The 57,671-nt window shown below is 64.0% G+C and carries 48 protein-coding genes and 2 tRNA genes (1 of these 50 running past the window's edge); 22 read left to right on the top strand and 28 right to left on the bottom strand.

All coding sequences use genetic code 11. The annotated features are described in order from the left end of the window. Positions 1-150: 150 nt before the first annotated feature. The 5 genes from DVU_RS00005 (at position 151) to DVU_RS00025 (ending at position 8,620) form a co-directional block, all read left to right on the top strand. The gene (locus DVU_RS00005) at positions 151-1,464 is read left to right on the top strand and encodes a DnaA/Hda family protein (protein WP_010937312.1); all 1,314 of its coding nucleotides are present in this window, start codon (positions 151-153) and stop codon (positions 1,462-1,464) included. Positions 1,465-1,609: 145 nt separating this feature from the next. Further along, positions 1,610-2,764 carry a DNA polymerase III subunit beta gene (gene dnaN / locus DVU_RS00010; RefSeq protein ID WP_010937313.1) on the top strand — a complete coding sequence of 385 codons (1,155 nt, stop codon included), beginning with the start codon at positions 1,610-1,612 and terminating at the stop codon, positions 2,762-2,764. Between the two features lies 1 nt (position 2,765). Beyond that, positions 2,766-5,162, top strand: coding sequence for a DNA topoisomerase (ATP-hydrolyzing) subunit B (gene gyrB, locus DVU_RS00015; protein WP_010937314.1), 2,397 nt, complete (start codon positions 2,766-2,768; stop codon positions 5,160-5,162). 156 nt (positions 5,163-5,318) lie between these two features. Beyond that, positions 5,319-7,832: a DNA gyrase subunit A gene (gene gyrA, locus DVU_RS00020; RefSeq protein ID WP_014524181.1), complete on the top strand. Its 2,514-nt coding sequence runs from the start codon at positions 5,319-5,321 to the stop codon at positions 7,830-7,832. A gap of 2 nt (positions 7,833-7,834) precedes the next feature. Further along, positions 7,835-8,620, top strand: a complete 786-nt coding sequence (locus DVU_RS00025) for a tetratricopeptide repeat protein (protein ID WP_010937316.1) — start codon at positions 7,835-7,837, stop codon at positions 8,618-8,620. Positions 8,621-8,912: 292 nt separating this feature from the next. Here DVU_RS00025 and DVU_RS00030 read toward each other — a convergent pair whose 3' ends face one another. The 5 genes from DVU_RS00030 to DVU_RS00050 all read right to left on the bottom strand — a co-directional run bounded on the left by DVU_RS00030 (position 8,913) and on the right by DVU_RS00050 (position 14,611). Beyond that, the gene (locus tag DVU_RS00030; RefSeq protein WP_010937317.1) at positions 8,913-9,377 is read right to left on the bottom strand and encodes a universal stress protein; all 465 of its coding nucleotides are present in this window, start codon (positions 9,375-9,377) and stop codon (positions 8,913-8,915) included. A 174-nt stretch (positions 9,378-9,551) separates the two neighbouring features. After that, a complete protein-coding gene (gene asnS / locus DVU_RS00035) occupies positions 9,552-10,937 on the bottom strand; it encodes an asparagine--tRNA ligase (protein ID WP_010937318.1) in 1,386 nt (461 codons plus the stop codon). Positions 10,938-11,680: 743 nt separating this feature from the next. Continuing rightward, positions 11,681-12,961: a TRAP transporter large permease gene (locus DVU_RS00040; RefSeq protein ID WP_010937320.1), complete on the bottom strand. Its 1,281-nt coding sequence runs from the start codon at positions 12,959-12,961 to the stop codon at positions 11,681-11,683. Next, a complete protein-coding gene (locus tag DVU_RS00045) occupies positions 12,958-13,524 on the bottom strand; it encodes a TRAP transporter small permease (RefSeq protein ID WP_010937321.1) in 567 nt (188 codons plus the stop codon). The genes DVU_RS00040 and DVU_RS00045 overlap by 4 nt, the downstream gene beginning before the upstream one ends. A gap of 61 nt (positions 13,525-13,585) precedes the next feature. Then, positions 13,586-14,611, bottom strand: a complete 1,026-nt coding sequence (locus DVU_RS00050) for a TRAP transporter substrate-binding protein (protein WP_010937322.1) — start codon at positions 14,609-14,611, stop codon at positions 13,586-13,588. A gap of 487 nt (positions 14,612-15,098) precedes the next feature. Between DVU_RS00050 and DVU_RS00055 the strand changes: the two genes are divergently transcribed. Then, on the top strand, positions 15,099-16,301 hold the full coding sequence (locus DVU_RS00055; RefSeq protein ID WP_010937323.1) for a helix-turn-helix domain-containing protein: 1,203 nt from the start codon (positions 15,099-15,101) through the stop codon (positions 16,299-16,301). 160 nt (positions 16,302-16,461) lie between these two features. Continuing rightward, positions 16,462-18,270, top strand: coding sequence for an ATP-binding protein (locus DVU_RS00060; protein ID WP_010937324.1), 1,809 nt, complete (start codon positions 16,462-16,464; stop codon positions 18,268-18,270). A 199-nt stretch (positions 18,271-18,469) separates the two neighbouring features. On the opposite strand, the gene infA is transcribed toward DVU_RS00060, so the two are convergent. Together infA and lgt are read right to left on the bottom strand one after the other, a co-directional pair. Further along, on the bottom strand, positions 18,470-18,688 hold the full coding sequence (gene infA, locus DVU_RS00065) for a translation initiation factor IF-1 (protein WP_010937325.1): 219 nt from the start codon (positions 18,686-18,688) through the stop codon (positions 18,470-18,472). A gap of 115 nt (positions 18,689-18,803) precedes the next feature. Further along, the gene (gene lgt / locus DVU_RS00070; protein ID WP_010937326.1) at positions 18,804-19,595 is read right to left on the bottom strand and encodes a prolipoprotein diacylglyceryl transferase; all 792 of its coding nucleotides are present in this window, start codon (positions 19,593-19,595) and stop codon (positions 18,804-18,806) included. Between the two features lie 299 nt (positions 19,596-19,894). On the opposite strand from lgt, the gene DVU_RS00075 reads away from it, so the two are divergent. Then, a tRNA-Ala gene (locus DVU_RS00075) sits at positions 19,895-19,970 on the top strand. Between the two features lie 165 nt (positions 19,971-20,135). Then, on the top strand, positions 20,136-22,385 hold the full coding sequence (locus tag DVU_RS00080) for a methyl-accepting chemotaxis protein (protein ID WP_010937329.1): 2,250 nt from the start codon (positions 20,136-20,138) through the stop codon (positions 22,383-22,385). A 116-nt stretch (positions 22,386-22,501) separates the two neighbouring features. Here DVU_RS00080 and ngr read toward each other — a convergent pair whose 3' ends face one another. The 3 genes from ngr to DVU_RS00095 form a co-directional block, all read right to left on the bottom strand. Continuing rightward, the gene (gene ngr, locus DVU_RS00085) at positions 22,502-23,110 is read right to left on the bottom strand and encodes a nigerythrin (RefSeq protein ID WP_010937330.1); all 609 of its coding nucleotides are present in this window, start codon (positions 23,108-23,110) and stop codon (positions 22,502-22,504) included. A 501-nt stretch (positions 23,111-23,611) separates the two neighbouring features. Further along, positions 23,612-24,589, bottom strand: a complete 978-nt coding sequence (locus DVU_RS00090; RefSeq protein ID WP_011793191.1) for a class I SAM-dependent methyltransferase — start codon at positions 24,587-24,589, stop codon at positions 23,612-23,614. A gap of 267 nt (positions 24,590-24,856) precedes the next feature. Continuing rightward, entirely contained in the window at positions 24,857-27,307 is a 2,451-nt protein-coding gene (locus DVU_RS00095; RefSeq protein WP_014524182.1) for a putative bifunctional diguanylate cyclase/phosphodiesterase, read from the bottom strand. Between the two features lie 160 nt (positions 27,308-27,467). Between DVU_RS00095 and DVU_RS00100 the strand changes: the two genes are divergently transcribed. Beyond that, on the top strand, positions 27,468-27,638 hold the full coding sequence (locus tag DVU_RS00100) for a helix-turn-helix domain-containing protein (RefSeq protein WP_010937335.1): 171 nt from the start codon (positions 27,468-27,470) through the stop codon (positions 27,636-27,638). Between the two features lie 75 nt (positions 27,639-27,713). On the opposite strand, the gene DVU_RS00105 is transcribed toward DVU_RS00100, so the two are convergent. Next, a complete protein-coding gene (locus DVU_RS00105) occupies positions 27,714-29,873 on the bottom strand; it encodes a PAS domain-containing sensor histidine kinase (protein ID WP_010937336.1) in 2,160 nt (719 codons plus the stop codon). 173 nt (positions 29,874-30,046) lie between these two features. Here DVU_RS00105 and DVU_RS00110 point away from each other — a divergent pair. Both DVU_RS00110 and DVU_RS00115 read left to right on the top strand, forming a co-directional pair. Beyond that, positions 30,047-30,122, top strand: a tRNA-Ala gene (locus DVU_RS00110). 364 nt (positions 30,123-30,486) lie between these two features. Next, entirely contained in the window at positions 30,487-31,059 is a 573-nt protein-coding gene (locus DVU_RS00115) for a dienelactone hydrolase family protein (protein WP_010937337.1), read from the top strand. A gap of 218 nt (positions 31,060-31,277) precedes the next feature. Here the strand turns inward: DVU_RS00115 and DVU_RS00120 are convergent, their stop codons facing one another. After that, on the bottom strand, positions 31,278-32,702 hold the full coding sequence (locus tag DVU_RS00120; protein WP_010937338.1) for a sodium:proton antiporter: 1,425 nt from the start codon (positions 32,700-32,702) through the stop codon (positions 31,278-31,280). A gap of 529 nt (positions 32,703-33,231) precedes the next feature. On the opposite strand from DVU_RS00120, the gene DVU_RS00125 reads away from it, so the two are divergent. The 3 genes from DVU_RS00125 to DVU_RS00135 all read left to right on the top strand — a co-directional run bounded on the left by DVU_RS00125 (position 33,232) and on the right by DVU_RS00135 (position 36,176). Further along, complete coding sequence (locus tag DVU_RS00125) at positions 33,232-33,609, top strand: tRNA-binding protein (RefSeq protein ID WP_010937339.1); 378 nt, start codon at positions 33,232-33,234, stop codon at positions 33,607-33,609. A gap of 376 nt (positions 33,610-33,985) precedes the next feature. Further along, entirely contained in the window at positions 33,986-35,698 is a 1,713-nt protein-coding gene (locus DVU_RS00130) for a hydantoinase/oxoprolinase family protein (RefSeq protein ID WP_010937340.1), read from the top strand. 73 nt (positions 35,699-35,771) lie between these two features. Further along, entirely contained in the window at positions 35,772-36,176 is a 405-nt protein-coding gene (locus DVU_RS00135; protein ID WP_011793178.1) for a hypothetical protein, read from the top strand. Between the two features lie 305 nt (positions 36,177-36,481). Here DVU_RS00135 and DVU_RS00140 read toward each other — a convergent pair whose 3' ends face one another. Next, on the bottom strand, positions 36,482-37,984 hold the full coding sequence (locus tag DVU_RS00140) for an aminotransferase-like domain-containing protein (protein ID WP_010937341.1): 1,503 nt from the start codon (positions 37,982-37,984) through the stop codon (positions 36,482-36,484). Between the two features lie 450 nt (positions 37,985-38,434). On the opposite strand from DVU_RS00140, the gene DVU_RS00145 reads away from it, so the two are divergent. From DVU_RS00145 to DVU_RS00160, 4 genes are all read left to right on the top strand, one after another. Then, entirely contained in the window at positions 38,435-39,172 is a 738-nt protein-coding gene (locus DVU_RS00145) for an AzlC family ABC transporter permease (RefSeq protein ID WP_011793177.1), read from the top strand. After that, positions 39,162-39,497, top strand: a complete 336-nt coding sequence (locus DVU_RS00150; protein ID WP_010937343.1) for an AzlD domain-containing protein — start codon at positions 39,162-39,164, stop codon at positions 39,495-39,497. The genes DVU_RS00145 and DVU_RS00150 overlap by 11 nt, the downstream gene beginning before the upstream one ends. 266 nt (positions 39,498-39,763) lie before the next feature. Continuing rightward, positions 39,764-40,378, top strand: coding sequence for a cysteine hydrolase family protein (locus tag DVU_RS00155; protein ID WP_010937344.1), 615 nt, complete (start codon positions 39,764-39,766; stop codon positions 40,376-40,378). 147 nt (positions 40,379-40,525) lie between these two features. Next, on the top strand, positions 40,526-41,311 hold the full coding sequence (locus DVU_RS00160; protein WP_010937345.1) for a DsbA family protein: 786 nt from the start codon (positions 40,526-40,528) through the stop codon (positions 41,309-41,311). A 388-nt stretch (positions 41,312-41,699) separates the two neighbouring features. Here DVU_RS00160 and DVU_RS16670 read toward each other — a convergent pair whose 3' ends face one another. From DVU_RS16670 to DVU_RS00175, 4 genes are all read right to left on the bottom strand, one after another. After that, a complete protein-coding gene (locus DVU_RS16670; protein ID WP_010937346.1) occupies positions 41,700-41,873 on the bottom strand; it encodes a hypothetical protein in 174 nt (57 codons plus the stop codon). Between the two features lie 413 nt (positions 41,874-42,286). Next, positions 42,287-42,742 carry a hypothetical protein gene (locus DVU_RS00165; protein ID WP_010937347.1) on the bottom strand — a complete coding sequence of 152 codons (456 nt, stop codon included), beginning with the start codon at positions 42,740-42,742 and terminating at the stop codon, positions 42,287-42,289. A 181-nt stretch (positions 42,743-42,923) separates the two neighbouring features. After that, positions 42,924-43,340: a DUF523 domain-containing protein gene (locus tag DVU_RS00170; RefSeq protein ID WP_010937348.1), complete on the bottom strand. Its 417-nt coding sequence runs from the start codon at positions 43,338-43,340 to the stop codon at positions 42,924-42,926. 337 nt (positions 43,341-43,677) lie between these two features. Continuing rightward, positions 43,678-45,528 carry a lysophospholipid acyltransferase family protein gene (locus DVU_RS00175; RefSeq protein WP_010937349.1) on the bottom strand — a complete coding sequence of 617 codons (1,851 nt, stop codon included), beginning with the start codon at positions 45,526-45,528 and terminating at the stop codon, positions 43,678-43,680. A gap of 373 nt (positions 45,529-45,901) precedes the next feature. Here DVU_RS00175 and DVU_RS00180 point away from each other — a divergent pair, with 373 nt between their 5' ends. Continuing rightward, the gene (locus tag DVU_RS00180) at positions 45,902-46,270 is read left to right on the top strand and encodes a TraR/DksA family transcriptional regulator (protein WP_014524184.1); all 369 of its coding nucleotides are present in this window, start codon (positions 45,902-45,904) and stop codon (positions 46,268-46,270) included. A 179-nt stretch (positions 46,271-46,449) separates the two neighbouring features. Further along, positions 46,450-47,064, top strand: a complete 615-nt coding sequence (locus tag DVU_RS00185) for a hypothetical protein (RefSeq protein ID WP_010937351.1) — start codon at positions 46,450-46,452, stop codon at positions 47,062-47,064. A 192-nt stretch (positions 47,065-47,256) separates the two neighbouring features. Here DVU_RS00185 and DVU_RS00190 read toward each other — a convergent pair whose 3' ends face one another. Next, the gene (locus DVU_RS00190; RefSeq protein WP_010937352.1) at positions 47,257-49,020 is read right to left on the bottom strand and encodes a LysM peptidoglycan-binding domain-containing protein; all 1,764 of its coding nucleotides are present in this window, start codon (positions 49,018-49,020) and stop codon (positions 47,257-47,259) included. Positions 49,021-49,162: 142 nt separating this feature from the next. On the opposite strand from DVU_RS00190, the gene DVU_RS00195 reads away from it, so the two are divergent. Further along, positions 49,163-50,314 carry a TrmH family RNA methyltransferase gene (locus tag DVU_RS00195; protein ID WP_010937353.1) on the top strand — a complete coding sequence of 384 codons (1,152 nt, stop codon included), beginning with the start codon at positions 49,163-49,165 and terminating at the stop codon, positions 50,312-50,314. Positions 50,315-50,553: 239 nt separating this feature from the next. Here DVU_RS00195 and fliQ read toward each other — a convergent pair whose 3' ends face one another. The 10 genes from fliQ to era form a co-directional block, all read right to left on the bottom strand. Then, a complete protein-coding gene (gene fliQ / locus DVU_RS00200) occupies positions 50,554-50,823 on the bottom strand; it encodes a flagellar biosynthesis protein FliQ (RefSeq protein ID WP_010937354.1) in 270 nt (89 codons plus the stop codon). 16 nt (positions 50,824-50,839) lie between these two features. Then, positions 50,840-51,538, bottom strand: a complete 699-nt coding sequence (gene fliP / locus DVU_RS00205) for a flagellar type III secretion system pore protein FliP (RefSeq protein WP_014524186.1) — start codon at positions 51,536-51,538, stop codon at positions 50,840-50,842. A gap of 37 nt (positions 51,539-51,575) precedes the next feature. Beyond that, positions 51,576-52,097, bottom strand: a complete 522-nt coding sequence (gene fliO, locus DVU_RS00210) for a flagellar biosynthetic protein FliO (protein WP_010937356.1) — start codon at positions 52,095-52,097, stop codon at positions 51,576-51,578. Then, positions 52,090-52,602, bottom strand: coding sequence for a flagellar motor switch protein FliN (gene fliN / locus DVU_RS00215; RefSeq protein WP_010937357.1), 513 nt, complete (start codon positions 52,600-52,602; stop codon positions 52,090-52,092). The genes fliO and fliN overlap by 8 nt, the downstream gene beginning before the upstream one ends. Positions 52,603-52,627: 25 nt before the next feature. After that, complete coding sequence (locus DVU_RS00220) at positions 52,628-53,137, bottom strand: flagellar basal body-associated FliL family protein (RefSeq protein WP_011793169.1); 510 nt, start codon at positions 53,135-53,137, stop codon at positions 52,628-52,630. Between the two features lie 26 nt (positions 53,138-53,163). After that, positions 53,164-53,904 carry an OmpA/MotB family protein gene (locus tag DVU_RS00225; protein WP_010937359.1) on the bottom strand — a complete coding sequence of 247 codons (741 nt, stop codon included), beginning with the start codon at positions 53,902-53,904 and terminating at the stop codon, positions 53,164-53,166. Continuing rightward, a complete protein-coding gene (locus DVU_RS00230; protein WP_010937360.1) occupies positions 53,901-54,995 on the bottom strand; it encodes an OmpA/MotB family protein in 1,095 nt (364 codons plus the stop codon). Before DVU_RS00230 ends, DVU_RS00225 begins: the two co-directional genes overlap by 4 nt. Before the next feature lie 11 nt (positions 54,996-55,006). Beyond that, positions 55,007-55,765, bottom strand: a complete 759-nt coding sequence (locus DVU_RS00235; protein WP_010937361.1) for a motility protein A — start codon at positions 55,763-55,765, stop codon at positions 55,007-55,009. A 275-nt stretch (positions 55,766-56,040) separates the two neighbouring features. Beyond that, positions 56,041-56,769 carry a YggS family pyridoxal phosphate-dependent enzyme gene (locus DVU_RS00240; RefSeq protein ID WP_010937362.1) on the bottom strand — a complete coding sequence of 243 codons (729 nt, stop codon included), beginning with the start codon at positions 56,767-56,769 and terminating at the stop codon, positions 56,041-56,043. A 77-nt stretch (positions 56,770-56,846) separates the two neighbouring features. Next, a protein-coding gene (era, locus tag DVU_RS00245; protein WP_010937363.1) for a GTPase Era crosses the window boundary here: on the bottom strand, positions 56,847-57,671 show its 3' portion. Its footprint extends 102 nt past the window's final position; the window shows 825 of its 927 coding nt (coding positions 103-927); its start codon lies beyond the right edge, outside the window; its stop codon occupies positions 56,847-56,849.

Genomic DNA, 57,671 nt, shown 5'->3' on the forward strand with positions numbered 1-57,671 from the left:
CGAAGAATGGCGCGGGTTCCGTCAACCTTGTAGCGGGTCGTGTTTCATGGTATGAACCGCAGGTTGAGTCATCAGGTTCCGCACCGGCCGGAGACGTCCGCCGTTGTGGCCCTTCCGGCACTCCACCGCGACAGCCAACCCCCATAGAACGTGCTGCAACAAGCCCTGCGCCAACATCTCAGGCAGACCTGCTCCGAACAGGAACTGCATCAGTGGTTCGACCCTCTCGACCTGCGTCTCGACGATGCGCAGCAGAGGCTCGAGGTGCGTTTTCCGCATCCCCACTTCGCCCGGTGGTTCGAGGCGCAGGCTCTTGAACGCTTCACCGCCGGGGTGCGCGACGTCGTGGGCACGAGTGTGGCACTCGTCTTCCCGGAGGGAATCAAGACCACGGACAGGTCCACAGTCCAGCCCCCCTCGCAGCCCCCCCTTGCCAGCGAGTCCGTCGCCTGCCCCTTCGGTGCCGCGTTCACGTTCGACGCCTTCATCACCAACCGCAAGAACCAGTTTCCCCTTGCCGCCGCGCGCGAGGCTGCGCGCAACGGTCACCAGCGCACCTACAACCCCTTCGTACTGTGCGGTGCCAGCGGCAACGGCAAGACACACCTGCTGCGGGCACTGGCCAACGAACTGGCGGCCTTGTACGGAACGGACGCCGTCTTCTGCGGTTCGGCCGAAGAGTTGCACGACCGTTACAACACGGAGGAACGCCTTGCCATGCGGCGCACTCTCTGCGCGCACAGGGCACTGCTTCTGGACGACCTGCATCGCCTGCGAGCCCTTCCCGACCTCAGGGAGGAACTCACGGCCCTGTTCGACCACTTCTACGACCATGGCAAACAGATGGCCTTCGCCTATGCGGGCAGACTCTCCGATCTCGACTTTCTTGAGGCCCCTCTGCGCTCACGCCTTGAACTTGGCCTTATCGTCGACCTCAAGGAACCCGACCTTGACGTGCGGGTACGCTACATCCACGCCCGGTGCGCCGCCCTGTCCCTGCAGCTGGCACGTGAACACGTGCTCACACTGGCCCAGCGCTGCCACGAATTCCGCCATCTCTCGGGGTTGCTTCTCAAGGTCGCAGCCTACCGTGACATGGTGGGGCGCGACATCCTCGACCGCGAACTCGAGCAGATTCTGCGCAACACCGACAGCGGACCCGAACGGGCCGTGGCACCCGACACCATCATCTCGGCCGCGGCAGAGCATTTCGGCGTCACCCCCCGCGACATCCTGAGCGACAAACGCCAACAGCACATCGTCCAGGCACGTCAGGTGGCCATGTTCCTGTGCCGCGAACTCATCGGCAGCTCCTTTCCCGCACTGGGCCGCATGTTCGGGGGCAAGGACCATAGCACAGCCATGTACGCCGTCAAAAAAATCAAAAAACTTCAGTATGATAACAAAGATATGCACGCTTTGGTCGCTGAATTGAAACGTCGGTGTCTAAACCATGATGGCTGAACGGCAACCGGTAGCGGGTGTGCGTGACGGCTCCTTCATGTCACCATCTCATGACGCAGCACATTCAATCTTTTCGGACAGATGAACAACTTACGAACCTATCTACCGCCTCTACTTCTACAACGAAAAGAAAAAGGAGATCCGTATGTATCTTAAAGTATACAAAGAGGACGTCATCGAAGGTCTCCAGAAGGCGGCCAACATCATTCCCGCAAAGACGGGAGCGGCCTACCTTCGTTCCATATGGCTCAATGCGGCCGACGGCACCCTCTCCGTCATGGCCACCGACTCGAACATCGAATTCAGGGGTACCTATACCGCCGAGGTGACCGAACCAGGTCTTGCCGGGGTACAGGGGCGCGCCTTCGTCGACCTGCTGCGCAAGCTGCCAGCGGGCGAGATCGTCCTGCAGCTCGATGCCGAAGCCAATGTCCTGCGCATCGAGCAGGGCCGCCGCAAATACAAGCTTCCCGTGAACGACCCGGTGTGGTTCCAGAACTTCAGCGACTTCCCGGCCGATGGTGCCGTGGTATGGTCGGGCGACTTCCTTCAGGAGCTCATCGATCGCATCGCCTTCTGCATCAGCGATGAGGATGCCGTCGAAGCCATCGCCTGCCTCTTCATGAAGCCGGTGGCCGAGGGACGTATCGAAGCCTGCGGCCTGAACGGTCACCAGTTCGCCATGCTCCGCTTCCTGCATGACGACCTCCATGCCAAGCTGCCGGCTGAAGGCGTGCTCGTTCAGAAGAAGTATCTCGGTGAACTCAAGAAGTGGCTCGGTGCCGACGAAATCGAACTGAACATCAGCGAGAAGCGCATGCACCTGCGTACCGGCGACGGACGCGAGACCTTCTCGTTGCCTCTCTCGTCGTACCAGTATCCCGACTACATGAACTTCATCGCCAAGTTGCAGGGCGAAGGCGTCTCCAATCTCGAAGTCGACCGCAAGGAAGGCATGGACGCACTCGACCGCCTGCAGATATTCAACAGCGACAACAACCGTTGCACCTATTTCGACCTTTCGGGCGGAGAGGTGGTGCTGACAGCACAGGGGCAGGACGTGGGGTCGGCCTCCGAATCGCTGGAGGCCAGCTACGACGGCGACATCCGCCGCATCGCCTTCCCCACGCGCAATCTCATCGACATCATGAACCACTACCAGTCCGGTCGTCTGCGCCTCACTCTCACCGGTGCTGAAGGACCGTGCGGCATCTCCGGCGAAGAAGACCCCGAATACCAGGTCATCGTCATGCCCATGAAGATAGTGGAAGAGACCTACTACAGCGAGGAAGAAGTCTAAGATGACCACCGGGACGGGCAACAACTATACCGCAGACAGCATCACCATCCTCGAGGGCCTTTCTGCGGTGCGCAAACGCCCCGCGATGTACATCGGTTCCACCGATGCACGCGGGCTGCACCACCTTGTCTACGAAGTCGTGGACAACTCCATCGACGAAGCCATGGCCGGCTTCTGCTCCAAGGTGGTGGTCAAGCTGCACCTCGACAACAGCGTGACCGTCAGCGACAACGGACGCGGCATCCCCGTGGACATGCACCCCAAGGAGGGCAGACCCGCGGTGGAGGTCGTCATGACCAAGCTGCACGCGGGGGGCAAGTTCGACAACAACGCCTACAAGGTCTCCGGCGGTCTGCATGGCGTTGGCGTGAGCTGCGTCAACGCGCTTTCGGAATGGCTCGAAGTCCGGGTGAAGCGCGACGGGCAACGGTACGGGCAGCGCTATGCCCGTGGCGTACCGCAGGAGGACCTGCGTGTCCTCGGCGCATCCGAAGGCCACGGCACCACGGTGCGCTTCAAGCCTGACGAGGAGATTTTCGAGACCAACCAGTTCTCCTACGAGACCCTGCGCAAGCGCTTCGAAGAACTGTCCTACCTCAACCGCGGGCTTGAGATAGAGTTCATCGACGAACGCAGCGGCGAATCGCACACCTTCTTCGCCGAAGGCGGCATCCGCCAGTTCGTCAAGGACCTCAATTCGGGCGAGACCGGCATCCATCCCATCGTGGCGGGTGAAGGCAAGACCGATGGCGTGGTGGTCGACTTCGCCCTGCAGTACAATGCGGGGTACAAGGAGAACGTGCTCACCTTCGCCAACAACATCCGCACCAAGGAAGGCGGCACGCACCTCGCGGGCTTCAAGACGGCGCTCACCCGCGCCATCAACGGCTATGTGAAGGGGCAGGCCGACCTCACCAAGAAGATGAAGGGCACTGCGCTTTCCGGCGACGACGTGCGCGAGGGCCTCACGGCCGTGGTCAGCGTGAAGCTGCCGCAACCGCAGTTCGAAGGCCAGACCAAGACCAAGCTGGGCAACAGCGAGATAGCGGGCATCGTGGCGGGTATCGTCTACGATCGCCTGAACGTGCATTTCGAGGAGAACCCCAAGGACGTGCGGCTCATCATCGACAAGGCCGTCGATGCCGCCCGCGCCCGTGACGCAGCCCGCCGCGCCAAGGAACTCGTGCGCCGCAAGGGCGCGCTCTCCGACAACGCCCTGCCGGGCAAGCTTGCCGACTGCCAGTCCAAGGACCCCGCGCTGAGCGAACTCTTCATCGTCGAGGGCGACTCCGCAGGCGGTTCGGCCAAGCAGGGCCGCGACCCGTCGACGCAGGCCATCCTTCCCCTGCGCGGCAAGATTCTCAACACCGAACGCACGCGCTTCGACAAGATGCTGGCCAACAAGGAAGTGAAGGCCCTCATCACCGCCATGGGCGCGGGCATCGGCGAGGACGACACGGACTACGACAAGCTGCGCTATCACAAGATCGTCATCATGACCGACGCCGACGTGGACGGTGCGCACATCCGTACGCTGCTGCTCACGTTCTTCTTCCGCCAGTACCAGAAGCTTATCGAAAGCGGCTATCTGTACATCGCCCAGCCGCCTCTCTACCGTGCGCATAACAGCCGCATGGAACGGTTCATCAAGGACGACGCGGAACTCAACAACTTCCTGCTGACCCGCGTGAGCGAGGACGTTGAGGTGAGAACCCCCGGCGGCTGCTCTTTCAAGGGCACCGACATCGTACGGCTCATGCGTTCCATCGAGACGGTGGCTGCGCGCATCCGCGACGTGGAGACGGCGGGCATCTCGCGTGAACTGTTCCTCGGCTTCCTCGAGTATGGCGAGCGCATCACACCGGAATGGTTCGAGCAGCATGACGGCAACGGACTGCGGCCCTGGCTGGCAGGACGTGGCTATTCCATGACGGCTGAACTTGAATCGGGCGACGAGGGCGACCGCACGTTCGTGGTGTTCGAGAACACCAACGGTCACAGGACACGCATCGGTGCGGAGTTCTTCGGTTCGCGCATGTACCGCAGTTCGTGGGATGCCCTCGAGGCCATACGCAGCGAATGCGGCGGGCTCTCCTTCACGCTCGACCGCAAGGGAGAGACCGTGGGTGAGGGTGACATGTTCGACCTGCAACGCATGGTCTTCGAAGAGGCACGCCGCGGTCTGAACATCCAGCGCTACAAGGGTCTTGGCGAGATGAACCCCGAGCAGCTGTGGGTGACCACCATGAACCCCGAAAACCGTACCCTGCTTCAGGTGTCCATCGAGGACGCCGAAGAGGCGAGCGACGCTTTCGAACAGCTCATGGGCGACCGGGTCGAACCCCGGCGCGAGTTCATCGTGCGTAACGCCCTCGCCGTGCAGGAACTCGACATATAGCGTGACGCGCCCGAGACGCGGGGTGGTTTTCGCCCCTGCGCCGGGCCGTGGTTGTCCGCAGCGGGGTTACCCGCCCGTGCCCATGAGGCGCGATAAGACGTGGAGCGGGCCCCGCACGGGGCGCGTCGCCCCGGATCAAACACAACGAGGCAGGCAGTGTCGGAACAGCAACAGATAAGCATCGAGAAGGAGCTCAGGAAATCGTACCTCGAGTACTCCCTGAGCGTCATCATAGGTCGCGCCATCCCCGATGTGCGCGATGGCCTGAAGCCCGTGCACAGGCGCATCATGTTCGCGCAGCACGAACTGGGCAACGCCTACAACAGGCCGCACAAGAAGTCGGCGCGCATCGTCGGTGACGTCATCGGTAAATACCACCCGCATGGCGACTCGGCGGTGTATGACGCCATCGTGCGCATGGCGCAGGAATTCTCCATGCGCGACCCGCTGGTGGACGGGCAGGGCAACTTCGGTTCCATCGACGGGGACGCCGCGGCGGCCATGCGATACACCGAAGTGCGCATGTCGCGTCTTGCGGGCGAGTTCATCGCGGATATCGAGAAGGAGACGGTGGACTTCCGTCCCAACTACGACAACACCCTCCTCGAACCCGTGGTGCTGCCCACGCGCGTGCCCAACCTGCTGCTCAACGGTTCGACGGGCATCGCGGTGGGCATGGCCACCAACATCCCGCCGCACAACCTCGGTGAACTGTGCAACGCCCTGCTGCACCTTCTCGACGACGACGCCTGCACCATCGACGACCTGATGGACCATGTGAAGGGGCCCGACTTCCCCACCGGCGGTTTCGTCTACGCGGGGCAGGGCCTCGTTGACGCCTACACCACCGGGCGCGGCACCGTGAAGGTGCGCGGCAAGGTCGAGATAGAAGAGCGCAAGAAGGGTTTTCAGGCCATCGTCATCCGCGAGATTCCCTATGGCCTGAACAAGTCCAGCCTCGTCGAGAAGATAGCCGCCCTCGTGAACGAGAGGCGCATCGACGGCGTGGCCGACCTGCGCGACGAATCGGACCGCAAGGGCATCCGCGTGGTCATCGACCTCAAGCGCGGCACCATCCCCGATATCGTGGTCAATGCGCTGTACAAGTACACCCCGCTGGAAAGTTCCTACGGCATCAACATGCTGGCGGTGGTGGACAACAGGCCGCAACTGCTCGACCTGAAGTCGGCGCTGTCGCACTTCCTCGAACACCGTCGCGAAATCATCATCCGCCGTACCCGCTACGACCTGCGCAAGGCCGAGGCGCGTGCCCATATCCTCGAAGGTCTGCGCATCGCGCTGGACAACATCGACGAGGTGGTGGCCCTCATCCGTGCTTCGGCGACCCCGCAGGAGGCCAAGGACAGGCTCATGCAGCGTTTCGGACTTTCCGAGGCGCAGTCGCAGGCCATCCTCGACATGCGGTTGCAGCGCCTGACGAACCTCGAACACGAGAAACTGCTCGACGAGTATCGCGAACTTCTGAAGAAGATCGAGTACTTCCGTTCCATTCTCGAGAACATCGAGGTTCTGCGTCAGGTCATGCGCGAGGAATTCACCGAGATACGCGATACCTACGCCACCAAGAGGCGCACCGAAGTGCTCATGGACGAGCTTGAAGGCATCGCCATCGAAGACCTCATCCCCGACGACGACGTGGTCATCACCCTGTCGCGTCGCGGGTACATCAAGCGCACCACGCTGGACAACTACCAGCAGCAGCGCAGGGGCGGGAAGGGCATCGCCGGTCTGCACACCTCGGATGACGACTTCGTGCAGGAATTCCTGACCACCACGAACCACCAGTATCTGCTGCTGTTCACCAACCACGGCAAGATGCATCAGCTGAAGGTGCATCAGGTGGCCGAGGGCAGCCGCACGGCCAAGGGTGTGCACATCGCAAACCTGTTGCCGCTGGAGAAGGACGAATGGGTCACCACGGTGCTTTCGGTGCGCGAATTCGCCGAAGACCGCTTCTTCCTGTTCGTGACCAAGCGCGGCATGGTCAAGCGGTCGTCGGCCTCTCTGTACGCGCGGGCACGCAAGGGCGGACTCATCGCCGTGGGCCTGCGTGATGACGACGAACTCATCATGGTGCGCGAGATACACAACGACGACCATGTGGTGCTCACCACGGGCGGCGGCATGGCGATACGCTTCGCCTGCCCTGATGTGCGCCCCATGGGTCGCAGTGCCACGGGCGTGAAGGGTGTGGCCCTTTCCGGTGACGACAGGGTGGTCGCCTGCGCGGTCTTGCCGGGGGACGACACCTCCACCGAAATCATGTCCATCTCGTCCAACGGCTACGGCAAGCGCACTCGCATCGAACTGTACCGGCTGCAGTCCCGCGGCGGCAAGGGCGTGAAGAACTTCAGGGTCACGCCCAAGACCGGTGATGTCATCGGTGCCATGCCCGTGCGTGACGACGAGGCACTGGTACTGCTCACCTCCACCAACAAGATCATCCGCATGAGCGTCGACGAGGTCCGTAGCGTGGGCCGTGCCACCATGGGCGTCATGCTCGTGCGGCTCGACGAAGGGGCCATCGTCGTCGGCTTCGACCGTGTGGACGAGCGCGAAGTCGTTGAAGAGAGTGCCCCGGCGCAGTCTTCTGAACAGAAGACCGCACCCGAAGGCGGAGACGCCGGAACGGAAGGCACTGCCGGGTAGCCATGCGGCTTCTCGCCATCCTGATACTCTGCATCCTCGTGGCGGCCTGTGACAGGCAGGCCGCCACAGAGGAACTCACCGAGGCGCGTTCCGCCTTCGCCAACCGCGAATGGAACGACGCCGAGCGGCTTCTTGAGGGCTACCTTCGCCGCAACCCCGAAGGGGCACAGCGATGGGAGGCCTGGAACCTGCTCGTGGAAGTGGCCCATCGTGTCCGCAACGATGAAAGGGCCACGGTCGAACTGCTCGAGACGATGTACCTCGAGAATGGTTCCAACCCGGAACGTGCCTACGACATCCTCACGCGACTTGGTGAATTGCTCGAGGCGGGACGCGACTTCAGACGCGCCGCCGAGGTGTGGCCACGCGTGCTGGAGTTGCCGGGGCTCACTCCCGACACGCGGGCCCTGGTCTCCCGGCGGCTTGCGCGCATCCTCGTGATGCAGCGCCGTTTTCCCGAGGCGGAAGAGCGCCTCAAGGCCTGTCTGGACACAGAGGGGCTGTCCACCGAAGGGCGGGCGGGGTGTCTCTACGACCTTGCCGACCTCAACGTGGCCAGCGAACATCTGGACGTTGCCGTAGACCTTGCCACTACGCTGGTCGGTCTAGAAGGGCTCACTCCGGAATTGCGCAGTCAGGCGGGCTTTCTGCTGGCGGATGCACTGGAACAGCGCGGGCGTTTCGCAGAGGCGCTGGAACGCTTCGAGGCGCTACGCGGGGTGTACCCCAATGACATGGTCATCGACACCCGCGTACGTCACCTCAAAGGGCGTCTGGGCCGCAAATAGCCAGCAGCCCGCATTCGCCCCCGGTCGAAGCCCTTTCGGCCGCATATGCCCTCCAGATCACGTCAGCTGGTGTGCGACGATACGCCTCACGGATGCACGGTAAAGGGCCTCATCAGGCTTGGCCCGTTAAGATGAGGTGCGTCACGCTGCCGTGCCTGTTCCCTCCTGTTCCCTCATAGCCTCTTCAGTGAGCCTGCCCACGGGTTGCGCCGTCTCTTTCCTAGGGCACGACCCTCTCGCGTCTTCCTTTCATTCCCTCTCTGTTGTGTCGCGCGTCATCACCGTGCCCCCTTCATGGTGCCACGATGACAGGACAATGCGCGGCCCCCACGACGCGCCCGGTGACACTCCCCACCGGCAGCCTGCCCGAAGGGGTCTTGCCGCTACGTCCCATGACGATGAGTCCGCAGCGCGTATTCTGGGCCACGCGCGGGATGCACGTTGCCGGTTCTCCTTCGACGATGCGTTCCATGTAGCGGATGCCGTGGTCTTCGAGAATATCTCGCACCGGTCCGATGAGGTCGTTGGCTGTCGCCATGCCGAGGGCGTCAGCCTGTTTGGGGTGGCGGTTCGTGGTCGTGTCTTCCGCAAGGGTGGTATCGACGAGAGGTGCCTCGCCGTTCTGTTCCGTCTGGTCTACGCAGTGAAGCAACAACACTTCCGCCCCGCACAGTTGCGCAGCCTGTGCCGCGCAATAGGCGGCGCGATACGAACTTTCAGAGCCATCAACCGGAAGAAGTATGCGTTCGGTCTTCATGCCTGTCCCCTCCTTGAGGGACTTGGCATCACCATAGCGCACCGGAAGCGTCGGGGCAACGGAGAGACGGGGAAAAGACGACATCTTCAGGCAATGGCCCTTCAGCGTCAGGCACAGGGCCAATGAAAAGGCCGCGCCCATCGGGACGCGGCCTGAGGTCTGCGGAAGCGGAACCTAGAATTCGAGGTTGCCCGGTGTGCGCGGGAAGGGAATGACGTCGCGTATGTTGGTGATGCCCGTGAGGAGCATCAGCAGCCGTTCGAAGCCCATGCCGAAACCGGCGTGAGGGACGCTGCCGAAGCGGCGCAGGTCGAGATACCACCAGTAGTCTTCGAGATTCTGGCCCATCTCGTTGATGCGGGCTTCGAGCACGTCGAGGCGTTCTTCGCGCTGGCTGCCCCCGATGAGTTCGCCGATGCGGGGTACAAGCACGTCCATGGCTGCCACGGTGCGCCCATCGTCGTTGAGACGCATGTAGAACGCCTTGATCTCCTTGGGATAGTTGTAGACGATGACGGGTTTGCCGAAGTGTTCCTCGGCAAGATACCGCTCATGTTCCGTCTGCAGGTCGAGCCCGAAGGAGACCGGATATTCGAATTTCTTGCCCGACTTCAGAAGCAGTTCAATGGCCTCTGTGTACGAACAGCGGGCGAAGGGTTCATCGGCAATCTGCCTCAGGCGTTCGACGAGCGTGGTGTCCACAAAGCGGTTGAACAGGTCGAGGTCTGCGGCGCAACGGTCGAGGATGCGGCGCACCACAGTGCGTGTCATGTCCTCGGCGAGGTTCATGTCCTCTTCGAGGTCGGCGAAGGCGACTTCGGGCTCGATCATCCAGAATTCGGCGGCATGGCGCGGCGTATTGGAATTCTCGGCCCGGAAGGTGGGGCCGAAGGTGTAGACCTTGCCGAGTCCCAGCGCCAGCGTCTCGGCCTCAAGCTGCCCGGATACGGTGAGGTTGCATTCCTTGCCGAAGAAGTCGTTCTCGTAGCGGTTGCCCGAAGCGGGGGTGGCACTGCCCTCCACGGGCAGGGTGGTCACGCGGAACATCTCCCCGGCACCCTCGCAGTCCGACCCTGTGAGAATGGGCGTGTGCACGTAGAAGAAACCGCGTTCGCGGTAGAACTCATGGATGGCGAAGGCGGCTTCGGAACGGATGCGGAAGGCTGCGCCGTACTTGTTCGTGCGGGCGCGCAGGTGGGCGATGCTGCGCAGGAATTCGTCGGAATGGCGCTTCTTCTGCAGGGGGTACGTCTCTGCGTCGGCTGCGCCGAGAAGGGTCAGCGTCTGTACACGTACCTCCCACTTCTGGCCCTTTCCGGGCGACTCGACCAGCTCACCGGTGATGTCCACGGCGGCACCCGTGCTGACGGCACCGATGTTCGCATAGGCGGGAATGCCTTCATCCACGATGGCCTGTATGTTCGCAAGGCATGAGCCGTCGTTGATTTCGAGGAAGGAGAAGCCCTTGGCGTCGCGACGTGTGCGCACCCAGCCGCATAGGCGAATCACGGGCTGGGGCGCGGTGGCAGCGAGGGCGTCGACGATCTGCGTCCGTTGCATGGTGTGTGCTCCTTTCCGGGGTGTTGTGCGCTCCCGGGCCGGGGGCGCGGCTTCCGATGGGATTAGGCGTATCCGTGTCCGTGGTCAACCCGTGGCGGAGCTCTCCGGGGGATCCTCCGGGCAGTGCTACGAACAGGGGTGTGCACAGTATCTGTGTCTATAATATGTTTATAATCATAATGTTAGATGTGATATGCACATGTGTTCGCATCCTTGCCTCGACATAATGACACATCAGGCTGGCGTGACGGTTACTGGGTGATGCGGTTCGCATCAAAGCCAATGCACACGGTAACTCAAGTGTATTCTTAATAATACAGGAGTGTTATGTGTTTTATGCACAAAGGAACAGGGAACATGCCGACATGAGGCCCTCTGGAATATGTTCGTCTTGAGACCGTGCTGTGGAATGATGTCGTGCCAATAGAAAAGGCCTTGTGATGTTCCTAATAAATATATGTATATCATGCGATTGACTATGATATGCACATGTGTGCGCACCACTGGTGACAGGCGCAGACACTCTGCTGGCGCACCTTTCCGGTGTCGCCTCAAGCGTGTACTGGGCTGCAATAGGCACGGGAGGGGGGATGAGAGAACTGACGACGGGCAACCCGCGACGTGGCAGGAGAGGTTGTTCTGAAGATGTCGTGGGGGAGACAGAGGAGGCACACCTCTGCAGGGGTGTCGGGCAGACGTGTAGAAGCGCGAAACGATGCGTGATTGTGCTTCAGCCGGACTTTTCAGGGGGCGATGATGTCGGTGCTGAACGCCGCCACGAACCACGGGATGTAGGTGACGAGCATGAGGTCGACCACCAGCACCGCGAGCAAAGGCAGGACGGCACGGGCGAGGGTGGCGAGGGGCACACGTGCGATGCCGCACGAGACCATGAGGCAGACACCGAGGGGCGGGGTGAGCATGCCGATGGAGAGGTTCATCACCACGATCACGCCCAGATGGATGAGGTCGATGCCCATGCGTGGCAGAAGCTGCACAAGCACGGGAACGAGCAGGATGAGGGCGGCAGTGGTCTCCAGCATCGTTCCGGCCAGAAGAAGCAGGATGTTGACGGCAAGCAGCAGCATCCATCCCTCTCCGCCTACGGCAAGGATGGCGTCCGCCAGTGCGGCGGGGATGCGTTCGATGGCCATCACCCATCCGAAGAGGGAGGCTGCGGCGATGATGCTCATGACGACGCCGGAAGTGACAGCGGCATCCAGAAGCAGGGCGGGCAGGCGGCGAAGGTCGAGTTCGCGGTGAGCGAAGAGGCCCACCAGAAAGGCGTACACCACAGCCACGGCTGCGGCTTCCGTGGCGGTGCATACGCCTGAGATGATGCCGCCGAGGATGATGGCGGGGGCTCCGAGCGACCATCCGGCACGCAGCAGGGCGGGCCACACGGCCGCGGGTTCGAAGCGGCGTGTCTCTCGCCCGGAACGCAGCCCTTCATGGACGCACCATGCCGAGAGCGTGATGCCCATGAGCAGCCCGGGCATGACGCCGCCAGCGAAGAGTTTGCCGATGGACGCCCCGGTCAGCGCCCCGAAGACGATCATGGGTATGCTGGGGGGAATGACGACGCCGATGGACCCGGCAGCGGCCTGAACCGCTCCGGCGAAGGCAGGGGAATAGCCGCGGGCCACCATCGAGGGAATGAGGATGGAGCCCACGGCGGCGGTATCGGCTGCCGCAGACCCTGACACCCCTGCGAAGAACATGGATGACACCACCGAGACCACGGCGAGACCGCCCGGAAGGTGCCCCACAAGCGTGTCGGCAAGTCGGACGATGCGCTGCGAAATGCCCCCCGCGCTCATAAGCTGCCCGGCTGTCATGAAGAGCGGTACGGCCAGCAGGGGAAAGCTGTCGGCCCCGGCGTACAGCCGTTGAACCGCCACCATGGGGTCCATGCCTCCCTTGATGAGCAGCGCGGCGAAGGCCGAGGCACCCACCGCCAGCATGATGGGGGCGTTGCAGGCGAAGAGCAGGCCCAGCATCCCGAAGAGCACCAGCGCGGTCATGGGCGGTCCCCGGTGGGCGAGGGGGTGTCTGATGCGTGGTCTGCAAGACCGTCGTCTCCACCGCCCTGTCGGTCTCCTGTGGCGTGTCTGGCCAGTATTGCCAGCACATGCAGCATGGACAGCGCCCCGCCAACGGGCAAGGGCAATGCCGGAATGAGCCGTGACAGGCCGAGTGCGGGTGTGGACTGATGGCGAACGAACCACGCGAAGCGTGCGCCGTGCCATGCCAGCAAGGCAAAGAAGGCCAGTGCCGCCAGAAGCACCAGCATGTGCGTGACGTGACGTCCGCGCCTGGGAAGATGCCGGACAAGGGCATCCATGCCGGGATGCGCCCCTGCGCGCACCGCTACGGCGCAACCGATGAAGGTGAGTTGCACAAGCAGGATGCGGCCCAATTCCTCCGACCAGAAAAGGGACTCGTTGAGTGCGTAGCGGGAGAAGACCTGTACGGCCACCAGCACGGCCATGCCTGCCATGGCGGTGATGAGCCAAAGCCGTGCCGCACGGTCCGCCTTTTCGCTGGCCGTATCCAGAAGACGGGCAGTCAGCCGCAGGGCGCACATGATCAGCCCCTCTTGGTCGGTCGCGGTCGGGGAATGGCTGGATGATGACGCATGGGAGGGGTCACCTAGCCCTTGTGGCCGCCATGAGGTCTTCGAGCGCCTTGCGCACCCCCTTGTGCTCGAACAGCGCGCTTCCGGACAGAGGCTGCACGCGTTGCCTGAAGGTGGCGATGTCGGGCCGTTCAATCACCTGCATCCCGGCCGTGCGAAGCTGTTCGAGGTAGGCCGCGTCGCGCTGGCGACTCCATGTACGCTGCCAGAGGGCGGCGTCTTGCATGCAGGAGGCCAGGAGTCGGCGGTCATTCGCAGGCAAGGCCTCGAACCACGCGAGATTGGCGAGGTCGGTGTGCGTGGAGTAGACATGCCCAGTCAGCGAAAGATGCTTCTGCACCTCATTGAGGCGGTATTCGGCGATGACCCATAGCGGGTTCTCCTGCCCGTCGAGGGTGCCCTGTTGCAATTCGGCGTAGATGGGCCACCCCATGGGGGTGGGGTTTGCACCGAGCGTGCGCCACAGTTCACGGTGCACCTGCGATTCCATGACGCGAATCTTGAGGCCGCGAACGTCGTCCGGGGTCATCACCGGGCGGATGCTGTTGGTCAGGTGGCGGAAGCCGTTCTCGGAGAAGTGAAGTCCCTTGAAGCCGGCGGTGGAAAGCCTGTCGAGCAGTCCGCGTCCCACGGGGCCGTCGAGCACCCTGTCTGCTGTGGTTGTGTCGGTGAAGAGGAACGGGAAATCCAGTGCGGCCATCTCCGGTACGAAGGCGTCGAGTGTTCCCGTGGTGACGATGGCCATCTGCACGGCCCCCAGCTGTACCTGCTGGAGGATGTCGGTCTCCGTACCCAGAGAGGCGCTGTGATGCAGGACGACATTGAACCTCTTGTCCGACCTCTCGGCGAGAAGCTGTGCGAAACGTTCAGCGCAGACGTATTGTGCCGAACCGGGCTTGGTGACCACGGCGAGGGTGATGTCCTCTGCTGCACTGACATGCGGCGGCAGTGCCACGAGCATGAGCAGACATACGAGATGTACAAGCGGCGCAGTACAGCACCGGATTGCACGGCACAGGATGTGGGCGAAAGGCATCGTTGACTCCATGGGGGGCTGCTTCACGAAAGCATACCTTCTCTGTGTCGTAGCGCAAGACACGGTTGCGCTGGCAAGAGGTGAAAAACCTTTGGCAGGTGCGGCTTGCAAGAGCGTAAAGTGTCTGATAAGTTTGCGAAATAGGGGCTATGCCCGCGCCGTTCGCACATGGCACTGGTGAGGGGCATCATGGGCGCGGCCATGTTGCACGAATTACATAAGGGCGCGCACTGTATCCGCCGCAGCGGCGTGGGGCAAGTCTCGCCATTTGCCCTCATGCAGTCCGGTGTCCAAGGCTTGTGGTGTCGGAGTGCGTTGTCCGCAGTTGTCTGCATATGCCACGTCCGAGAACCCGCCGCACCCGTGAGCCCTGAAACTGCCCTGTGGCCCTGCCTGGGTGCCAAGCCCGCGGGCCCGGCTTGACCTTGCGTTCGTGTGGTGCAAGGTTCGCCTTTTACGTGTTGAAACTTCCTATGGAGACGAAAGCGTGACGAAGACCGACGGAGGCATGACCCACAAGGACCTCTCCCGGCTTCTCGGCGTGTCCGAGACGACGGTGAAGAGCTACCGCCGCAAGTTCCCCGACTGCATTCCCGTGGCCAATCAGGGCAAGCCCATCCGTTTTACGGCAGATGCCGCGAAGGTGTGCATCCGCATCCGCGACCTGTTCGAACTGGGCATGGCTGTACCCGAGGTTCGGGCAAGACTGGCGTCGGAATTCAGGTGGATAGAGGCGGAAGTCCCGGCTGACGAGACCTCGCAGCCTGCTGACGAAGCTCCGGCGCAACCGGTGGCGGCGCAACCGGCGCGTGTCGAATTGCCTCAGGACTTCACCACCGCCGTGAGTGGTCTCGCACGCAGCATGGTGCATCTCACCCAGCAGCAGACAGCCATGATGAAGCGGCTTCAGGGGCTTGAACAGCGTGTCGACGCTGCAGTTTCGGCTGCCGCAGCCCCTGCACCGGTATCTGCGGCGGACGACGCCGCAGCGCGTGAGGTGCGTGAACTGGCTGCGCGTCTTTGTGGTGCCGTGGAGCGCTTCGAGGCTCTCATCGAGCGCCTTGCGTCAGAGCAGGGCAGGGAACAGAAGTCGGAATTCCGTGTGGTGCCGCTGCTCAAGGCGCTGGGACGCAGACGTAGCGAACCGGAACCCGCCCCTGCCCACGAGGCCCCTGTCGCTGCGGGAGAGAGCACGTCCGTGTCCGGTGCTTCTGCAGAAGGTACGCCTATTGCCAAGCCTACGGCACAGGACGCGCCCCCTTCGCAGTACGAAGGCGATGCGGCAGCGCATGCCGCCTCTTCTGTCTCCGCCATGCCCCCTTTCCAGAATCAGGAACCGCCGCGTGCGGTGATGACGTTGCCCCTTGTGGTGCAGAGTCCGCAAGGCGACTTCGTGGGAGTGGCAGGCAGGGCGCGTGGCCGTTTTTCGTGCGCCGATTTCAAGGCCATGCTCGCCTATGCGTTCCTGCCGCCGGAACAGTATGAACTGCGCTGGGAGGAACAGGAAGACGGATGGCGTCTTGAACTGGCGCAGCCCACATCCGCAGACCCCATGCATATGGTACTCTCCCTTCGGCGCATGGTGACGCCGCGGGGCAACGACGTGCTGTGCGTCACAGCCTACGAGGGCAACGGTACGCCGGGCGAACCATGGGACCTGCACGGTTTCATCAGGGCGGCGCTGGGCTAGCCGGCGCACGTACCTTGCGGGTTGCCATCCCACAGGGCGATGTGGCGTTTGTGACGATGCCGACAGTGCGGCCCGGTCCCTCTCCCGCAACGTTCCGGCGTCGATGGTACTGCAAGTTGTAACCTTGCCGTGACAAGGGTGAAACACGGAGAGCGCGATTATGAACGGTATGCGATCCTCACTCCGTAAACGACTCGTGCTCGGAACGTGGCTGCTGCTGCTCATGGCACTGGCCCCGCCTTTCGTCTATTTCGACCGCACCATCCGTGAAGACATGCTCGAAGAGGCGCGCAAACGCGCCACCGAGACCCTGTCCAGCACGCAATGGGTGCTGTCGCGTCATGCGCCCTTCGGTTCGGAAGACGCGCTGGAGGCATGGGCCGTGGAGTATGCGCGGCATACCGGAGTGCGCTTCACCTACATCGTCGATGGCAAGGTGATGGCCGATTCGGATGTGCCCGCCGAGCGCGTCCACCTCATGGACGACCATGGCGGCAGGCCTGAAGTCGTCGCAGCCAGCAGGGGTGGCAGCGGCATGGAGGTGCGCTACAGTACCACCCTGCGCAAGGACCTCGTCTATGCCGCGTTGCGGGTCGAGGGCATTGCCGGGCTGCCAGCGGGGGTCATCCGCGTGGCGCTGCCGGTCTCCGAAGTGCGCGACCGCATAGACAGCATGGAGACAGGGCTTCTCTGGGCCTTCATCTTCTCGCTTCTGGCCAGCGGGGGCCTTGGTTTTCTTGTGACGCGTCCCTTTCTCGGCGGCATCGAGTCCATGGCGCGTGCCGCACAGGCCATCGGGCAGGGAGATTACGGCAGGCGCATCCGCGACATCCCCGGTCGCGAGTTGCGGCCGCTGGCCCACGCCATCAACGGCATGGCGCACAACATCGAGCGCCATCTCGCCGTGCTCGAAGAACAGAAGGGACGCCTCGAGGCCGTGTTCAACGGTATGCGCGAAGGGGTGATGGTGCTCGACGCCGAAGGGCGCATCACCACCATCAACCGTGCGCTGACCACCATGTTCGAGGGCATCGTCTCCAAGATAGGCCGCACTCCGCTTGAGGCGACCATGAAGCCCGAACTCCAGCGGGCCGTGGACGACCTGCGCGCCAAGGATACCACCGAAGGCCGCGCCATCATGCTCGAACTGTCGGACGGGCGCGCCTTCGAAGTCAATCTCGTGCCGTTCTTCGACGAGGCAGGGCGGTGCGTGGTGCTGGTCTTCCATGACGTGAGCGAGCGCGAAAAGCTCGAACGCATCCGCCGCGACTTCGTGGCCAACGTGTCTCACGAACTGAAGACCCCGCTCACCAGTATCAAGGGGTATGCCGAGACGCTGCTCGAATCGCCACCCGCCTCGTGCGAGCAGGCCGGGGCGTTCATGCGAACTATTCTCAAGAACGCCAACCACATGACGAAGATGGTCAACAGTCTGCTCGTGCTCGCCCGGTCGGAACACAAGGGTGAGAAGCGGGTACTGGCCGAAGTGGATGCCGCCGAGGTGCTGCGCCAGACCCTGCGCGAGTTCCAGCCCGTGGCCCGGCGCAAGGCCATCGAACTTGTGTGCGAGGTGGAGGGGGCGGTCACCGTCATGGCCGACCGGGACGGTCTGGGTGAGGTCTTCCGCAATCTGATGGACAACGCCATGAAATACAGCCCGGAGGGTACGCGCGTTTCGGTCTCGGCGCGTCCCGGTGCCGGGGTGGCTACCTTCTGCTTCCGTGACGAGGGTCCCGGTATCCCTGAAAACAGCAAGGAGCGCATCTTCGAGCGCTTCTATCGCATCGAACGCGAAGGCGACACCAGCAAGGAAGGAAGCGCAGGTCTGGGGCTTGCCATCTGCCGACGCATCGTACGTAGCCATGGTGGGGAGATATGGGTCGAGAGTCCGCTTGACCCTGCTACCCGGCGTGGGGCAGCGTTCTTCATCACGCTCAACACGCCTCGTGCGCGCGTCGGAGTGGTGTAGCCGCCGTCATTGAGCCAAAGGACCATGCCGCCTCTTCCTTGCACGAGGGAGGGGCGGCTTTCAACGTGGCAGTAAGGACTCTTGCCCGTGGATATTCATGACATATGGGGTCGAGGCGGGGACGGCATCGTGCCGCCTGCACCCATAAAAAAAGGAACGCCTTGGCGTTCCTTGCGTGCTGTGAAGCGACGGGCGGGGACTACTTCATACGGTAGGTGATACGTCCACGCTTGAGGTCATAGGGCGAAAGCTCGACCTTGACCCTGTCACCGGGCAGGATGCGGATGTAGAACTTGCGCATCTTGCCGGAAATGTGGGCCAGCACCTCGTGCCCGTTCTGCAGTTCGACGCGGAACATGGCGTTGGGCAGGGCTTCCTGCACAACACCGTCAACTTCAATGGCATCTTCCTTTGCCATGTCTCCTCCAAGCGGGGTGTTCGCACACGCCGCCGTCCGCGACGGCCGCAATGTAACGGGTAGCCAATTCCACAAATCGACGTGGATGTCAATAAAACCGTTGGGAGACGTGGATTCAGGCTGCCTTGGTGCCTTTGTCCCCGCCCGGACGCAGCAGCCACAGCCCCAGCATGATGAGCGGCAGGCACAGCACCTGTCCCATGGTCAGCCAGCCGAAGGCAAGATAGCCCAGCTGGACGTCAGGTTCACGTACGAATTCCACCGTGAAGCGGAAAACGCCGTACAACAGGGCGAAGAGGCCGGAGACATGCCCGGTGGGGCGCTTGCGTGACGAGAAAACCCACAATGCAAGGAACAGGATGACGCCTTCAAGCGCGCATTCATACAGTTGCGAGGGATGTCGCGGAAAGGGGCCTCCATCCGGGAACACCATGCCCCACGGCAGGGTGGTGTGCTTGCCCCACAACTCGCCGTTGATGAAGTTGCCGATGCGGCCGAAGAACAGCCCCGGCGGTATGAGAGGGGCCACGAAATCCGACACGTCCATGAAGCCGAGTCCGTTGCGCCTGCCGAGAAGCCACATGGCAAACACCACCCCCAGCAGACCGCCGTGGAACGACATGCCCCCGTTCCAGATACTGAAAATCTGCGTCGGGTTGCCCAGGTAATAGGCGAGGTCGTAGAACAGGATATAGCCGATGCGACCCCCCAGCACCACGCCGAGGATGACATAGGTGACCATGTCGTCCACCATCTCGCCCGTCCACCGCGACCCGGGCTGGGCGGCGCGGCGGCGTCCAAGCCACCAGCCGGAAAGAAAACCGAACAGGTACATGAGGCCGTACCAGCGGAATTGCAGCGGGCCGAGAGTGATGGCAACGGGGTCTATGCGCGGGAAAGTGAGCATCGTTCCTCCGGAAGAGGGAAGGCGGCTGCGGGCTGGCTACCTGTGCCCGTAGCGCCGTAGCATTGGGATTGCGTGCGCGGCATGTCCACGCAGGGTGGCTGTGCCATGAGGTACGGCGTAAGGGCGTTCGCGTCAACGCATGAATGGCTGTTGCGAGGTGCGGGGTGTGGCTGTCGCAGCACATGGGGCTTGCTGCAGCCACGTGAAGCGCGCCTACCTCAAAAACAGAAAAAAACGCTCATGAATTGATCTCCCTGTTGACAAGTCGGCCCCCTTGGGGCAAGAACGGTCTTCCGCAAGGGGCTGTAGCTCAGTTGGGAGAGCGCTTGAATGGCATTCAAGAGGTCAGGAGTTCAATTCTCCTCAGCTCCACCAGACGTTCACCGAACGGGGGTATCCGAAAGGATGCCCCCGTTTTCTTTCATCCTTCCTCCGGGCTTGTTCCAAGCCTGAAGTGTACCCAAATAATGCCATCCTTCTGCCAGCTGTCGTATCATGGACATGGCAGGTTCCATCACGTGAACGGTGAAGGAGGCAGTCATGCGCCGGTCTATCATTATTCAGCTCATCATCATCGTGGTTATCGGTCTCGTGGTCGAAGGTGGTATCTTTTTGGGGTATGTCTCTTTCGACTTGTCACAATTTGCGGCTTTTCAGGCGCAGAAGACCCGCGAGAGCATCTATACCCACGAACAGTACTCGCTTCGCGATATGGTGGACTCGGCAAGCAGCATTGTGGAGAAATACTACGCGCAGTCCAGGGACATGGAAGCCCTGAAGCGCCTGAAACGCGATGAACTGAAACTGGTGGTCGATGCTGCGGCATCCATGGTTCAGGCTCAGGTGGCCGCAGCACCTCAGGAACGGAAGGCGTTTGTCGCGCGCGAAATGCTCGCATCCTTGCGCGGGTTGCGTTTTGCGGGTGATAATTACCTGTGGGTCAACGATCTGGACACGGTCGTCCTCATGCATCCTGTATCGCCGCAGATGGAAGGGAAGCCTCAACGGGACATCCGTGACGAACAGGGCAAGGCCATATTCACGGAATTCGTTTCCATTGCGAGGTCGAAGGGCGAGGGCATGGTCGACTATATGTGGCCCCGCCCCGGCCAGAAGCAGCCCCAGGTCAAGGTGTCATTCGTCAAACTCATTCCGGAACTGGGCTGGGTCGTCGGTGCAGGAGCCTATCTCGATGATATGACAGCGCAACTCAAGCAGGAGGCTCTGGACCAGATCGCCCGTATCAGGCTCTCTGACGGAAACTACTTTTGGGTGAACGATTTGCGTCCCTATATGGTCATGCACCCTGTCAGACCTGAACTGGACGGCACCGACCTTTCACGTACGACAGATGCTGAAGGCAAGCTGCTCTTCGTCGAGATGGCGAAGGTGGCACGGGACAAGGGAGCGGGTACCGTAGCCTACAGATTCGGCAAGCCGGGTGCCGCAGGTGATTTCCCCAAGCTCTCGTATGTGAAGCTGTTCGAGCCATGGGGATGGGTCATCGGGAAGGGTGTCTACATGGATGATGTCGACAGGGAGATCGTGGCGGAGCAGGAGCGTTTCAGTCAGGCTATTGGCGGGCTGATGACGCGTAGCGGTCTCATCGGATTGATGATCGCAACGACCATGGTGGGGCTGGTGCTCTTCTACATCCACTACCGTCTGCGTCAGCCCATGAATCAGCTTGTTCGCTATGCCGGGCAGGTCGCCTCTGGTGAACTCGATGCCAGTGTCAGCGGACGTTTTCAGGGAGAACTCCTGCTTCTGGCGGATGCCTTGCGTTCGATGGTGGCAAGCCTCGGAGAGCGCATGGAAGAGGCGCAGCTCAAAGGCCGTCTGGCCGAGGAGGAGGCTGCTCATGCGCGCGCTGCCACGGCAGAGGCTGACGATGCCCGGCGTAAGGCGGAAGGGGCAAAGGCCGAGGGAATGCTCGCGGCTGCAGGCATCCTCGACACCATTGTCACGTCATTGACCCAGGCATCACAGAAGGTTGCAGCGTTGTCGGAGGAAATCAGCGACGGGGCAGAGGGACAACGGCAGCGTATTACGGAAACGGCCACTGCCATGGAGGAGATGAACGCGACCATTCTCGAGGTGGCTGGCAATTCGAGCAAGGCGGCTGAGAATGCGGATCATGCGCGCGGTCGGGCAGAGGAGGGCGCCAGCACTGCCAGCGCCTCAGTAGCGGCCATTGAAGAGGTGCAGCGGCTGGCCGATGCACTCAAGGTGAATGTCGCTGAATTGGGAGTGAAGGCCGAGGCCATAGGTAGAATAATAAATGTCATCAATGATATAGCTGACCAGACGAATCTGCTGGCGCTCAACGCGGCCATCGAGGCTGCCCGTGCCGGTGATGCTGGCCGGGGGTTTGCGGTGGTGGCAGACGAGGTGCGGAAGCTCGCTGAAAAGACGATGCACGCTACAAGCGAGGTCGGCGAGGCTATCAGGGCCATCCAGCAGGCGACCCGCGACAACACGCACAGTGTCGAACGCGCGGCAGCGGCAGTAGACAAGGCCACAGAACTGGTGGTTCGTTCCGGCAAGGCGTTGAGTGAGATCGTTGTTCTTTCGGAACAGTCGGCAGACAGGGTGCGTTCGATCGCCACGGCGTCGGAGGAACAGTCGGCAGCCAGTGAGGAGATTACGCGTGCACTGGATGAAATCAACGGTCTCTCGGGACGCATTACGGAGGGTATCGGGCAGGCTGCCGGTGCACAGCGGGATATGAGTCAGCAGTGCAGGAAGCTCAATGAGTTGATCGAAAAGATCAAGCTTGAGAACAAGTAGATGCGCCTCCACGCCTCTTGAAGCAGACACGGAAAAGGGAACCGCCCCGGCATCATGCGGGGCGGTCCTTGCATTGTCCGACGCCCAGCGCCTTACGCCGCCAGACTCTTCGCGCCTCAATAGGCTGTGAAGGTGTCCTTGGGGCGGAAGCAGATGGGACACTTCTCGAAGTCTTCTCCCTTGTGGATATAGCCGCAGATGGGGCACAGGTGGAACTTGTCATCGTCCGGGGCGTCGATGTCGTTGTATGCGGCGAGATAGCGTTCGGCATGGACGGATTCGGCAAGCTTGGCCCGCGTGAACACATGGACAGCCTTCGAGTTGCCCTCCTCCTGCGCCTTCCTGATGAAAGCCGGGTACATGTCGGACGTCTCGTAGATTTCGCCATTGGCGCCGGAGATGAGGTTCAGGTCGCAGCTGTAGGCTGAAGGCGCTGCCACCGTGGGCTTCTCATAGCCCGGTTCCATCTCGGCAACGAGAGCGTACTCCAGACCGATGTGGATGAGTTCGGCTGCCGCCGTGGCTTCAAAGAGGCGTGCAATCTGCTCATACCCCTGTTCTCTGGCTGCCTTGGCGAAGGCCGTGTACTTGGCATGTGCCCCGGTCTCTCCGGCGATGGCAGCCTTGAGGTTCTCCAGCGTGCTTCCCACGGCGGTCTTGCTGTCTGCCACCATGTTGAAGTTGGTCGCATTCTTGACGGTGGGAACCTGTGCTCTGACTTTCATGGTGCAACGCTCCTTTGTTTTGTGTGGGCGCAAAGGGGGGCTGGTCGACCACCCCATGGGTTCGACCTTCTACCGATCATGCCATTTTTTGTCCCCGAATGTCATGTGCGTCAAGGTGCGCGTCGAACGCATGCCGGAAGGGGACATGCAGCGGTGGCAGACTCTCCGGGGCATCCGGGGTCTCCCATGCCGTTGATGACGACTGCGCCCTGTTCGCGTGGCGTTGCAGGGTACAGGATACGGTTCACCGCAAGCATGGATACCTCTCGGACAGGGTCCTCACCGGGGAATGTCGGGTTCGCGTCGTGACTCGCCGTGCTGTGCGCACGTGCCGGAAGCGGACGGAACCCTCTGCGCCGTCGTCCACGCAGAAAAAAGGCCCCTGCTGTGCAGGAGCCTTCTGGCTATAGGCGGTAGAGGGTGAAGGGGGCGAGCGCACTTTTCCTCTCACAGTCCATCGCTTCCGCGGAAAGGTTGATGAGACGTGTACACCCCTCCCGTTCACGCCATGCGGCGCAGCCAGAGGCTGCCGCCGGTGTTGCGCATGCACAGCGGTGTGTGCTTCTCGAACATGTCACCGTGCCGCGTGGTCATATAGCTGTTGAAGAACAGCACTTCGAACGCGCTGTTGTATTGCAGGAAGGCGCGCAGCAGATAGGCTTCGTTCCATGCCCTGCCCTGTGCATACCACGAGCATGGATACTCGAAGGGGTAGAAGATGTCGTGGATGTGGATGATGACGCCGGGTTGCAACGCCGGAAAGACATCGAAGACGAAATGCAGCACGTCGCTGCCTATTTTGGCAACATGCGAACTGTCGATGAAGAGCACATCGCCCGCTTCGAGGGATGTGTAGGTCTCGAGGGCGACATTCTGGGCGAAGTCGGTGACGATGGTGCACCGTGTCCTGTCTTCGGGGCGGATATGGGTCAGCAGCCGTTCGGGATAGGGTTCGACGAAGGTGAAGCGGGTCGCACCGTCAAGGAAGCGTTCGTCGGTATCCAGCATGACGCACGACGAGAAGCCTGAACCAGCCTCCACGATGCGCCTCGGCCTGAAGTGGCGCATCATGGCGTACAGGACGAAGGCATCGGTGTGGGCGAAGAAGTCGTTAGCGAAATGGTAGCGCAGTCCTTCCGTCGGCTGATCCTTGAAGGGCATAGCGGCGTAGAAGGGCACGAGAGCGGCGTACAGCTTCAGCTGTTCGCGTTCGCGAAGGTCGACCCCGCCCAGCGGGTTGGCCCCTTCCGGCACGTCGAAGGCGCGATGGGCCACGGCCGCCACCTCGTCACGCGAGGGCAGGGGCGAGTGGAAGTGCCCCGGAGGGTAGGCGTCGACAAAGGTCGTATCATACCGCGGGCGACGCTGTTCCAGCGTCAGGTACATGTCACGCAGCAGCATGGCGGTATCGGCCAGTTCGGGGCGAAGGCGGGCCAGTTCTTCGAGCTGGCGCGGTGTCGACCGGGTATCATCGCTCATCGGTCTTCCTCGGGCTGTCGGGGTGGTTTCGTGTCCTGTCGGCATCGGGGCGCGAAAGGGTTCCCGCACAGTACGATGTCATGCGCGATGTGCCAAGTTCCCGGATACATGTCACGGGCTTTGTCGAGGGCGGGTTGTGTCCTGCGTCCGACATGCTCATAACCGCATACTGGCGGGGGCCGCACCCAGACCGGCACGGCAGCGAGAAGGCGCGGCGCTCGTCGGGCGGCACGCCGGGAAGGGGCTGGGGGTGGGGCAGTCGCGGGGCTACGCGTCCGGATGGGCTTCGGGGGGCAGCAGCGTGCCCTGATCCATGGCGCGTATGGCAAGGCGCATGGCATCCGTCTCGGGCACAGGGCGCGAGAAAAGGTAGCCTTGCAGGTAGTCGCACCCGAGACGCGCCAGAAGATTGGCCTGCGCGTGGGTCTCCACGCCTTCGGCCACTATCTTGCAGCCCAGGCTATGGGCCAGTTGTACTGTGGAACGCACGATGGCGCGCATCCTGTCGCGCAGGTGCACTTCGTCTATGAGCGACTTGTCGATCTTGATCACCCTGAAGTGCTCACTGGCGAGGTACTGGATGTTGGAATATCCGGCACCGTAGTCGTCGATGGCGAAGTTGAGGCCACGTTTGGCCAGGGTCTCGAGTCTGCCCATGAGCTCAGCCCCGGTGGAGATGAGGGCCGATTCGGTGACTTCGAGCGTGATGCGGTCTCCGGGTACCGAGACGGCGTCGAGCACGCTTTCTATGTCGGAGAGGAAATCCTGCGCCATGAGATGTGCCGGGGAGATGTTCACTCCGAAGCGCAATCCGGGCGTGAGGAGTCCTGCCTCACCGAAGCGTCTGACGCATGCCCCGGCCTCGCGCAGGGCGAAGTCGCCCAGCAGCCCCACGTGTCCCGTCTGTTCCGCCACGGTGATGAAGGTGGCGGGCGACAGTGACCCGTGACGTGGGTGGTTCCAGCGCATCAGGGCTTCGAAGGAGTGCAGCGAACCGTCACTGGCGTTGACGATGGGCTGGTAGACCATATGCAGTTGCCCGGTCGCCGCCGCGAGGGGAAGTTCGCGTTCGATGTCGAGTCGCAGCATGTAGCTGTCGAGATGCAGGGGCCGGAAGATGCTGATGCGCCCGAAGCCGCGCTCCTTGGAGCGGTGCATGGCTGCATTGGCGTTGCGGATGATGACATCGGGGCTTTCGCCCGGGTCGCCCACGAAGAGCACCCCGGCACTGGCTGAAAGGCGAACCTCTCGACCGTTGATGTCATAGGGTGTGCCAAGATGGGCGAGCAGTGCGCGGGTGTCGCGCACGACGTTGTGCGTGGCCGACGCGTCGGGGACGACGACGAATTCGTCACCGCCCACCCGTGCACAGAAGGCGTGCAGGGGGTGCATGAACGCACCGAGGCGTGCGGCGAAGGCGGCGATGACGTTGTCGCCCCACGTGTGCCCCATGCTGTCATTGATGGCCTTGAAACGGTCGATGTCGATGAAGATGACGGCGACGGTTTCGCTGGCCCCCTCTTCGAGCCTGTCGAGGCGCGCAGCCAGCATCTCGTGCAGGGCCTTGCGATTGGCAAGCCCCGTGAGGTCGTCGTGGGTGGCGAACCATGCCAGTTCCTGTTCGCGCTGGGATATGGCCTGGGCCATGCGTGTGACGGCGGTCTGCAATCCGCCTATCTCGCGCACCGACTCCATCGCCGTTTCGGGAAGAGGTTGCCCGGCTTCGATGGCCTGCACCTTGCGCGTGAGGCTTTCCAGCGGGTGGACGATGCGCCGGTTGGCTGCGGCAAGGGCCGCCAGCGCGACACACAGGGTACCGAGTAGCAGCGGGGTCACGCCACGCAGGGTGGAGAGGGAGAAGAAGCTCTCATCAGGGGTGGAGACAAGGAGGTACAGGTACGGTGCCTCGCCGGTTGCAAGGCGTTTTGCCATGACGGAAACGGCGTGGCGGGTGCCGCCGAACTCAAGCCACGCGCGTCTGCCATCAGCGCAATCCCTGAGGTCTGCCGGGGGTATGTGCACAGGGTGCCGCCCACCTGAAGGCAGGTGCTCATATACAGAATCGCCGTTGCGGTCGAGGACGAAGACGGTCAACCCGTCGCTACGGGGCCCCGCCTTGCGCAGCATGTCGCCGAAGACCTCGCCGTTGAAACCCGCGAAGACGACCCCGGAGTGCGCCTCCTCGTCGCTACGGACGGCAAGTGCGAAATACAGGGCAATCTGGCCCGTATGGCGGCTGACGAGGCCTTCACTGGCTACCATGCCCTCGGTGGCGAGGCTGGTCGAGAAATACGCCCTGTCCGCCACGTTGATGCCTTCGGGCAGGCTTGCGCTGGAGGAAATGACGTCGCCGTTGGGGTTGGCCACATGGAATTCGAGAAATTGCTTGCCGAAGGCGCGTGAGGCCTGAAGCAGGCGTGTCCAGCGTGTGGCGTCATCGGCATCTGCGCCGCCATTGGCCGCGATGACCTCCAGCGACTGGGCGAGGGCGTCCACGACCTCGTCCACTTGCAGACCCATGCCCTCGACGAGGCCCGCACGCATCATGTTCTCTTCTTCACTGATGCGCGATTGTGTCGACGCCATGAGCATGAGGATGGAGACGACGGCAGGAAGCAGCATGCCCAGCACCAGTGTGATGACCGTCATGGAGACGGTCGGGGATGACGCGTATCTTGGACTGTTGCCCTGCGCATCATTCATGGAAGCAGTGGACATCGATGCTCCATCGCGGTGTACTGCAAAGGGTAGGGTAATCCCTTATGGCAAGGAAGGGGACAAGGGGTGCGTTTTCAACACATCGCGTTCCTTGTCAAGTCGATGGTTGACGAGATGAGGATTCTTTATTAGTAATAGGTATCAATAAATGGAGGTCATCATGGAAGACAAGGTGTTGCAGGCGATGAAGGACGCGGGAAAGCCCGTGCGTCCCGGTGATGTGGCAAAGGCACTCGGCGTGGATGGCAAGGAAGTCTCCAAGGCCATCGATGCTCTCAAGAAGTCCGGCAGGGTGGTATCGCCCAAACGGTGCTTCTACGAACCCGCGTAGGCTTCACGACGCGTTTGCGCCCCGCGAGGTATTCCTTCGCGGGGCGTGTCTTTTTTTTGAGGGGGGCTTCCGGCGTTACCGAGGGTCTGCTGTAGTGCCTTCGTCACGCGGGAGTCTGATGGTGAGGCGGGTGCCCTCTCCGGGTCGGCTGGCGCATTCGATCGTGCCGCCGTGGTTGGTGGTTATGATGAAATAGGCGATGGCAAGACCCATGCCCACGCCCTTTCCCGCGTCCCGCGTCGAGAAGAACGGCTCGAAGATGCGTTTGCGCACTGCGGGTGAGATGCCGGGGCCGTTGTCGATGACGTCGACCCTGACTTCGGAGGGCAGCACCCGGGTGACGATGTGCAACTCCGGCGAGATGCCCTCCGGATAGGTCTTGTCCCTCATGGCCTGGGCCGCATTGCGGAACAGGTTGAGGAACACCTGCTCGAGTTCAGCTGGGATGCAGCTGATGATGTCGTCCGTCGGGTCGTAGTCGCGAACGATGCCCAGGGTCCTGAAGTCGTGGTTCATGTTGTCGGAGTAATCGTTGCCTGCCAGCGCAAGGGCACGATCGATGATGGTGGTGAGGCCGATGGCGGTGCGCTCGCCTTGCGATGGGCGGATGAACTCGAGCATGTGGGCCACGAGGGACGCGGCACGCGCTCCGGCGTTCTGGATGCCGTCGAGAAAGCCGGGAATGCCTCTGGCGACCATATAGGACTGCATCGCGTCGAGGGGGCAATGTGCCTCTTCCGCGGCAGCCCTGTTGGCTGGCAGTGCAGGGTCGAGACGTCTCTGGATGTTCTGGGCCCCCTGAAGGATGGCGCCGAGGGGGTTGTTCATCTCGTGGGCCATGCCAGCGGCCAGCCCCCCGATGGAGAGCATCTTTTCGGACTGGAGCAGAGCCTCTTCGAGGCGCACCCTGCGGGTGACATCATCCACGCGCATCACGAGAACGTCCGCGACTCCTGCCGTGAACGTCTGCACATCGACATGGTGCATCCCGTCGTCCCGATACACCGAGAGTCGGCTGAAGGTGTCTGGAGTGCGGTGTTCCAGCGCCAGAAGCAGTCTGGGGTCGTCTCCTGCGAGAAGGCGCGTGGCATCGCGTGCAGGCATGTCCAGTGCGTCCTCGGCAGCGACGCCTGTCATGGACTCGGCTACCCTGTTCCACTGGACGACCCGGCCCTGCACGTCGAAGCCCACAAGGGCCGAGGGCATGGCTTCGAGTACATCATGCAGGAAGTCGCGCATGTCACGCAGGGCTTCGCTGATGGCCTGCTGTTCGGTGACGTCGAAGATGACGCCGTCGAGATAGCGCACGTTGCCAGTGCTGTCCTTCACGGGGCGACCATATTCCATCATATGGCGCGTCTCACCGTGTGCCGTGATGATGCGGTACGAAAGTGAAAAGTGCCCGTCAGGCGCGTTGATGGCTTCAATGACAGGGTGGTTCAGCATGGCGCGGTCGTCCGGGTGCACGATGGATTCCCACGTGAGGGTCCCGTCCGTGAAGCGGCTGACGGGAATGCCCGTGATGTTCGCGGCCCCGGCAGAGAGAAACTGCATGTGCCACGGGGGGGTGCTGGAACAGCGGTAGACGGCCCCGGGGATGTTGGTGACGAGTGTGCTGAAGCGACGTTCGCTCTCTTCGAGGGCGCGTCTGGCTTCCATCAGGTCGGTCACGTCGAGACACGAGATGCAGAAGCCCGCGTAGTGTCCGTGCGTGTCGTGGTAGGGGCGGCCTTCTGCCACCATGTGCCGGACGACGCCGTCATGGCGTGTCATGGGGAACGTCATGGTGCAGGGGCGGCGAGCACTGGCCCCGGTGCGGGCGAAGTCTCTCGCCGCGTCGCGCCCCGCGGCGGCGATGGCATAGAGCCAGCCGTCGCCGCGGGCTGCTTCGTTCGAATGTCCAGTGAAGTGACGCCAGCGTGCGTTCACCCAGATGCAGGCCCCTTGCGTGTCGGAAAGCCATAGCAGGGCGGGGCCGGCGTCCGCCACGGCTTCGACAAGGTGCGCAGGGGCACGGTTGTGCCGGTGCGGTGAGCTGGCACGAAGTCTCCACAGGGTGAGGAGTACGACGCAAAGCGCAGCACCGGCAGTGGTGGCGATGACGAAGCCCAGTCCGGATGCGTCGGTGGCAGGGGGAGGCTGGGCGGTCGCTGCCAAGGCTGCCGAGGACAGGCAGGCTGCGCATCCGTGCAGGATGGCCGCTCCAAGGCATCGTTGGAACTGGACACAAGACATCGTGCGCTCCGGTCGGTTTTGTCGGTCGGGGCGAGGGGGAGGGTCAGCTGTCCCGATGGCAGTACCGACAGGACCAGTGTGCCGTAAAACCCGGGTTACTGGTATGAAAAAAACGACATCGCGTCTCATGTCTTGACAAAATAGAAGGACTGGGGCAATTTCGCACCTCGCTTGGGGCTGTAGCTCAGTTGGGAGAGCGCTTGAATGGCATTCAAGAGGTCAGGAGTTCAATTCTCCTCAGCTCCACCAGAGATTTTCTGAAAGACCCGGTCGGCATATGTCGATCGGGTCTTTCGTCGTTCGTGGGGCCCGAAGGGCTTGCCCATTCCGGGCAGGCGGGGCATGCAGGCTGAACGCTCATCAACGCGATTGTCGTGAAATCTTTCTGGATTCTGCCGGTGCTCATCAATGATTGCGAGGTGTTAGGCTTGGCTGTGTGCAGTCGGTCGTACGGGTTCGACCGGGCACGCATGCTGACCGGGCAGGATTGGCGGCAGTACGGACTCTTTTGCCGCCCGTGACGCCAGCCTGTGACACTGGCAGGCGGACAAGCCCATGACAGGCGCACTGCACCACGGTCGGGGCGAGGCGCAGCAACCGGAGGCTGAAGACATTGCACATCATCCTTGCCACGGAGATATGGGGGCACACCCCGCATGTGGATACGCTGGCTGAACGATTGCGCTCCTGTGCATCCGACGTGGTTGTCATCGACCCCTACGACGGCACCGACCCGGATTTCGGCTGTGAACAGGACGCCTACGCGGCGTATTGCAGGCAGTGCGGGCATGAGGCGTTCGCCGCACGCGTCGAGCAGGCGCTGGTGCGTGCCGGGGTTGATACCGTACTCGTGGGCTTCAGTGCCGGGGCGACGGCGGTGTGGTCCGTGTTGTGTGCGGCGGAATGTGAGGCACGTGGCGGCGTAGGGTTCTACGGTTCGGGCATCCGAACGCTGCTTGACCGCACTCCACGCGCTCCCGTCGAACTGGTGTTCCCTGCCTACGAAGAGCATTTCGACGTGGGCACCGTAGTGGACAGCCTCGCAGCGCAACCAGACGTGCGTTGTCATGTGGTGCCTCAGGGGCACGGTTTCATGAACCCCCTCGCGGCCCACTTCGACCCTTCGGCCCATGAAGCGTGGACCTCGTGGCTGGTGCGCCGGGTGGCTGCGTTCACAGCATCCTGATATCGCTGTGCCAAGGCGTCGGTGTGGACTGCGGAGGGCGAACGACGGTTCGGTCTGCATGCATTCCGCGCTACGACGCCCTTGTCAGCCAGCCAGCGGATAGGAGTCGTTTCGCGAAGTCATCTCGTCCTGCCTTGGGAACGCGAATCATCAGAGACAGGAAAAGGCCCGCCGAAGCGGGCCTTTCGTACTCGTATCGTCTGTGTCCCGCTACGCGGCTACATGAAGAAGAGCCACGTCACGAGGATGAAGCACGGGACGAGAATGCCGCACGACCATGCCATGTAGCCGAAGAAGCTGGGCATGGGCACGCCCTGTTCTTCGGCGATGGAACGCACCATGAAGTTGGGCGCGTTGCCGATGTAGGTGTTGGCGCCCATGAACACCGCGCCGGCGGAGATGGCGGCGAGGGTCTCGGGGATGTCGTTCATGAGGTGCATGGCGTCGCCACCAGCCGTGTTGAAGAACACGAGGTAGGTGGGGGCGTTGTCGAGGAAGCTGGACAGGATGCCGGTCAGCCAGAAGTACATGGTGTTCACGGGCTGCCCGTCGTGGGTCACCATGTTGATGACCGGTGCCAGTGCGCCCGCTTCGCCAGCCTTGAGGATGGCGATGGCGGGAATCATGCTCACGAAGATGCCCGCGAAGAGCTTGGCGACTTCCTCGATGGGACCCCATGTGAACTCGTTCAGGCGGCGGCATTCAGTGCTGGTGAGTTTGAGAGACAGGGCGGCGATACCCAGCAGGCCGAGGTCGCGGGCGAGGTTCTGCAGTTCGACTTCGATGCCGTACACGTTGAAGGCGACTTCGGGCTTCCACAGGCCGGACATGAGCACCAGCGCCACCACGCCGCCAAGCAGCGGCAGGTTGACCACGCCGTCGAGTCCCAGCTTTTCGCCGGATTCGGCATTGGGGGGCACGGGACGCCCTTCACGGTTGAAGAGCACCGTGTCGAGGACGAAGAACGCGGCGATGAGGATGACCGAGACGAGGATGGTCTTCATCAGCAGGTGCGAGGTGGTCCAGAAGAAGCTGACACCCTTGAGGAAGCCGAGGAAGAGTGGCGGGTCGCCCAGCGGGGTCAGCGAGCCACCGATGTTCGCCACGAGAAAGATGAAGAAGACTACCGAATGCACGCGGAAGCGGCGGTGGCTGTTGGCACGGAGCAGCGGGCGGATGAGCAGCATGGCCGCGCCGGTGGTCCCCATCCAGCTTGCCAGCAGGGTGCCCACGGCGAGGATGGCTGTGTTGACCACAGGGGTACCTACCAGTGAGCCCTTGAGGCGGACGCCGCCCGCCACGGTGAACAGGGCGAAGAGCAGGATGAGGAAGGGCACGTACTCCAGCAGGAAGGTGTGGAGTACCTGATAGATGGCGGTCTGCATGCCGAAGACGGCGGCGCAGGGTACAAGGAAGGCCAGTGCCCAGAAGGCCGACACCTTGCCGAAGTGATGGTGCCAGAAGTGCGGCAACGCAAGCGGCATGACGGCGATGGAGAGCAGCATACAGGCGAAGGGCAGTGCCCATGCGACGGTGAGGACGGAGCCGTCGAGGTCGTGGTGGCCGCCGGAGGCGAAGGCGGCGATGGGGGCCAGCAGCAGGGATAGCGTGGCCGCGATGAGGGCAGGGCTGAGACGCTTCACGGAAGACTCCTTGGGTTGACGCGGATACCGGCGCGCGTGAGAAGGGTACGGCCCGCAACGCCGCATCCTGACCGTCCGCGTGGTGCCCTGCGCAGCGGGGCGCCACCGGACGTACACGACCGGATGCACGTTGATTGAAACGAAACGGAAAGCTTTGCAAGCCCTTTAATGAAAAAAAACCATGTATACCGAAGTGGTCGCAAACAAGGCGGGGCCTAGCTTGGCGGGCGACGGGCCTTTTCGGGCCGTGGGGCGCACAGCCCTGTTCAATGCATGTGTGAAACAGAGGGGTGGCACAGGCTCGGCGGAGTGAAGACCCGCGCTGCGCCCCCGCCGACCCGCCTTGGCAGGCATCACCGTGGCCCATCCTTGCGGGTACTCTCCATACAGGGGTATGTTCCCGCAGGCATCAGGCCCGAATTGATTACTGTTGCAGCCACAAGAGGGGGGTGCAGCCGGTCGGTCGCTCCCATGCATCACATGCATCTGCCCCGGCAGTGGCGGTAGTATAGCCTGCACAGGAGGTCGTATGAGCGGGGAACAGGAAGTGGCGTCGCCGCCCGATACGCGACGCACCATCACTTGGGATGATTTCGAGGCTGTGGAGATTCGCGCCGGGACGGTGGTACGCGTGGAACCCTTTCCCGAAGCGCGCATTCCGGCATGGAAGGTGTGGGTCGATTTCGGCAACGAACTCGGCGTGCTCAAATCCAGCGCGCGTATCACGCATCTGTATGCCGCAGAGGACCTCATGGGCCGTCAGGTCGTGGGGGTGGTCAACTTCCCTCCCCGCCAGATAGGGCCGTTCAGGTCGGAGTTCCTCGTGACGGGGTTTGTCCAGGCCGATGGTTCGGTGGTGCTCGCCGTTCCCGAACGCCCGGTGGCGAACGGGGTGCGTCTGGCGTGATCGAGGCATGCCAGACCGGATGACCGGTGTGCGGCGGTCGCCACCGCCGGTGTCCGCAGGGCCGCGAACGATCGCCGAAGCCGTTGGGACAGCCCGTCTGGCGCGTGAAGGGGCCTGTCCGTGCCGTGCGGTTCAGACTGCGACGGTATGGGGCAGGGTGCAGACCAGTGGTCTGGACAAGTGGTCTGGACAAATGGTCCGGCACGACGGTTTCAGGGTGACGGGTCGGGGTCGCGCCTATGATGCCGCATTGCCTTGCCCGCGCACCACAGGTAAGACCTTGCGGGCCGGATGACGTGGCAGGCGCGTCAGGCCAGACCCCGCCTGTCAGCCTCACCCGAAGAGCACGCACCTTCCGGCAGGAGGAGAGTAGAACATGGCTTCGCAACGTCCCTTCATCATAGGTGTCGATACCGGCGGAACGTACACCGACGCCGTGCTGGTGGACTGCGCCACACGGGCGGTCGTGGCGTCTGCCAAGCGCCCCACCACCCATTTCGATCTCAGTGTGGGTATGGAACAGGCCCTGCACGCCGTGCTGGAACCGGCAGCCCGCGGGTGTGACAGGGCGATAGATGCCGCGCTTATCATGCCCGACGGGTGTGTCTCGCCCGTAGCCATAGGCCGGGTGGCGGTTTCCACCACGCTTGCCACCAACGCCGTGGTCGAGGGTGTGGCCGACCAGGCCGTGGGGCTCATCGTCATCGGCTGGGGCAACCGCATCGAGGTGCCGGGTGCCGCCGCCATCAGGCATATTCCCGGCGGGCACCGCATCGACGGTACGGAACAGGAGCCGCTGGCCCTCGAACCGTTGCTGGACGCTGTCGTCTCCATGCGGGGGCGCGTCGATGCCTATGCGGTGTGCAGCCTCATGAGTTTCGCCAACCCCACACACGAACTTGTGGCGGCGCGCGCCATCGCCGCCGTGGACAAGAGCCCCGTATTCTGTTCGCACGAGGTCAGCAGCCGTGCCGGGATGCAGGAACGTGCCGCCACTGCGGTGCTCAACGCCCGTCTTCTGCCCGTCATGCGTGATTTTCTGGACGGTATGAACGCGGCCCTGCAACGTATCGGCATCGATGCCGAGGTCGTGGTGGTGCGGGGCGACGCCACGGTGATGCCCCTTGCCGACGCGCTGCGCAGTGCCGCGTCGACGGTGGCCAGCGGGCCTGCCGCCACGGCGGTGTTCGGTGCCGGGGTCGCCAGCGGTGATGCCCTCATCGTGGACGTGGGCGGCACGACCACCGACGTGACCTTGCTGCACGACGGCAAGCCCGTGCTTGCGGCAGGGGGGATGGTCGTGGGCGACTGGGTGACGCATGTGCAGGCGGTGGAGATGTTCACGGTGGGCATCGGCGGAGACAGCCTCGTGCGCATCATGGAAGACCTGTCCCTGCATGTGGGCCCCCAGCGGGTGCTGCCCCTGTGCATGGCGGGTGCGCTGCCCGACCCCGGCGGTCCCGAGGGCTGGCTGGGGGCCAAGCGGCGATGCCGCTGCCTTGTGCCCGTGGCGAAATGCCATGACGCAGGTCATGCCAGTCCGGTGCTCGACCTCTTGCGGACGCGCGGCCCCATGCCGCCGGGGGCTGTCATGCGCGCCCTCGCCATGCCGGAGATAACGCTTGAGCAGGAAGTGGCGGCCCTGGTGCGGCGTCAGGCCGTATGCGAGGCGGGCTTCACGCCCACCGACGCCCTCCACGTGCTTGGCCTGCTCGATTTCGGCGATGCGGACGCCGCCGCAAGGGGGGCGGCTGCGCTGGGGCAGGCCCTTGGCTGCGATGGCCTTGAGGCTGCACGCCGCGTGGTGGCGGCAACCCGCTGTCGCATCGAGGATGCGCTGGTGGCGCATGTGGCCAGCCGCGAAGTGGGCGGCAATCTTGCCGGCTATCTTGCGCATCGGCGTGAACACGCCCTGCTGCGCATCGAGGTGGGGCTCAACGTCCCGGTGGTGGGCATCGGTGCCGCGGCGCGGCATCTGTTGCCGGGAGTGGCCGAGACCTTGCGCACCGACATCTGCTTTCCTGAACACTATGATGTGGGCAACGCCCTCGGGGCGGTCTACCTCGCCCTTGACGGCCCGGGCGCCTAGCTGCGCCGCCCCACCCGACAAGACCGCCCCGGCTTCGGACGCGGTCATGCCATCATCTTCAAGGAGCCTTACCATGCACGAACATGATGGAAAATGCGGCTGCGGACACGACCACCACGACCACGGCGAATGCGGTTGCAAGGGCGCGCACCATATGCCGCAAAGCTTCGAGGCGACGCTGGAAGTCGCCAGCGAGTGCGAGGACGCGGTCGTCGTCCATGGCTGGCTGCACATGCAGGGACGGTGGGTCGTCCATGCATGGTGCGAAGCCGGCGAGGCGGTGTACGACCTCACGGAAAGCAGGGCACCTCAACCCCGCGCCGGGTGGTATGCCAGCCACGGCGTGACAGAGGAACGGCTGCGTCGCTACGGGCGCGTCGAGTTCTTCACCCGCGTGGCGGATACCGGGGAGTTCGGTCCTTACGACAGGGAACTTTTCGCATCGCTGGAATCTGACGTCGACCCTCTGGGGCGGTAGCTAGCAGGAAGTGGGGTTCGCCACGGCGCGGCGAATGCAAGGAGTGAAAGGGGCTTCCGGATACAGCGCGAGTCCGTTTGAACACGCTGTCCGGCAACGCTTGTCCTTGCGGCTGTCGTCTGGAGGCGGTGGCACCTTGCGGAGGTGTCATGGACGGTGACGTGCCGCACCCTCCCCAAGGTGGTCGCCAGCCACCTGTGAGCGTACCGATTCCGCGAAGAGAGCCCTCGCAGACGGGGGCCATCAACATAAAAGCCCGGCATCCTGCCGGGCTTTTCGTACACGGGCGTCTGGAGGCCAGACGGTCAGCGCACGTCACAGCCTCCGGTCGTGTCGCCCTGCGGGGCGAGGGCCCTCGCTTCCGGCGTGCACAGGCGCGCCAGTTCACCGAGGGTGCGCAGCCCCTGCGCCATGCGGTCGTCCCATACGCCGTTGCAGCCCAGACGCACGTAGTTGGTATAGCTGTCCTGCGTGCTGAAGATGGAACCGGGGGCGATGGCGATACCGGCGTCGCGGGCGCGGTAGAAGAGTTCTGTGCCATCGGTGCCTTCGGGCAGGCGCACCCACAGCACGCCCCCGCCGAGGGGCCGCGTCGCGCTCGTGCCTTCGGGGAAGCTGCATGCGATGGTCTGGCGCATGGCCTCCATCTGACGCACCAGCGCGGTACGCAGGCGGCGCAGGTGGCGTTGCAGAAGCCCCTGTTCGAGATACCGCGCCAGCGCCATCTGTGTGGGGGTTGGGCAGCACACGTTGGTGGTGGCCTTCACTTCCATGGCCTTGTCGAAGATGCGTCCCGGTGCCATCCAGCCGACCCGGAAGCCGGGTGCCACGGTCTTGGAGAACGAGGAGCACAGCGTCACCAGACCGTGCCTGTCGTACTGCGAGAAGGTGGAGGGACGCACCGGCCCGTAGTGCAGGTCGGCGGCGACGTCGTCCTCGATGACGTGGATGCCGCGCGGGGCGAGGATGTCCAGTATCTCCCGCTTGGCGTCGTCAGGGGTGAGGCTGCCGTCGGGGTTGTTGAAGTTGGGCGAGAAGATGCAGCATGCGACGCGGTGCCTGTCCACGATGTGCCGTACGGCCTCGGGGTCGATGCCCTTCTCGGGTGAACTCGGGGCTTCGATGGCCCGCAGCCCCAGCGTTTCGAGCAGTTGCAGGAAGCAGTAGTAGGTGGGCGACTGGATGACCACGATGTCGCCGGGGCGGGTGAGGGCGCGTAGGGCGATGTAGAGCGCTTCCACCGCCCCGGTGGTGATGACCAGCCCCTCCGCGGAGACGTCCATGCCGCATTCTCCCATGCGCCATGCGATACGTCGCCTGAGTTCGGCATTGCCCTGCACCGTCTCGTACCCCGTGGCCACCTGCGGTGCCGAACGCATGGTCTCGCCCATGATGCGCACCAGCGCCTTGAGGGGCAGCAGCGAGGTGTCGGGACACAGCACGCCGAAGGGCACCAGTTCATGGTTGCCCACCGCTTCGAGGACGGTGCTGATGAGGCGGCTGCGGTTGACGACCCGTGGCCCTGCAAGCGCCTGTTCCCGCGCCGCAGGGGTCGGCAGCGCGCTGATGGCCGCACCGACGTAATGGCCCGACCGGGGCCGTGCCTCGATGACGCCCTTGCGTTCGAGTTCGGTGTAGGCGTGCACCACCGTGGCGATGGAGACGCCCATGCTGGTGGCTATCTGCCGCAACGAGGGCAGGCGGTCGCCGGTGCGCCAGCGTCCGTCTTCGATCATGCGGGTGACGTGTCGTTCGACCTGATGGTAGGCGAAGGGGCTTTCGCCGTCGCGTGGGGGGCGGGGGGGCATCTGTACTGCTCGCTTTGTGTAAAAACTGTATCTGTCATCATGACAGCATCCGTCGATACTCGCAAGTATGAGGGCCTTATGGTCTTCTGGTGCTACGCACCGTGTGTTCCGGGTGCATGAAGACATGCCGTATGCGCATGAACATGCTCAGGCGACAGTCCACGAACAGCAGGGAGACGCGTCATGGAAGATGACGGACGTATGTGCGACGGCGCGCTCCCGTACGGGGAGCGGCAAGGGGCGAGCGGGGCGAAGACCCCCGGTGAGGGAGTACCCGGTGACGGGACGGCAGGCCGAAGCTGGGCAGGGCATGAGGGGCCTGCTCGTCAGGGGGCTGCGCCCCTGTCTTCTGCACACGCCGGGCCCGAGCGTGGGGTTTCCGGGCATGGGCCGACCGGGTGCGGCGGTGCACGGGATGTGTGCCGCGGCCGAAGCGGTGACGCCCCCCTGATGCAGGGGATCGGCGAAGGGGTACGCAGGGCCTTTCCCATCGTGCTGGGCTACGTGCCCGTGGGGTTCGCCTTCGGGGTGCTCGCCCTCAAGAGCGGCATTCCGGCATGGGGGGCGCTCGCCATGTCGCTGTTCGTCTTCGCCGGGTCGGGACAGCTCATCGCGGTGGGGCTCATCGGCGGCGGCGCACCGCTGGCTTCGGTGGTGCTCACCACGTTCGTGGTCAACCTGCGTCACCTGCTCATGTCCGCCGCGCTGGCGCCTCGCCTGCGTGACTGGGGGCTGTTGCGGCAGGCCCTCTTCAGCGCGGAGATGACGGACGAGACCTTCGCAGTGCATGTCTCCACGTTGCGGGGAGAGGCCGATGACCCGTCGCGGGCCGCCGTCTTCGCCTGCAACGTCACCGCCCATGCCGCGTGGGTGGGCGGTTCGGCCCTCGGCGTGTTCTGCAGCACGCTGGTGGCGGATGTGCGTCCCCTCGGGCTGGACTATGCATTGGCCGCCATGTTCATCGCCCTGTTGCTGCCGCAGTGCCGCAGCCGTGCCCACCTGTTCGCCGCGCTGGTGGCGGGGGCGTGTTCGGTGGGCTTCGCCCTCTCCGGCGCGGGGCGCTGGAACGTGATGCTGGCCACGGTGTGCGCAGCTACGCTGGTGAGTCTGCTGCCCGTCGGCAAGACGTCCACCACCCGTGAGGAGATGGGAACCCCCGGCGGTGAGGGAGGGGCACATGCTGACTGACGAACAAATCATCCTGTGCATCGCGGGCATGGCCACCGTGACCTATCTGCCCCGCGTACTGCCCATGGCCCTTCTGGCGTCGCGCCCGCTCAACCCCGCACTGGCGCGATGGCTAGGGTTCGTGCCTGCATCCGTGCTGGCGGCATTGCTGGCCCCCGACCTTCTGCTGCGTGACGGTGCGCTGCATGTGGCCGCTGACAACCTCTACCTGCTGGCCGCCGTGCCCACGCTGCTGGTGATGCGGTTCACGGGCAGCTTCTTCGGGACCGTTGCCGCAGGCATGGCGACAGTGGCGGTCGGGCGTCTGTTCTTCGGTCTGCCATGACCCTGTGAATGCCCTGGGCTTCGGCGGGTGGCCTTGCGGGCGGTGCTGTGGCATGTTGCATCTGAACAGGCCACACGAAGAGGCCACGTCGCCGTCTGCGTGCCATGGTATGTGCATTCCGCTGCGGCGGGTGAGGAGTCCCCTTTCGTCGGATGGCGCAGGGACACCCCGTGTCGCGTCGGCCATGGCCCGTGCGACGCCATATGGCCCTTTGCCCATGCGCTGCCGTTGCGGCTTCGCACATCCCACACATCACAGGAGGCGGCATGACCAGAAACCGTACCGTAGCCCTTGCCATCATCGACATGCAGAACGACTTCGTCCTTCCCGGTGCCCCCGCCTGCGTGGAGGGGGCCATGGGCACAGTGCCCGTCATCGCCGGTCTGCTGGCAAAGGCGCGTGCCGAGGGCTGGATGGTGCTGCATGTGGTGCGCGCCCATCGTGCCGACGGTAGCGACGCCGAGAAGAGTCGTGAGCATCTCTTTCTGGAGGGCGGGGGGCTATGCGTCGCGGGCACGCCCGGTGCGGAGATTGTCGCGGGTCTTGAACCTGCCTCCGGCGAGACGGTGCTGGTGAAGACCCGCTTCAGCGCCTTCATGGGTACGGAATGCGACATGCTGCTGCGCCGTCGCGGGGTCGATACCCTGCTGGTGTCGGGGACCCAGTATCCCAATTGCATCAGGGGGACGGCCGTGGACGCCTTCGCCCTCGACTATGATGTCGTCGTGGTCACCGATGCCTGTTCCGCCCGGACGCCCGGCGTGGCGGAGTCCAACATCAACGACATGCGCGCCATGGGCATCACCTGTGTGCCGCTGACTGCGCTGGATGATGTGCTGGCCCGTCGTCCTGTGCCTTCCGGCCCGCCCCCACGCTGCTGATGCGCATGGGGAGGGGACCGGGTGGGGTGCCCCTCTGCCGTCCTGCACGTGCCAACGGCGTGACAGATGGCGTCAGCGCCTGTTCCGCCGCTTGCTTCGGAGTGGCTGCGCCTGTACAGAGACAGGACGAAGCCAAGTGGAGGTTCCATGTTCAAGAGACTGCTAGCCACCCTGCTTATCGTGCTGACTCTTGTCCCCGTGGCAGGGGCCGCCGACAATCGCGATGAACTGAAAGAGACCCTGCGCACCCTGTTGCGTGACAATCCCGACCTCGTTCTGGAAGTGTTGCGCGAACACAGTGAGACGGTGCTGGAGATTGCCCAGCAGGGCGCCAACCAGCGTAGACGCAAGGTGCTGGTCGCCCAGTGGAAGACCGACCTCGAAGACCCCAAGAAGGTCAATCTCGCCGACAGGCCCGTGCGTGGCGAGGCCAACGCCCCGGTGACCGTGGTCGCCTACTCGGACTTCACCTGCCCCTACTGCCAGCAGGCCGCAGGCACGGTGGAGATGCTGCTTGCCAACTACAAGGGCAAGGTGCGCTACGTCTTCAAGCAGATGCCGCTTGAGACGCACGAGAACGCCCGCACCGCCAGCAACTACTACGTGGCCGCCTCGCTTCAGGACCCTGCCAAGGCGTGGAAGCTGTACGAGGCCGTCTTCGCCGACCGCGACCGTCTTGTGACCGAGGGTGAACCCTTCCTCAAGAAGGTCGCACAGGAGGCGGGGCTGGACATGCAGCGCCTTGCCACCGACATCAAGGGCCGCAAGGTCAAGGCGCTCATCGAGGAGGACATGGCCGAGGCGCGCAAGCTGGGCGTGCAGGGCACTCCGTACTTCCTCGTCAACGACCTCGTGGTGCGTGGCGCATTGCCCCTCGACCTGTTCTCCGATGCCGTGGACATGGCACTGGAGAAGGCGGGGGCCAAGAAATAGCGGACGTGCCCGCAGCCAGCCACTATCCAGAATAATCGCAAGAAGAGAAGGCCGCCCTGTTCCTCGGGGCGGCCTTTGCGTTGTGGAGAAGGGGGGTCGCGGGTGTGAAGGACAGTCGGGCAGAGTGAGCCATGGCTGTCCTGCCGGGGCTTATGCGTGTCTCGTCAGGTGCGGAAGGGAAGAGGTGACAGACCCCCGACGGACTGGGTGAAGCCTGTGACCGGGCGAGACCGTAAGGATGAGAGGGCATTGTACAGTATGCCGGGCATGACTGGGCAAGCGGGGTGTCATGGCCCCGGTGCCGTCAGGTGCAGCCCGTTGCATTCCGGTGACGGGGTGCCTCCAGCAAACCGAAGGCCGTCCCGAAACCGGAACGGCCTTTTCATGTCTACTTCCCGGAAGGGCGTTTGCGGCGCCTGCTTTCGAGTGTGATGCCTGCGAAGAAGCCGCCCACCATGCCTACGCCGAAGGCGCGGGGGATACTGTCGCTGAAGCCGAGAAGCGCGGCGATGACCCCGACGGAACCGCCGATGAGGATGCCGCGAACGATGTAGCTGTCCATGTGTGCTCCTGTGGTGGGTTGCGGTATGCTACGCCGGGAAAAGGCCGTGCGTCAACGTGCGTGGCGCTCTCGCCCTGTTGCGCCCTGTCACGCCGGGACGAGCCGCCTTCGTCCGTGGGCCTCCGGTGGGTCAAGCCCACCGCAGCGCCTTGGGCTGATAACACGAAACCCCGGCGGGGCCGGGGTCTCATGTGAAGGAGGATCGGTCAGGTAAGGGGTTCGGTAAGTGGACGGCGGGTGGGCTGTCCCGCCGTCCGGGTTCATCAGCAAGGGGAGGAGGGTCGTCGTTGTCTCAATCTATCGTATCGCGGCTGTGCCGCGCTTCGTCTGCTTTCGGGGGCCACGGGCCCCCGGGAGTCGCCTTCGGGACGGGAGGAGGTCCGCCCTTGGGTCATGCGTCCAGTCTCAGTATCTCATCGGCTGCCGGGACAGTCGCCATCGTCTCCGCAACCGCTTCCGTGGAGTCCGACACCCGCACCTGACATCTGGAAGGGAAGCCTGATGCCGGTCTCTGTCGCAAGGTGCATGCGGAACGCCACACGTTCCCTGATGATGCTCCCCTGCGACTCGATGAGTTCGCGGGTCTTCTGTTCCACCGCCTCGGGAGTGGCGGCGGTATCCGTCAGGACGGCATCCAGCGCTTCGCGTGCGTCCTTCTCCTGTTCCACGAGTTTGTGGATGGTGACGCTATACTGGTTGAACAGCTTCTGCGCTGCCGCCTGTCTGTCTCCGGGAAGTTCCGCAACCATCTGTTGCAGCGATTTGCCGGTGCACGCTGTCGCGTTCTGTGCCGCAGGCTTCGCATGGCCCACCGCGGCGGGCAGGGTCAGCAGGGCTGTGCAGATGAGCGTGGCTGCGAATCGGTGCATCGTGCGGGTCTCCGGGTCTCTCACGTTTGTTGAAAGAGTATAAGCAGATAGCGTGCCACAATTTGAATATCTGCAATTTCAGCGTGTTGCAGCGATTTGTGGCGTGAGGCTGTGCCATGTGCAAAGCCGTTTGTGCATGGTGATGCACAAACGGCCTTTGCACAATTGCACAAGAAGGGGGTCAGAGCGAATCGTCGGGCCGGACGCTGATGCCCGCCGCACGGAGGGCTTTGGCAAAGACGCCGTCTCCCGGGACGAGTCGACCGGAGAATGTGCCATCGTAGATGTGACCGCAGCCGCACGAGGGCGAGCGGGCCTTGAGGATGGCCTCGGTGCAGCCCGCCATGACGGCAAGGCGCACCCCTTCGACGACACCCCGTTCGAAGGCCTCCGTGACGTCCTCGCCATCTATGGTGACGACCTGCCCCTCACGAATCTCACACGGCGGGCGCGGCGTGGGAAGTCCGCCCAGTTGTTCGGGACATACGGGCAGCGCAAGCCCTTGCCTGACCAGTTCGATGACCTGTTCCCGCGGGGTGTGCCCGCCGTCGAAGCGGCATGAGACACCCGCAAGACAGGCACTGACGACGTAAAGCATGGTGACCTCTCCTGCATGATGCGTCATCCCAGAGTCCCCCGTGGACGCCGTGAAGTCAACCATGTGCACAGCATGGCGCATGTCCATGGCGTCTTCGCCCGCTGGCCTCCGGCGCAGGATATGGTGGATGCGATGCCTGTGCGGGATGTTTGAGAGGCCCGGGGGGCGTTGCGGTGCAGCATGCGCCGTTGCGAGGGGGGAGGCCTGTTCCGTCACGGGGGCTCCTTCACCCCATAACCGGTTCATGTCTCGGCCTCTGCACAGGATGCGGGCCATGTTGAGCGTCCAGGCCGTGAAGCCCGGACCACGCGGTGAAGCGTTCTCGCCGTGCATGCTGTCACCCGGTGCGTCGTGCTGCGGCGTCGGCCCGTTGCTTGGATGCCTCGAAGGACGCGAGCCCCTCCTCACCCATGTAGCGCGCAAGCATGCGGCGCGGGGTGGAGGCGAGGTCGATGGACAGGAAGGCGTCCAGCGACCCGAAGGCCCGGTCGCAGTGGAACGTGGCGATTCTGCCGCCCAGTCTGAGGTAGTGCTTGAAGAGGATGGGAACGCCAGGGCCGCCTTCCATGTCGCGCACCAGCGAGCAAAGCCCGTTGTAGTCGAGGCCCTCTGTACGGGGCGGCGTGGTCGCCCCCGGCTGGCGCAGGCGCGGGGCGACGCGGCCCTTCACCAGCGGGGAACACACAGGGCAGCGGCTGTGGCGCAGCATCCAGTCGATGATGGCCTGTAACGAGTACGGCGAATAGCCGAGACTCACACTCACCGGGCCGAACATGCGCCGGACACCGGGGCGACGCAGGACGCACCGCGCCAGCCCTTTCCAGAGCAGGAGCAGGGGGGCGTAGTCGCGCTGGTAGTCGGCATGGACGAAGGCCCGTCCCAGTTCAAGGGCACTGCCGGGCAGGGCGAAGAAGCCCGGCCTGAAGCGGAAGAGCGTCGAACTGTACAGCCCCTTCACCCCCTGTGCCGCGAGGATGCGGTCGACCTCGCCGAAGCGGTATGCCCCGGCGATACGTCCATCGCCCTCGTGCCAGAGGATGAGGTGCCGGTAGGTGGCGTCGAACGGGTCGAGGTCGAGTGCCTTGCCTGAACCTTCGCCCACGGCACGGAAGGTCTCTTCGCGCAGTCGTCCGATTTCGTGCAGCAGGTCGGGGGCTGCGGCTGCGTCGGTCTCCAGTAGCGAATAGCCGCCCTCCGAAAGTAGAAAGGCAGGGCTTTCGCACAGTGCATGTACGGCGTCCCTGATGAGGGACGGGGCGCGCGGCGTCGCCACGGGTTGTACAGAACGCGGGCGGGGCCGGGGAAAGAGCGGGAGCACCTTGCGTGGGGCCGGGGCCAGCCCGTAGCAGCGCATCCGCAGGTGGCGGGTGCGTTCCTCGTCACCGGGGAGGTCGCGCATGGTGGCGGAGGGGATGACGCGGCCCACGGTGCAGGTGACGACAGAGTCGCGTTTCTTGAGCAGTTCTTTGGGCAGCAGCGCGGTGCGTGCGGCAGGGTGCAGCAGGCCGGCAAGGTTGAAGAACAGGCTGTTGCGTCCATGAAAATGCACCGGCAGGGCATCGGCCCCGGTGCGGTGGACGAGACGCCCCACGTTGGGGTGCCAGGCAGGGTCGGTGATGGCACGCCGCGAGGGTTGCAGGTGCGAGACCGTGCCGGAGGGGAACACCGCCAGCGCCCCGCCGGCCTCCACATGGCGCATGGCCTCGCGCAGGGCCGCGACATTGCGTCTGGCCGCGTCCTTGCCGCCGAAGGGGTCTACGCTGATGCACAGGCCGCGCATCTCTGGCACGGCAGAGAGCATGTAGTTGGCCAGAAAGCGCAGGTCGGGTCGAACCGGAAGCAGGGCGTGGGCAAGCAGAAGACCTTCGAGCGCACCGAAGGGGTGGTTGGCGACAACCACCAGCGGGCCGCTGGCGGGAATGCCCTCGCGTCCGGCCCCCTCCATCTGCAGGGAGACTCCGAGCGCTTCGAGGGCCAGCCCCGCGAAGTGTGCCGGGGCCTCATGGCGCGGGAGCGAGTCGTAGAGGACGGCAAGACGGTTGAGGCCCAGCAGTGACAGCAGGGGGCCGCGCAGGGCACCCGGCAGGCGCTGTGCGGCCTGTGGCAGAAAGGTGGGGGCGGGGCGGATGGCGGCGTGGGTGCCTGTATGAGTGACGGAATCGGCGGCGGGCATGTCGGCCTGAAGCATGGTGCGCTCCTTGTTGGACGTTACGATGCTGCGTCTACCCGTCTAGGGGGGCTCCATGTACGGATGGTGACCGGGAGATGAAAGCTGTGTGACGCCCGCGGCGACACGGGAACGTCCGCCATGCGTCACCGGAGCGTCATGCCCCGGCGCGCTGTGCAGGCTATCAGGGGCGATGCTCCAGGTCCGGCAGGCGGCGCGTGGTCGTCGCCGCATGGGGCGCAGGGCAGGGCCTGACCGTCCTTCCGTGACGCCAGCCAGTCCGGCAGCCCGAAGGGGCCTCTGCCTGATGGTGGCTGGTCGCGAGGTCGTCCGGTTGACCGACCTCCGGGCCTTCTGCCGGCATCCACTCTCAGCCACGAATGAGGATACCGCCATGACAGACCGCCAGCGTAGCGACATCCGTGACCACCTTCAGCGAGAACTCGACTCTTTGCGCCGCGCCGCCATCATGGGCGGCTACGAACCCTGCGCCGACGAGAACGAGTTCGCCTCGCGCCTTGCCGAGATGGCCCTTTCCGTCACCCTGCTGCACAGGGCGGAGCATCGCATCGGGTTGCTGGAGAACGCCCTGCGCCGTCTTGAAGCCTACGACTACGGGGTATGCGAAGGGTGCGGCGAAGACATCCCCGTCGCGCGCCTCAAGGCCTCTCCGGCCACGCGCCTGTGCGTGTTCTGTCAGCAGGAGAGCGAGTGCGCTCCCGTAGCAGCTACAGATGGCGAGAGGTTGACGGGACGGGTCTAGTGCCGTCTGTCCTTCCTCCATTCGGCCCGAAAGCGTCTGTGAAGCGTGTCTGTCCTGCGTGGACGACAGGCCCTTGCTGTGCGATGTAGGCCGCGTGTCACCTTGCGGGATTGCGGACAGGGACCGCGCGCTGTTGCGTGGCTACGCCCCGCGAGTGGTGACCCGTCATGGAGGACGGGATGATGACGGATGCGGAATTGCTGGAGCGTTCACGGGCGCGCCGGGAAGAGGCCCTCTCCATCATGGGGGCACTGGGGCTCTTGGAACGCTGGTCGGCCCATGGGCGGCCCGTGCTGGTGGGGGCGGTCGCGCACGACCTCGTGTGGGGGCCCGACATCGACCTCGAAGTCTACTGCCCCGCGCTGCGCGTCGAGGATGGATTCGCTGTGCTTGCCGCCTGTAGTGCGGTTGCTGTGGACGGGCGATACAGGGTCGTGGGGGCGGAGTACGGCAACTTCCTGCAGGAGGCGGATGCCGCCTTGTACTGGCGCCTGCGCATCCTCACGCACGGCGGCACGGAGTGGAAGGTCGACATGTGGTCGGCTGACGAGGGGTATTCCCTTCCCCGGGGTGAGCATCTCGTGACCCCGCTACGGAATGCCATGACACATGAGATGCGCCTCGCCATCCTGCGCCTCAAGGCCCTGCGTGAGCAGGGAATGGCCCCCGACTGTCTTTCCATCGACCTGTACCGTGCCGTCATCACCGACGGCGTCCGCACAGCGGATGAACTCCGGGCGTGGATGGATGGGCGGGCCCTTGGCGTGCTCACGGACTGGTGCCCTGCCATGTAGGCCGGGGCCGCGTGGCGCCTTGTCCGCGGTCTGTCCGGTGTGGCTTGCGAACCTGCGCTTTCGCGAGTCCCAGTCAGGGCGGCCGGACTTCAGGTGTCCTTCATCAGGCGAGGGCTTCCGCCGGGAAGCCCCTCGTGCCATCGATTCTCGCGCCGCCGTGCACCGGCGGACGACAACGGCCCTGTAGGCAGGCTATTCCTGCGTCACGGTGATGGAGTCGCCGGGCCGCAACACCGTATCCATTTCGAGCCTGTTCTGGCGCATCAGTTCTTTGGGGTGGACATTGAACTTGCGGGCGATGGCCCACATGGTGTCACCCTGCTGCACCTTGTAGGTGACGGTCTTCGTCTTGACGGCGGCGGAGGGCCCTGCGCTGCGCGAGGGGGCCTTGGCGGCTGATACGGGCATGGCGGTCACGCTGGCGACCAGCTGGCGGGGTTCCGGGGTGGATGTGGCGCGTGCCACAGGGGCCTGCGGCTTCTCCGGCTTGCTTGTCGCGACAGGCTGCGGCGCAGGCGCTTCGGACCCGCCGGGGATGTAGAGCTTCTGCCCCACGCGCAGGGTGTGCGCCTCTGCCATGCCATTGGCCTGCATCAGGGTGTTCAGTTCGACGCCCTGTGTGCGTGCGATGCTGTAGAGGGTGTCGCCCTGTTTCACGATGTAGCTGCCGCGGCGTTCGGCAAGGGCGCGCTTGATCGCGGGCCCGGTGTCGGGTTCGTGATGCGTACCGCCGGGGATGAGCAGTGTGCTGCCGACCTTGAGGTTGTTGCTGCGCACCTTGTTGACCTGCTTCAGCACCGATACGGGAACCCCGGCGCGCTTGCCGACGCGCTCCAGCGTGTCGCCCTTGCGCACGGTGTAGGGCTGCCAGCCTGCATAGTTGCGGGTCTGCGGTTTGGCGAGGTAGGCGAGGGCCGCTTCGCGGCGTGCCTCCGGAAGATAGATGACGGAGTGGGCGTCAGGCGGGCTGACATAGCGCCGGAAAGCCGGGTTCAGGTCGGAGAAGGACGCCCAGCTCATGCCGGAAGCCTGCGCAAGGGCCATGAGGTCCGTACCGGGGCGGACACGCACCTCGACGGGCCGGATGGCGCACGAGGTGTCGAGCGGGGCGAAACCGAGCGACTGGAGGTTGCGCATGATCTTGGTGATGGCGATGAACCGGGGCACGTACTGCTTGGTCTCGTCCTTGAGGCGGGCCTTCTCGTCGAGGCTCTCGTTCCGGCGCACCAGTTCGAAGAAGCCCTTGGCCCCCGTCCCGGCAAGCGCGCGACCTATCTTGCCCTCACCGGCATTGTAGGCGGCGAGGGCGAGGTGCCAGTCGTTGAAGTCGCCATAGAGCTTGGCAAGGTACGACGCGGCGGAATGGGTGGCCTTGTAGGGGTCGCGGCGTTCGTCTATCCACCAGTCGTAGTCGAGGCCGTAGAGTTTGCCGGTGTAGGGCATGAACTGCCAGATGCCCACGGCACCGGACGACGAGACGGCATTGGGGTTGTACCCGCTCTCGACGATGGCGAGATAGGCCAGTTCTTCGGGCAGGCCGCGTTTGCGAAGCACTTCGCGGACGTAGGGCAGATAGTTCTGCGAACGGCGGGCCAGACGCTCCATGGTGCCGCGCGCCCTGTGGGTGTAGTATTTGAAATGCAGGACGACGGCGCGGTAGTCTTCAGGGGAGAGGTTGCGGTCGACCTCGCCGGTGGATGCCAGCGCGGCCTGTTCTGCGGGCGAGAGGGGCAGGCCGTCATCCACGGGGGGGATGGCGAGTTCGACCACCTCGTCACTGCTGCCGGAGGATTTCTCCGGCGCGGGGCAGGCCGTCTCCTTGTCGGCGGGAAGCGAAGAAAGGGGCTTGCGCGTAGCACAGCCCGATACGGAGATGGAGAGGGCGACAAGGGCCAGCATCATCAGAAGAAGCCTGCGGGCCGGGGATATTCTGTAGCGGCGGCGGGTTCGCTGCATGTCGGTTCCGTGGTGAGGGGGTCGGGAGTCCGCTTGCGTAAGAAGCGGAACGAGGATACCTGCTGTAATGTAGGCGCTCAAGCCTATCCCAAGCCTTTATGCAAGGCAACAATCCATAGCTTATAATTTCGGACAAGCAGCCATGAAACAGCGGCCTTATGGACAACGGCGAGACGGGGGCGACCGTCGCACCGGCGACGGCGATGGCGGAGACAGCGGGCGCGGACGGCGCAAGTCAGGTGCGACCGGGACGGGTGAGGGGCGTGGCGAAGCCCGTGGCGGACAGCGCCGGGGTGCTGGTGGCCCGCAAGGTGAACGTCGCGCACCGCGTGACGACCGGCCACGCCGCGATGCGGAACGCCCTGCCGGGACCGGAGGCCGCACGTCGCGAGGGCCCTATGCCTATGCCATGCTCCCTGACGGTGATGCCCCCCGGTTCGACGAACGCCCTGCTGCGGACGTGGAGGCCATGCCGCAGGGCAGGCCGCCGGTCGACGAACGGCATGACGACACCGCTGCCGACACCGCGCAGGGTGCGCCTGTCGTGGCGACCGACCAGCCCGTGCTGCCGGGGCTGAAGCCCGTCCTCGAACTGCTGGCATCCGACCCGGCGCGCATCGATACGGTGTTCATACGTCGTGGGCGCCGTACACCGGACACCGACCGCCTCATGGACCTGTGCCGGGAGATGCGCGTGCGCTTCTCGCTGGTGGAAGGGCAGGTGCTGGACAAGCTTTACGCTGGCGGACATCAGGGTGTGGTGGCTCGTCTCTTCGAGGCGGGCTACGTCGAACTCGACGACCTGCTGCAAGATGCCCCCGACGCACCGCTGCCGCTCATCATCGCCCTTGACCAGGTGCAGGACCCCGGCAACGCGGGTACGCTGGCGCGTTCCCTCTATGCCCTCGGCGGTGCGGGACTCATCGTGCCGCGTCACAATGCCGCCTATCTCGGGGCCGGTGCGCACCGGGCCGCAGCGGGGGCGCTGGAGAAGCTGCCCGTGGCCCGTGTGGCCAACCTCGCGCGCGCCCTCGACGAGGCCGCCGAAGCGGGGTACGCCATCTACGGTGCCATGTGCGGCGAAGGCAGTGTCAACGCCTTCACCGCCACGTTGCGGACACCCTGCGTGCTCGTTCTCGGCAACGAGGACAAGGGCATACGCCCCAATGTGGCCAAGCGGTGCGATACCCTGCTGCACATCCCCATGCTGCGCGATTTCGATTCGTTCAACGTGGCGCAGGCCGGGGCGCTGTTGCTGGGCTGCTTTGCCGCGCCCCTGCTGCGTGACCGGTAGCCCGGAGTGCAGACAGGCGGATAGGCCGACGGCCGTACCACCGGCAGCATGACAGATGTAGATGCCCCCGCTGCGTCGACGACGTAGCGGGGGCATTCATTTTGAGGCAGGAGGTTCCATGCGGGGCGAGGGCGTCATCCGTTGCAACCGCAAGGTGCGGTCTTGCGGAGACGGGGCGGGTCACCGTACCGTCGCACCCTGATGGAGTGCGCCGTCACGGCATTGTCGTGCTGGCATGGTCACCTGATATAATTGGGGATGTTGAGGAATACCTCACGTGTGAAGGTGACCATCTTGTCCATTATCCAAGGAAAGCTGACCAGCACCGCAATGAAGATGGAGACCACCTTGGGGATGAACGAGAGCGTCATCTCCTGAATCTGGGTCGCGGCCTGAATGACGCTGACAACGACGCCCACCGCCAGCCCCACGCCAAGAATGGGCATGGAGATGAGCAGCGCCAGTTCGATGGACTGTCTCGCGAAGCCGATGACGAATTCCGGTGTCATGTTTCCGTCCTCCCGGTCAGACCATGAAGCTGTTGACGAGCGACCCCACCAGCAGCCCCCATCCGTCGACCATGACGAACAGCAGCAGCTTGAACGGCATGGAGACCATCATGGGGGGCAGCATCATCATGCCCATGGCAAGTAGGATGCTGGAGATGACCATGTCGAGGATGAGGAACGGGATGTAGATGAGAAAGCCGATGGTGAAGCCCGTCTTGAGTTCGCTGATGACGTAGCCCGCCGCCAGCATGATGGTGGGCACGTCGTCCTTGCTTCGGGGCTGTTCCATCTTGGTGACGGCGTAGAAGACCGAGAGGTCCTTCTCGCGCGTATGCTTGAACATGAAGGTGCGCATGGGGGCTTCGGCCTTCTTCAGGGCCTCGTTGAAGCCTATCTCCTCGCGCAGGTAGGGTTGCAGGGCGTTGTCGTTGATCTCTTTGCCCACGGGGGTCATGATGACCACCGTCATGAAAATGGCAAGGCTGGCGAGCACCTGACTGGGCGGCAGGGCCTGTACGCCCAACGCCTGACGCACGAAATGGAAGACGATGATGATGCGGGTGAAGCTGGTCACCGTCAGCATGATGGCGGGGGCCAGCGAAAGCACCGTGAGCATGAAGAGGATTTCGAGCGTGAGCGAAACCTTCTCCGGTTCGGTGCGCCCTGCCGCCAGCGTCAGCTGCATGGTGGGCATGACCACATCCTGCGCGGCCATGGCCGCCACGGCGGTGAGCGCCAGCAGGGCGGCGATGCTAGGGGGCAGGAGGGCGAGTGTGCTGCGCCTTCTCCAGAAGGGAGTCGAAGTCTTCGTCGGTGCTGCGCTCATGGTCGGCATCCATCTCCGTGAGTAGCGAAATGCGCTGGTCGGTGACGCCCAGCAGCAATCGTCTATCCAAGAAGCGTACCACCACGAGTCCCTTTCGCTGACCGAGGGGGACCTGTGCCTCCACACGCAGGGCGTCACGGGGGAACGCGCCCGGTTGCGGCAGGAAGCGGAACGGCCCGTAACGGCGCAGCAGCCATACCGCGCCCCACAGGGCAGCGAGAAGAAGCAGAAGGATGCCGATGGCCTGCAGGTAGCCACTCCACGAGAAGGCGTGCTGTGCCCCCTCTACGCCGATGGTGGCGTTGGCGGCGGCAACGGTGCGACCGAAGCCTTCCGCCATGGTCGTGGCATCGGTCGTTGCGTTGGACATCGCCTCGACCGACCCGCGGTAGAGGCTCTCGGCCGCCTGCGTGGCGTTGTCAGCAAGGGGTGCCATGTCGTTAGCCAAGTTGCTTCACCCGTTCGATGGGGCTGATGATGTCGGTGAGGCGCACGCCGAACTTCTCGTTGATGACCACGGCTTCGCCGCGTGCCACCAGTTTGCCGTTGACGAAGACCTCGAGCGGCTCGCCAGCGAGCTTGTTCAGCTCCACCACGGACCCCTGACCGAGTTGCAGCAGTTCGTTGATGAGCAGACGGGTGCGCCCCAGTTCGGCGGAGACGTCGAGCGGGATGTCGAGGATGAAGTCGAGCTCGCGCTTGCCGCTATCGGGGCGGGGTGCGCGCGACTCTTCCGTCAGATCCTTGAACTTGGCCTCCTGCGCCTGCGAGAGGAACGCCTGTTCCTTCTCCTTGCGCAACTGCCCCTGCTCCTCGGTCGCCAGAGCCCTTGCCCATTCTTCTGCCAGCTTGTCGTCGGGGCTCTTGCCGCCGGTGTCCTCTACACCCTCGCCTTCAAGGGCCGCCGCCCACTGCTGGGCGAGAAGGTCTTGATCTATGTCGTCGTTGCCCATGGTGATACCTCGTGCTGGTGTCGTGCTACTGGATGACGAATTCGGTGAAGTAGACCCGCGTCACGCGCGGCGCGCCGAGAATCTGGTTGAGCCTGTCCGCCACCTCGTTCTTGAGCAGCAGCTTGCCTTCGGGCGCGGCGAGTTCGGTGTACGACTTGCCTGAGAGCAGCAGGATGATGGCGTCGCGCACCTTGGCCGTCTGCCCTTCTATCTCCTTCACGGCGGCGGGGGCGTTGACCTCCACGTCCATGGAAAGCTTCAGATACCGTCTGCCCGCAGGGTCGGCAAGGTTGACGAGGAAGGGCGGCAGCGTGGTGAGGCGGCCTTCGCTCTTCGCCGTGTCGGTCTTGCCCGCGCCCTTGGTGGCGTTCTTGTCCGCCTCGGTCGCGGCCTGTTCCGCCTGCGCCGGAGGTTGCCGGAGGAAGAACCACCAGTAGGCCCCCGCGCCGCCCCCCGCCAGAAGCAGGAGGACGAGCAGCAGGATGATCCATTTGACCTTGCTCGATTTCTTGGCGGGCTTCTGCTCTTCAGCCACGTGCATACTCCTTGGTCTTGCCGGTGCTAGCCGTAGCGTCCGGGACGCTTCGCGGTCTTCACCAGAATCTCGACGCGCCGGTTGCGTTGTGCCGCCTCGGGCGAGGCGCTGGCGTCGAGGGGTCTGTCGGGGCCGTAGCCGCTGACGGAGAACCGTGCGGGGTCCATGCCTCTTTGCAGAAAATGTTCCAGCACGCTCAGGGCCCTACGGTCGGAAAGGTCCCACGGGTCGGCCCCGCCTTCGGTCGCGTCGGTGTGCGCACTGACATTCACGTCCGCGTCGAGTCCGGCAAGGACATCCGTCAGCGTGTCCAGAAGCCGGAGGGACGCCGGGGGTAGCCTGTCCTGTCCCTGCGGGAAGAGCAGGTCGTGTGTCAGGGCAATGACGACACCTTCCGGGTTCTCCAGCACCTCCACATCGCGCTCCACTGTACGTGCCTCCACACCCGGGGGCAACACCTGCGGGGGAAAGAGCAGGCTGCGGATTTCGACGGCGTTCGCGGAAAGGGCCTCGGCATCCATGAGCAGGTCGCGCAGCCGTTTGCTGACGTCGGTTCTCGGGGCCTCCGGGGTGCCCGCAAGGTCGCCCGGCTGGCGTAACGACGAGGCCATGCGCTCGAATTGCACCCTGTCCACCGAGGACATGCTGACAAGCAGCACGAAGAAGGCAAGCAGCAGCGTCACGAGGTCGGAATAGGTGAGCATCCAGCCCTGCTGGGGGATGTGCTGATGCGGCTTGCGACGCGTCTTGCGGGGGTTGGCGTTCATGGTACGGCCTCCGAAGCCGGAGACGGGGCCGGAATGGTCACCTCTGGCGGGGGCGCGAACCTGTTCACTCCGGCGGGGGCAGCGGTGGTGCCGGGACGTACGGGTACCAGCGTGGGGCCGAGGGCCGGGGCGCGCACTTCGCCGTTGCCGTCTACCCCGTCGAAGGCGCGAGGAAGTTGTGGCGTTGCCGTGGATGAAGATGGTGTCGCAGCGTCGGGCGTGCCCGGAATGACGTCGGGAGTCGTGCCGGGGGCACCGGGTGGTGCTGGCGGGCTGCCAGCCGGGGCGGGGGACTCCAGCCCGAAACGGAAGCCCTTGTAGTCGTATTGCGTTTCACGGGCCGTGCCCTGCCGCTGTTGCAGCCACGCGAGGTTGCGCTTGTCGAGGACAAGGTCGACCCGGCGGTTGGCGCGTCGGCCCGTGGCCGTGAAGGCGTCATGCCGCGGGTGCCCGTCGCCGAAGCCTTCGAGGATGAGACGCGACGACGGGACGCCAAGGTCGCGCAACGCCCGGTATACGCTGGTGGCGCGCCGTAGCGAGAGCATCCATGAGGGCGAGAGGGTGCCCTCCGCACGCAGGCGAAAGCCTGCACCCTGTTCATCGCGCGGGGGCGAGGCGTGCCCGGCCACAAGCAGGGGGTGTTCGATGGTGCGCAGGGTCGGGGCAAAGGTCGCCAGAAGCCGTTCACCCTCTTTCGAAAGGCGGGTCTCGCCGGGGCCGAAGAGGACATCGGCGTCGATGGAGAGAATCTGGACGTTGCCGTTGTCGAAGAAGTCGACACCCTTGCCCTGCGCCCCGTCCAGCGTGGCCTTGAGCGGGCCGAGGTCGCGCCGGGCATCGTGCTGTGCGTCGGGGTCCGTCAGGGGGACGAGGCGGTCGCCCGAGGCTTCGCCCGAACCGGTCTGCATAAGTCCGATGCCGCCGAAGACAGATTCGATGACCATGCGTCGTCGCCGTTCATCGATGGTGCTCATGCTGACCAGCAGGACGAAGAAGGCCAGCAGCAGCGTCATGAGGTCGGAGTACGTCAGCAGCCAGCCGGGTTGGCCCTCTTGTGTGCGTGTTACGCGCCGTGCCGTCCGACGTGCCATGCTGTCTCCCGCTACTCGGCGTGGCGTTCGGCCGGGGTCTGGAAGCTGACCAGCTTCTCGCGGATGATGCGGGGGTTCTCGCCCCTGGCGATGGCGAGGATGCCGGCCAGTTGCATCTCCATGAGCTGGATTTCCTGACGCGAGCGGTGACGCAGCTTGCCCACCAGGGGCAGGAAGACGAGATTGGCCAGTACGGCCCCGTAGAAGGTGGTGATGAGGGCCACGGACATGGCAGGGCCGATGGTGGAAGGGTCGTTCATGCGCTTGAGCATCTGCACGAGGCCGATGACCGTGCCGATGAGCCCGAGGGCCGGGGCATAGGTGCCCATGGCGGCGAAGATGGCGGCACCGCTCTCGTGGCGCGTCTCCATGTTCTCCATCTCGCAGCGCAGGATGTCCTCGATGGCCTCCGGTTCAAGGCCGTCCACTGTGAGTTGCAGCCCCTTGCGCATGAAGGGGTCGGGCAGCGTTCTCACCGCGGGTTCGAGGGCCAGCAGCCCTTCGCGGCGGGCGCGGTTGGAAAGGTCGAGGAACTGGTTGAGCACCTCTTCGCTGGAGGTCTGATGTCCCTTGAAGGCGTGGCGGGCGATGGCGAGCATGCGCAACGCCTCGTCGATGGGGTAGTTGACCAGCGTGGCGCCTATGGTCCCGCCAAGGACGATGAGCAGGGCCGGAAGGTCGGCGAAGAGCAGAGGGTCGCCGCCCAGCAACAGCGCGAGGGCGATGAGCCCGAAGGATACCGCGAGTCCTATGAGAGTCGCCAAGTCCATGCGCGTTGCGCTCCTTGCAGTGGTCTTCCGGCAGGCGGGTTGTGTGCGGACGTGTGGATGATGCCCGACTACGCCCTGTTCTTGCCTGTTCTACCCGTTTCTCTGTCCTGCCCGTTTCTCTTGGCCTGTCCTGCCGTTGCGAAGCTGTGCGGTCCAGTCCGTGCGGTCGAAGCTGTCCGCTGGCCGTCGCCCTCCGCCGGTGTTCTCCGGGGCACTGCTGGCCTGCGGTATCCCGTCAGTTCAACGTACACAGGCCAAGGTGCACGGGAAGGCGCTCAGGGTCTGGGCGGACGGGGGCCGAAGATGTCCGTGCCCACACGCACGATGGTCGCCCCTTCCTCCACGGCCTGTTCGAAGTCGCCTGACATGCCCATGGAGAGATGCGGCAGGGGCACTCCGAGGGAAAGCTCAAGGTCGTCGCGCAGCTTCCGTAGCGCCGCGAAGAACGGTCGTGCCGCCTCGCCGTCGTCGAAGAAGGGCGGCAGACACATCAGTCCGCACAGGCGCAGGGTGGGCAGTTGCAGCACCGTTTCGGCGAGGCGTGCCGTTTCGGCGGCGTCGATGCCCGACTTCTGGACTTCTTCACCGATGTTCACCTGCAAGAGCACATCCTGCACGACGGGACACGTGTCGTCTTCCGGACGCCACAGTGCCTTATGCAAGTTGTGCGCCAGCTTCTCCGAGTCCACGGTGTGGATGAGGGCGAAGCGCCCTGCCACATCTTTCGCCTTGCGGCTTTGCACGTGCCCGATGCAGTGCCAGAGGATGTCCTCTCCGGCGAGGGCCTCCTGCTTCTGCAAGGCCTCCTGCACGTAATTCTCGCCGAAGTCGCGTTGTCCGAGGGCGGCGACGGCAGCCACGGCCTCTGCCGGATGGTACTTGGAGACGGCCACCAGCGTGACGTCGGCAGGGGCGCGTCCGGCGCGGCGTACCGCCGTTTCCAGCCTGTGCCGCACGGCGGCATAACGTTCAGCGAGGGGCGTGTTCATCTGTGCATGTTCCATCATACTCACTTCCTGCGAAGAAAAAAGCCGCGCGCCGCCGTCAGGGGCACGCGGCGGAATGCCGTCGGGGCGTGAGGCTATTCGTCCGGCGAAAGGCCCAGGCTGCGCATGAAGCCGAGGTCCTCTGTCCAGCCTTCGCGCACCTTGACCCACAGTTCGAGGTGCACCCGCTTCTCGAGAAGTTCCTGGATGTCCTTGCGGGCTTCGATGCCGATTTCCTTGATGGTGGCCCCGCCCTTGCCGATGACCATCGACTTGTGCGAGGGGCGCGCCACGTAGATGACCGCGTTGACGATGACCTGGTCGCGTCCTTCTTCCTCTTCCCACTGCTCGATGTCCACGGCGGTGGAGTAGGGCAGTTCCTGACGCAGCTTGTTGAAGACCTTCTCGCGCACGATTTCGGCGGTCATGAAGCGCACCGGCAGGGTGGAAATCTGGTCTTCGGGGTAGAGGGCCGGGCCTTCGGGCATGTAGCCGACGATGAGGCGCAGCAGGTGGTCCATGCCGTCCTTGTTGAGGGCCGAGGCGGGAAAGACCTCCGCCTTGGGCCACATGGCCGAAAGACGCTCCAGCAGGGGGAGCATCTTCGACTTGTCGCGGAACAGGTCGATCTTGTTCACGACCACGACCACAGGGCGGGTCTCGGCGGCGATGGGTTCGACCAGCGGCGCGATGTCGCGGTCGAGAAGGTCGGGCTTGCGGATGTAGAGGTCGCCGTCGAGCATGACGATGAGCGCGTCTGCGGCGTTCATGCTCTGCCATGCCGTCTGCAGCAGCATCTTGTTGAGGCGCCCGCGCAACTGGTGGATGCCGGGCGTGTCCATGAAGACGACCTGCGCGTCCTTGCGCGAGAGGATGCCCACAATCTGGTTGCGGGTGGTCTGGGGCTTCGAGGTGACGAT

It is taken from the genome of Nitratidesulfovibrio vulgaris str. Hildenborough (assembly GCF_000195755.1).
Taxonomy (GTDB): Bacteria; Desulfobacterota; Desulfovibrionia; order Desulfovibrionales; family Desulfovibrionaceae; genus Nitratidesulfovibrio; species Nitratidesulfovibrio vulgaris.

What these genes read in the sequence shown, in the direction of transcription:
- dnaN (WP_010937313.1), top strand. Translation starts at nt 1,610, where the DNA reads ATGTATCTTAAAGTATACAAAGAGGACGTCATCGAAGGTCTCCAGAAG.
- gyrB (WP_010937314.1), top strand. Translation starts at nt 2,766, where the DNA reads ATGACCACCGGGACGGGCAACAACTATACCGCAGACAGCATCACCATC.
- DVU_RS00025 (WP_010937316.1), top strand. Translation starts at nt 7,835, where the DNA reads ATGCGGCTTCTCGCCATCCTGATACTCTGCATCCTCGTGGCGGCCTGT.
- DVU_RS00030 (WP_010937317.1), bottom strand. Translation starts at nt 9,377, where the DNA reads ATGAAGACCGAACGCATACTTCTTCCGGTTGATGGCTCTGAAAGTTCG.
- asnS (WP_010937318.1), bottom strand. Translation starts at nt 10,937, where the DNA reads ATGCAACGGACGCAGATCGTCGACGCCCTCGCTGCCACCGCGCCCCAG.
- DVU_RS00040 (WP_010937320.1), bottom strand. Translation starts at nt 12,961, where the DNA reads ATGACCGCGCTGGTGCTCTTCGGGATGCTGGGCCTGCTCTTCGCCTGC.
- DVU_RS00045 (WP_010937321.1), bottom strand. Translation starts at nt 13,524, where the DNA reads ATGTGCGCCCTGCGGCTGACTGCCCGTCTTCTGGATACGGCCAGCGAA.
- DVU_RS00050 (WP_010937322.1), bottom strand. Translation starts at nt 14,611, where the DNA reads ATGCCTTTCGCCCACATCCTGTGCCGTGCAATCCGGTGCTGTACTGCG.
- DVU_RS00060 (WP_010937324.1), top strand. Translation starts at nt 16,462, where the DNA reads ATGAACGGTATGCGATCCTCACTCCGTAAACGACTCGTGCTCGGAACG.
- infA (WP_010937325.1), bottom strand. Translation starts at nt 18,688, where the DNA reads ATGGCAAAGGAAGATGCCATTGAAGTTGACGGTGTTGTGCAGGAAGCC.
- lgt (WP_010937326.1), bottom strand. Translation starts at nt 19,595, where the DNA reads ATGCTCACTTTCCCGCGCATAGACCCCGTTGCCATCACTCTCGGCCCG.
- DVU_RS00080 (WP_010937329.1), top strand. Translation starts at nt 20,136, where the DNA reads ATGCGCCGGTCTATCATTATTCAGCTCATCATCATCGTGGTTATCGGT.
- ngr (WP_010937330.1), bottom strand. Translation starts at nt 23,110, where the DNA reads ATGAAAGTCAGAGCACAGGTTCCCACCGTCAAGAATGCGACCAACTTC.
- DVU_RS00090 (WP_011793191.1), bottom strand. Translation starts at nt 24,589, where the DNA reads ATGAGCGATGATACCCGGTCGACACCGCGCCAGCTCGAAGAACTGGCC.
- DVU_RS00095 (WP_014524182.1), bottom strand. Translation starts at nt 27,307, where the DNA reads ATGTCCACTGCTTCCATGAATGATGCGCAGGGCAACAGTCCAAGATAC.
- DVU_RS00100 (WP_010937335.1), top strand. Translation starts at nt 27,468, where the DNA reads ATGGAAGACAAGGTGTTGCAGGCGATGAAGGACGCGGGAAAGCCCGTG.
- DVU_RS00105 (WP_010937336.1), bottom strand. Translation starts at nt 29,873, where the DNA reads ATGTCTTGTGTCCAGTTCCAACGATGCCTTGGAGCGGCCATCCTGCAC.
- DVU_RS00125 (WP_010937339.1), top strand. Translation starts at nt 33,232, where the DNA reads ATGAGCGGGGAACAGGAAGTGGCGTCGCCGCCCGATACGCGACGCACC.
- DVU_RS00130 (WP_010937340.1), top strand. Translation starts at nt 33,986, where the DNA reads ATGGCTTCGCAACGTCCCTTCATCATAGGTGTCGATACCGGCGGAACG.
- DVU_RS00135 (WP_011793178.1), top strand. Translation starts at nt 35,772, where the DNA reads ATGCACGAACATGATGGAAAATGCGGCTGCGGACACGACCACCACGAC.
- DVU_RS00140 (WP_010937341.1), bottom strand. Translation starts at nt 37,984, where the DNA reads ATGCCCCCCCGCCCCCCACGCGACGGCGAAAGCCCCTTCGCCTACCAT.
- DVU_RS00145 (WP_011793177.1), top strand. Translation starts at nt 38,435, where the DNA reads ATGCAGGGGATCGGCGAAGGGGTACGCAGGGCCTTTCCCATCGTGCTG.
- DVU_RS00150 (WP_010937343.1), top strand. Translation starts at nt 39,162, where the DNA reads ATGCTGACTGACGAACAAATCATCCTGTGCATCGCGGGCATGGCCACC.
- DVU_RS00155 (WP_010937344.1), top strand. Translation starts at nt 39,764, where the DNA reads ATGACCAGAAACCGTACCGTAGCCCTTGCCATCATCGACATGCAGAAC.
- DVU_RS00160 (WP_010937345.1), top strand. Translation starts at nt 40,526, where the DNA reads ATGTTCAAGAGACTGCTAGCCACCCTGCTTATCGTGCTGACTCTTGTC.
- DVU_RS16670 (WP_010937346.1), bottom strand. Translation starts at nt 41,873, where the DNA reads ATGGACAGCTACATCGTTCGCGGCATCCTCATCGGCGGTTCCGTCGGG.
- DVU_RS00165 (WP_010937347.1), bottom strand. Translation starts at nt 42,742, where the DNA reads ATGCACCGATTCGCAGCCACGCTCATCTGCACAGCCCTGCTGACCCTG.
- DVU_RS00170 (WP_010937348.1), bottom strand. Translation starts at nt 43,340, where the DNA reads ATGCTTTACGTCGTCAGTGCCTGTCTTGCGGGTGTCTCATGCCGCTTC.
- DVU_RS00175 (WP_010937349.1), bottom strand. Translation starts at nt 45,528, where the DNA reads ATGCTTCAGGCCGACATGCCCGCCGCCGATTCCGTCACTCATACAGGC.
- DVU_RS00180 (WP_014524184.1), top strand. Translation starts at nt 45,902, where the DNA reads ATGACAGACCGCCAGCGTAGCGACATCCGTGACCACCTTCAGCGAGAA.
- DVU_RS00185 (WP_010937351.1), top strand. Translation starts at nt 46,450, where the DNA reads ATGATGACGGATGCGGAATTGCTGGAGCGTTCACGGGCGCGCCGGGAA.
- DVU_RS00190 (WP_010937352.1), bottom strand. Translation starts at nt 49,020, where the DNA reads ATGCAGCGAACCCGCCGCCGCTACAGAATATCCCCGGCCCGCAGGCTT.
- DVU_RS00195 (WP_010937353.1), top strand. Translation starts at nt 49,163, where the DNA reads ATGAAACAGCGGCCTTATGGACAACGGCGAGACGGGGGCGACCGTCGC.
- fliQ (WP_010937354.1), bottom strand. Translation starts at nt 50,823, where the DNA reads ATGACACCGGAATTCGTCATCGGCTTCGCGAGACAGTCCATCGAACTG.
- fliP (WP_014524186.1), bottom strand. Translation starts at nt 51,538, where the DNA reads ATGGCCGCGCAGGATGTGGTCATGCCCACCATGCAGCTGACGCTGGCG.
- fliN (WP_010937357.1), bottom strand. Translation starts at nt 52,602, where the DNA reads ATGGGCAACGACGACATAGATCAAGACCTTCTCGCCCAGCAGTGGGCG.
- DVU_RS00225 (WP_010937359.1), bottom strand. Translation starts at nt 53,904, where the DNA reads ATGAACGCCAACCCCCGCAAGACGCGTCGCAAGCCGCATCAGCACATC.
- DVU_RS00230 (WP_010937360.1), bottom strand. Translation starts at nt 54,995, where the DNA reads ATGGCACGTCGGACGGCACGGCGCGTAACACGCACACAAGAGGGCCAA.
- DVU_RS00235 (WP_010937361.1), bottom strand. Translation starts at nt 55,765, where the DNA reads ATGGACTTGGCGACTCTCATAGGACTCGCGGTATCCTTCGGGCTCATC.
- DVU_RS00240 (WP_010937362.1), bottom strand. Translation starts at nt 56,769, where the DNA reads ATGGAACATGCACAGATGAACACGCCCCTCGCTGAACGTTATGCCGCC.